Origin of the sequence: Actinomycetospora soli (assembly GCF_021026295.1) — a bacterium.
Taxonomy (GTDB): domain Bacteria; phylum Actinomycetota; class Actinomycetes; order Mycobacteriales; family Pseudonocardiaceae; genus Actinomycetospora; species Actinomycetospora soli.
The window spans coordinates 170,484-228,154 of the sequence record NZ_JAJNDA010000011.1 but is presented as its reverse complement, the minus strand read 5'-3'; the positions used below and the strand labels follow the sequence as shown (position 1 = coordinate 228,154).

At 75.2% G+C, this 57,671-nt stretch carries 41 protein-coding genes (2 of these 41 cut by a window edge); 18 read left to right on the top strand and 23 right to left on the bottom strand.

Translation table 11 applies throughout. The features are described from left to right. A protein-coding gene (locus tag LN037_RS19350) for a non-ribosomal peptide synthetase (RefSeq protein ID WP_230755624.1) crosses the window boundary here: on the top strand, positions 1-10,624 show its 3' portion. Its footprint begins 2,768 nt before the window's first position; only the last 10,624 of its 13,392 coding nucleotides appear in the window; its start codon lies off the left edge, out of view; the stop codon is at positions 10,622-10,624. A gap of 184 nt (positions 10,625-10,808) precedes the next feature. On the opposite strand, the gene LN037_RS19345 is transcribed toward LN037_RS19350, so the two are convergent. The 8 genes from LN037_RS19345 to LN037_RS19310 all read right to left on the bottom strand — a co-directional run bounded on the left by LN037_RS19345 (position 10,809) and on the right by LN037_RS19310 (position 19,123). After that, on the bottom strand, positions 10,809-12,503 hold the full coding sequence (locus LN037_RS19345) for an ABC transporter ATP-binding protein (RefSeq protein WP_230755622.1): 1,695 nt from the start codon (positions 12,501-12,503) through the stop codon (positions 10,809-10,811). Further along, complete coding sequence (locus LN037_RS19340; protein WP_230755619.1) at positions 12,500-14,227, bottom strand: ABC transporter transmembrane domain-containing protein; 1,728 nt, start codon at positions 14,225-14,227, stop codon at positions 12,500-12,502. Before LN037_RS19340 ends, LN037_RS19345 begins: the two co-directional genes overlap by 4 nt. Before the next feature lie 9 nt (positions 14,228-14,236). Beyond that, entirely contained in the window at positions 14,237-15,199 is a 963-nt protein-coding gene (locus tag LN037_RS19335) for an iron-siderophore ABC transporter substrate-binding protein (protein ID WP_230755618.1), read from the bottom strand. Positions 15,200-15,264: 65 nt separating this feature from the next. Beyond that, positions 15,265-16,125 (bottom strand): ABC transporter ATP-binding protein, encoded by an 861-nt coding sequence (locus LN037_RS19330; RefSeq protein WP_308286162.1) that lies wholly within the window; start codon positions 16,123-16,125, stop codon positions 15,265-15,267. Beyond that, positions 16,122-17,195: a FecCD family ABC transporter permease gene (locus LN037_RS19325; RefSeq protein WP_230755616.1), complete on the bottom strand. Its 1,074-nt coding sequence runs from the start codon at positions 17,193-17,195 to the stop codon at positions 16,122-16,124. The genes LN037_RS19330 and LN037_RS19325 overlap by 4 nt, the downstream gene beginning before the upstream one ends. Next, positions 17,192-18,238 (bottom strand): FecCD family ABC transporter permease, encoded by a 1,047-nt coding sequence (locus LN037_RS19320; protein WP_230755613.1) that lies wholly within the window; start codon positions 18,236-18,238, stop codon positions 17,192-17,194. Before LN037_RS19320 ends, LN037_RS19325 begins: the two co-directional genes overlap by 4 nt. 73 nt (positions 18,239-18,311) lie before the next feature. Continuing rightward, entirely contained in the window at positions 18,312-18,791 is a 480-nt protein-coding gene (locus LN037_RS19315; RefSeq protein WP_230755611.1) for an SRPBCC domain-containing protein, read from the bottom strand. Next, complete coding sequence (locus LN037_RS19310; RefSeq protein ID WP_230755609.1) at positions 18,788-19,123, bottom strand: ArsR/SmtB family transcription factor; 336 nt, start codon at positions 19,121-19,123, stop codon at positions 18,788-18,790. Before LN037_RS19310 ends, LN037_RS19315 begins: the two co-directional genes overlap by 4 nt. Positions 19,124-19,193: 70 nt before the next feature. On the opposite strand from LN037_RS19310, the gene LN037_RS19305 reads away from it, so the two are divergent. After that, positions 19,194-19,973 (top strand): class I SAM-dependent methyltransferase, encoded by a 780-nt coding sequence (locus LN037_RS19305; protein WP_230755607.1) that lies wholly within the window; start codon positions 19,194-19,196, stop codon positions 19,971-19,973. On the opposite strand, the gene LN037_RS19300 is transcribed toward LN037_RS19305, so the two are convergent. Continuing rightward, positions 19,924-20,130 (bottom strand): hypothetical protein, encoded by a 207-nt coding sequence (locus LN037_RS19300; RefSeq protein WP_230755605.1) that lies wholly within the window; start codon positions 20,128-20,130, stop codon positions 19,924-19,926. The two genes, LN037_RS19305 and LN037_RS19300, sit on opposite strands and share 50 nt — an antisense overlap. A 122-nt stretch (positions 20,131-20,252) precedes the next feature. Here LN037_RS19300 and LN037_RS19295 point away from each other — a divergent pair, with 122 nt between their 5' ends. Continuing rightward, a complete protein-coding gene (locus tag LN037_RS19295; protein ID WP_230755604.1) occupies positions 20,253-21,758 on the top strand; it encodes a 1,4-alpha-glucan branching protein domain-containing protein in 1,506 nt (501 codons plus the stop codon). Continuing rightward, complete coding sequence (locus LN037_RS19290) at positions 21,755-23,038, top strand: glycosyltransferase family 4 protein (RefSeq protein ID WP_230755601.1); 1,284 nt, start codon at positions 21,755-21,757, stop codon at positions 23,036-23,038. The genes LN037_RS19295 and LN037_RS19290 overlap by 4 nt, the downstream gene beginning before the upstream one ends. Before the next feature lie 92 nt (positions 23,039-23,130). Here LN037_RS19290 and LN037_RS19285 read toward each other — a convergent pair whose 3' ends face one another. Further along, a complete protein-coding gene (locus LN037_RS19285; protein ID WP_230755599.1) occupies positions 23,131-23,844 on the bottom strand; it encodes an acyltransferase in 714 nt (237 codons plus the stop codon). A 29-nt stretch (positions 23,845-23,873) separates the two neighbouring features. Here LN037_RS19285 and LN037_RS19280 point away from each other — a divergent pair, with 29 nt between their 5' ends. Genes LN037_RS19280 through LN037_RS19270 form a run of 3 tightly spaced genes read left to right on the top strand, consistent with a single transcriptional unit; the run spans position 23,874 to position 26,381 of the window. Further along, a complete protein-coding gene (locus LN037_RS19280) occupies positions 23,874-24,722 on the top strand; it encodes a ribokinase (protein WP_230755597.1) in 849 nt (282 codons plus the stop codon). Then, complete coding sequence (locus LN037_RS19275; protein WP_230755595.1) at positions 24,719-25,666, top strand: nucleoside hydrolase; 948 nt, start codon at positions 24,719-24,721, stop codon at positions 25,664-25,666. Before LN037_RS19280 ends, LN037_RS19275 begins: the two co-directional genes overlap by 4 nt. A gap of 49 nt (positions 25,667-25,715) precedes the next feature. Then, positions 25,716-26,381, top strand: a complete 666-nt coding sequence (locus LN037_RS19270) for a GAP family protein (protein ID WP_230755592.1) — start codon at positions 25,716-25,718, stop codon at positions 26,379-26,381. Here the strand turns inward: LN037_RS19270 and LN037_RS19265 are convergent. From LN037_RS19265 to LN037_RS19250, 4 genes are read right to left on the bottom strand one after another with little or no spacing between them, the layout of a single operon-like run. Next, a complete protein-coding gene (locus LN037_RS19265) occupies positions 26,336-27,499 on the bottom strand; it encodes a class I SAM-dependent methyltransferase (RefSeq protein ID WP_230755590.1) in 1,164 nt (387 codons plus the stop codon). The genes LN037_RS19270 and LN037_RS19265 overlap by 46 nt on opposite strands. Continuing rightward, positions 27,500-28,450 carry a class I SAM-dependent methyltransferase gene (locus tag LN037_RS19260; protein ID WP_230755588.1) on the bottom strand — a complete coding sequence of 317 codons (951 nt, stop codon included), beginning with the start codon at positions 28,448-28,450 and terminating at the stop codon, positions 27,500-27,502. Beyond that, positions 28,447-29,226 carry an enoyl-CoA hydratase/isomerase family protein gene (locus LN037_RS19255; RefSeq protein WP_230755586.1) on the bottom strand — a complete coding sequence of 260 codons (780 nt, stop codon included), beginning with the start codon at positions 29,224-29,226 and terminating at the stop codon, positions 28,447-28,449. The genes LN037_RS19260 and LN037_RS19255 overlap by 4 nt, the downstream gene beginning before the upstream one ends. Positions 29,227-29,256: 30 nt before the next feature. Beyond that, entirely contained in the window at positions 29,257-30,090 is an 834-nt protein-coding gene (locus tag LN037_RS19250; RefSeq protein ID WP_230755584.1) for an ABC transporter ATP-binding protein, read from the bottom strand. A 64-nt stretch (positions 30,091-30,154) separates the two neighbouring features. Between LN037_RS19250 and glgX the strand changes: the two genes are divergently transcribed. Continuing rightward, positions 30,155-32,209 carry a glycogen debranching protein GlgX gene (gene glgX, locus LN037_RS19245; protein WP_230755582.1) on the top strand — a complete coding sequence of 685 codons (2,055 nt, stop codon included), beginning with the start codon at positions 30,155-30,157 and terminating at the stop codon, positions 32,207-32,209. A gap of 85 nt (positions 32,210-32,294) precedes the next feature. Here the strand turns inward: glgX and LN037_RS19240 are convergent, their stop codons facing one another. Together LN037_RS19240 and glgP are read right to left on the bottom strand one after the other, a co-directional pair. Next, positions 32,295-33,215, bottom strand: a complete 921-nt coding sequence (locus tag LN037_RS19240; RefSeq protein ID WP_230755579.1) for a type IV toxin-antitoxin system AbiEi family antitoxin domain-containing protein — start codon at positions 33,213-33,215, stop codon at positions 32,295-32,297. A gap of 220 nt (positions 33,216-33,435) precedes the next feature. Next, complete coding sequence (gene glgP / locus LN037_RS19235; protein WP_230755577.1) at positions 33,436-35,967, bottom strand: alpha-glucan family phosphorylase; 2,532 nt, start codon at positions 35,965-35,967, stop codon at positions 33,436-33,438. Positions 35,968-37,646: 1,679 nt separating this feature from the next. Here glgP and LN037_RS19230 point away from each other — a divergent pair. The 7 genes from LN037_RS19230 (at position 37,647) to LN037_RS19200 (ending at position 48,151) form a co-directional block, all read left to right on the top strand. Then, entirely contained in the window at positions 37,647-39,716 is a 2,070-nt protein-coding gene (locus tag LN037_RS19230) for an alpha-1,4-glucan--maltose-1-phosphate maltosyltransferase (RefSeq protein WP_230755675.1), read from the top strand. 156 nt (positions 39,717-39,872) lie between these two features. Further along, positions 39,873-40,352: an FxsA family protein gene (locus LN037_RS19225; RefSeq protein WP_230755575.1), complete on the top strand. Its 480-nt coding sequence runs from the start codon at positions 39,873-39,875 to the stop codon at positions 40,350-40,352. A gap of 76 nt (positions 40,353-40,428) precedes the next feature. Further along, entirely contained in the window at positions 40,429-42,201 is a 1,773-nt protein-coding gene (gene treS, locus LN037_RS19220) for a maltose alpha-D-glucosyltransferase (protein ID WP_230755574.1), read from the top strand. After that, positions 42,201-43,655 (top strand): maltokinase N-terminal cap-like domain-containing protein, encoded by a 1,455-nt coding sequence (locus tag LN037_RS19215; protein ID WP_230755572.1) that lies wholly within the window; start codon positions 42,201-42,203, stop codon positions 43,653-43,655. The genes treS and LN037_RS19215 overlap by 1 nt, the downstream gene beginning before the upstream one ends. A gap of 71 nt (positions 43,656-43,726) precedes the next feature. Next, on the top strand, positions 43,727-45,988 hold the full coding sequence (gene glgB / locus LN037_RS19210) for a 1,4-alpha-glucan branching protein GlgB (RefSeq protein ID WP_230755570.1): 2,262 nt from the start codon (positions 43,727-43,729) through the stop codon (positions 45,986-45,988). 131 nt (positions 45,989-46,119) lie between these two features. Continuing rightward, the gene (locus tag LN037_RS19205) at positions 46,120-47,472 is read left to right on the top strand and encodes a neutral zinc metallopeptidase (protein ID WP_230755567.1); all 1,353 of its coding nucleotides are present in this window, start codon (positions 46,120-46,122) and stop codon (positions 47,470-47,472) included. Positions 47,473-47,479: 7 nt separating this feature from the next. Then, positions 47,480-48,151: a YoaK family protein gene (locus tag LN037_RS19200; RefSeq protein WP_230755558.1), complete on the top strand. Its 672-nt coding sequence runs from the start codon at positions 47,480-47,482 to the stop codon at positions 48,149-48,151. On the opposite strand, the gene LN037_RS19195 is transcribed toward LN037_RS19200, so the two are convergent. Next, entirely contained in the window at positions 48,148-49,098 is a 951-nt protein-coding gene (locus LN037_RS19195; protein WP_230755672.1) for a tetratricopeptide repeat protein, read from the bottom strand. The genes LN037_RS19200 and LN037_RS19195 overlap by 4 nt on opposite strands. Before the next feature lie 58 nt (positions 49,099-49,156). Next, a complete protein-coding gene (locus LN037_RS19190; RefSeq protein WP_230755556.1) occupies positions 49,157-49,462 on the bottom strand; it encodes an MTH1187 family thiamine-binding protein in 306 nt (101 codons plus the stop codon). A gap of 29 nt (positions 49,463-49,491) precedes the next feature. Here LN037_RS19190 and LN037_RS19185 point away from each other — a divergent pair, with 29 nt between their 5' ends. Continuing rightward, positions 49,492-49,995: a MarR family winged helix-turn-helix transcriptional regulator gene (locus LN037_RS19185; protein WP_230755554.1), complete on the top strand. Its 504-nt coding sequence runs from the start codon at positions 49,492-49,494 to the stop codon at positions 49,993-49,995. 265 nt (positions 49,996-50,260) lie between these two features. Here the strand turns inward: LN037_RS19185 and cydC are convergent, their stop codons facing one another. Genes cydC through LN037_RS19170 form a run of 3 tightly spaced genes read right to left on the bottom strand, consistent with a single transcriptional unit; the run spans position 50,261 to position 55,949 of the window. Further along, positions 50,261-53,533, bottom strand: a complete 3,273-nt coding sequence (gene cydC, locus LN037_RS19180; protein WP_230755552.1) for a thiol reductant ABC exporter subunit CydC — start codon at positions 53,531-53,533, stop codon at positions 50,261-50,263. Then, positions 53,533-54,519: a cytochrome d ubiquinol oxidase subunit II gene (cydB, locus tag LN037_RS19175; protein WP_230755550.1), complete on the bottom strand. Its 987-nt coding sequence runs from the start codon at positions 54,517-54,519 to the stop codon at positions 53,533-53,535. The genes cydC and cydB overlap by 1 nt, the downstream gene beginning before the upstream one ends. Further along, positions 54,519-55,949, bottom strand: coding sequence for a cytochrome ubiquinol oxidase subunit I (locus LN037_RS19170; protein ID WP_230755548.1), 1,431 nt, complete (start codon positions 55,947-55,949; stop codon positions 54,519-54,521). Before LN037_RS19170 ends, cydB begins: the two co-directional genes overlap by 1 nt. 101 nt (positions 55,950-56,050) lie before the next feature. On the opposite strand from LN037_RS19170, the gene LN037_RS19165 reads away from it, so the two are divergent. After that, positions 56,051-56,437 carry a BlaI/MecI/CopY family transcriptional regulator gene (locus LN037_RS19165; RefSeq protein ID WP_308286161.1) on the top strand — a complete coding sequence of 129 codons (387 nt, stop codon included), beginning with the start codon at positions 56,051-56,053 and terminating at the stop codon, positions 56,435-56,437. A 32-nt stretch (positions 56,438-56,469) separates the two neighbouring features. Next, positions 56,470-57,393 carry a M56 family metallopeptidase gene (locus LN037_RS19160; protein WP_230755546.1) on the top strand — a complete coding sequence of 308 codons (924 nt, stop codon included), beginning with the start codon at positions 56,470-56,472 and terminating at the stop codon, positions 57,391-57,393. 5 nt (positions 57,394-57,398) lie between these two features. Here LN037_RS19160 and LN037_RS19155 read toward each other — a convergent pair whose 3' ends face one another. Continuing rightward, on the bottom strand, positions 57,399-57,548 hold the full coding sequence (locus tag LN037_RS19155) for a hypothetical protein (protein ID WP_230755543.1): 150 nt from the start codon (positions 57,546-57,548) through the stop codon (positions 57,399-57,401). Between the two features lie 35 nt (positions 57,549-57,583). Continuing rightward, positions 57,584-57,671 carry the final stretch of a methylmalonyl Co-A mutase-associated GTPase MeaB gene (gene meaB / locus LN037_RS19150; protein WP_230755542.1) on the bottom strand. Its footprint extends 875 nt past the window's final position, so the window shows 88 of its 963 coding nt (coding positions 876-963); its start codon lies beyond the right edge, outside the window — the gene reads right to left on this strand; its stop codon occupies positions 57,584-57,586.

The following is a 57,671-nucleotide window of genomic DNA, read 5'->3' as shown; positions in this document are numbered from 1 at the left end:
GCCGGACGGGCCGCTGGTGGACGGGCCGACGGGAGACGCGGCGCAGCGGAGCTCGACCCCCGCGGGAGACGCCGCGGACGTGTGGCCGGCGTCGCCGCTGCAGGAGGGCTTCTTCTTCCACGCGGCGGTCTCCGACGTCTACGTGGTCACGGAGGTCGTGCGGCTGCGCGGCGCGATCTCCCCCGCCGCCGTGCGCTCCGGCCTGCAGGCCGCGCTCGACCGGCACCCGCAGCTGCGCGCCGGGTTCGTCCAGCGCGACGACGGGCGCGTGGTGCAGGTGATCGCCGGGACCGTCGAGCTGCCGTGGCGGGAGGTGGACCTGCGGTCGTCGGAGTCGGTCGACTCCTCGGTCGACTCCTCGGTCGACGCGGAGATCGCCCGCGAGCGTGCAGCCCGGTTCGACCTGGCGGCGCCGCCCCTGCTGCGTGCGGCGCTGCTCCGGACCGCCGACGACGAGGCGCGGCTGGTGCTGACGTTCGAGCACCTCGTCCTCGACGGCTGGTCCGTGGCGCTGCTCGTGCGTGAGGTCCTCGGCGGCACGGGCGTCGACGACACCGCCCTGATGCGCCGCCGGTACGCCGCGGTCGAGGCGGCCCGGGACGACGACGCGGCGGTGTCGGCCTGGCGGTCGGCGCTCGCGGACCTGGACGGCCCGACGCTGCTGGCCGACGTGCTGCCGACCGCGGAGGCACGTCCCCGTGCCGGCAATGCCCTATCGGCGTGCTCCCCTTCCGCACCCGGTGACAGCAACACCGCACCGTCGGCCGACGCCGGCCGCGGAACCGACGATGTGGCTTTCCTGGCGTCCAGCGCAAGTGACGCATTGCCGGCACCGGAGGGTGCCACGCCGCCCCACCGCCAGATCCGGCACGACCTCGACGCGGCGACCACCCGTCGGCTCACCCGGGCGGCCCGGCAGCGCGGCCTGACCCTCGGCACCCTCCTGCACGGCGCGTGGGGCCTCACGGTCGGCGCGCTCACGGGCAGCCGGGACCTCGTCGTCGGCAGCACCGTCTCCGGCCGCGACGCCGGGCTGGACGGCATCGGCGAGGCGGTCGGGCTGTTCGTCAACACCGTGCCCGTGCGCGTCACGTGGGCGCCCGGCGACACCGCGGCCGACGTCCTGCGCCGCCTCCAGGAGCGCCGCACGGACCTGCTCGACCACCAGGACGTCCCGCTCGGCGCCCTGCAGCGCGCCCTCGGCCACGGGGAGCTGTTCGACTCGCTCGTCGTCGTCGAGAACTACCCGGCGCCGGGTGCGGGCGGGGACGTGACCGTCGAGGGCGTCGACGTGGTCGACGCCGTGCACTACCCGCTCGCCCTGATCGCCGCGACCGGCGAGGACACCGTGCTGACGCTCAAGCACGACGCCGCGCGGGTCTCCGACGCGGCCGCGCAGCTCGTGCTCGACCTCCTCGCCCGCACCCTCGACGCGCTCGCCGTCGACCTCGACACCACCGTCGCGGCTCTGCCCCATGGCAGGGAGCCGATCCAGGACACCGACCACCCCGTCGCACCCCGCACCCTCGGTCGCCGGATCGCCGAGCAGGTCGCGGCGACGCCGGACGCCACGGCCGTGCTCGACGCGGCGGGCACCGAGCTCACCTACGCCCAGCTCGACGCCCGGGCCGCGGGTCTCGCGGAGCGGCTCACCGGCGACACGATCGGCGTCGCCGTGCCCCGCGGCGCGGACCTCGTCGTCGCCCTCGTCGGCGTGCTGCGCGCCGGCGCGGCCTACGTCCCGCTCGACCCCGACCTGCCCGCGTCACGGCTCGCCGGGATGGTCGCCGACGCGGGGGTGACCACGGTGGTCACCACGGCCGGCACGCCGATCCCCGACGGGGTCCGGCGGGTCGAGGTCGACGACACGACCGGCACCGTCCCCTGGCCGGACACCGACCTCGACGCGGCCGCCTACGTCCTGTTCACCTCCGGCTCCACGGGTCGGCCCAAGGGCGTCGTCGTCAGCCACCGCGCGATCGACAACCGCCTCGCCTGGATGGACGGCACGTACGGCCTCGGCGCCGACGACCGCGTCCTGCAGAAGACCCCGACCGGCTTCGACGTCAGCGTCTGGGAGTTCTTCTGGCCGCTCTCGGTCGGCGCGGCGATCGTCCTCGCCCGCCCCGGCGGACACCGCGAGCCCGGTCACCTCGCCGACCTCGTCGCCCGCCACGCGGTCACGACGATGCACTTCGTCCCGTCGATGCTCGCGGGCTTCCTCGCCGACGGGACCGTCACCGCCGACGCCTCCTGGGCCGCGAGCCTGCGGCACGTGTTCGCCTCCGGCGAGGCGCTGCCCGCAGGCGACGCCCACCAGTGGCACGAGCTGACCGGCACCGCGATCCACAACCTGTACGGCCCGACCGAGGCGGCCGTCGACGTCACCGCCCACACCGTCCTGCCCGGCGAGACGGTGGTCCCGATCGGCGCACCGGTGTGGAACACCCGCGTCCACGTCCTCGACCCCGCGCTCCGTCCGGTGCCGGACGGTGTCCCCGGCGAGCTCCACCTCGCCGGCGTGCAGCTCGCGCGGGGCTACGTCGGCCGCCCCGGCCTGACCGCGGAGCGGTTCGTCGCCGGGCCCGACGGCGAGCGGTGGTACCGCACCGGCGACGTCGTCCGGCGTCGTCCGGACGGCGAGCTGGAGTACCTCGGCCGCGCCGACGGCCAGGTCAAGCTCCGCGGCCAGCGCCTCGAGCTCGGCGAGGTCGAGGCGGCGCTCGCCGCCGTCGACGGCGTGCGCCGCGCGGCCGCGGTCGTGCGCACCGACGGACCCTCCCCCGCCCTCGTCGGCTACGTCGTCGGAGACGTTCCCGACGGCGGGGCGGTGCGCGACGCCGTCGCCCGGACGCTGCCCGAGGCGATGGTGCCGAGCACCGTCGTCGTGCTCGACGACCTGCCCCTGACGCCGAGCGGGAAGCTCGACCGGGCGGCGCTGCCCGCCCCGACCGCCGAGCGGGCCGCCGCGCGTGAGCCCGCGACCGACGCCGAGCGGACGCTGGTCGCGGTGTTCGCCGAGGTGCTCGGGACGGACGTGGGCGTCGACGACGACTTCCTCGCCCTCGGCGGTGACTCCATCTCCTCGATCGGCGTCGCGAGCCGTGCCCGCCGCGCGGGCGTGGAGGTCGGCCCGGCGGAGGTCCTGCGGGGGCGGACCCCGGCGGGGATCGCGGCGCTGGCCGGCGACACCCGCCCGGTCCGGCGGCACGAGCTCGTCGCGCCGGTCGCGCGCGAGGACGTCCGCGCCCCGTACGAGGTCGCCGAGGTCTGGCCGCTCTCGCCGCTGCAGGAGGGCCTGTACTTCCACGCGACGATGGACGCGGACGCCGACGTCTACGGCATCCAGGAGACGATCGACCTCGACCACCGCGTCGACGTCGCGGACCTCCGCCGGGCCGTCGCCACGCTCCTGGAGCGCCACGACGCGCTGCGCGCCGCGTTCACCGACGCGGGGCTCGACCAGCCCGTGCAGGCCGTCGCCGCGCACCTCGACCCGCCCGTCGTCGAGGTCGACGCCCCGAGCGCCGCCGACGTCGACCGGGTCACCGCCGAGGACCGCGACCGGCGCTTCGACCTCGCCGCCCCGCCGCTGTTCCGCGTCCTGCTCGTGCACGGGCCGGAGGCCGATCGCGTCCTGCTCTCGCGCCATCTCCTGCTCTGGGACGGCTGGTCGGCGTGGATCGTCCTCACCGAACTCCTCGACGCCCTGCACGGCGGGACGCCGGACGGACGGACCGGCTCCTACCGCGACCACCTCGCCTGGCTCGCCGCGCAGGACGACGCCGCGGCCACGGAGGCCTGGCGGACGGCCCTCGCCGGGCTGGAGGAGCCGACCCTGGTCGACCCGTCGTCGCCGCGGCCGCTGCGCGAGGACTCCCTGGAACTCGCGCCGGAGGTCACCGAACGGGTCCGCGCCCTCGCCCGCGAGCGCGGCGTCACCCCGAACACCGTGCTCTCCACGGTCTGGGGCCTCGTCCTCGGCGTCGCCACCGGACGCACCGACGTCGTCTTCGGCACCACGGTCGCGGGCCGCCCCGACGCCGTCGAGCACGTCGAGGACACCGTCGGGCTCTTCCTGACGACCGCCCCGGCGCGGCTCACGCTGCGCGCGGCCGAGCCGGTCGGCGCGCTCGTCGAGCGGGTGCAGGCCGAGCGGCTCGCGCTCGCCCCGCACGAGTGGATCGGGCTCGGCGCGATCCAGCGCTGCTCGCCGCACCCCACGCTGTTCGACACGCTGTTCGTCTACCGTCCCGAGGGCGGCGAGGAGCGGATCGAGGAGTTCTCCGCCCGGCACGGCGTCACCGCCCTGCGCAACGCGGACGCGACGCACTACCCGCTGACCTTCGTCGTCACCCCGGGCGCCCGGATGCGGCTCACGCTCGGGCACACCCTCGGCGACGACGGGTCCCGCTGGCTCGAGCGGTTCTCCCACCTCCTCGCCCAGGTGCTCGACGATCCGTCCGCGCCGGCCGCGGCGCTCGACCCGCTCCTGCCCGACGAGCACGCCGCGGTGGTGGCGACCCGGGACGGGCACACCGTCGACGTCGGGAACGCCACCGTGGCCGACCTGCTCGCCGAGCGGGCCGCGCTCGTCCCGGACGAGCCCGCCGTCGTCAGCGGCGTCGGTGTCGACGGTCCGGCTCCGCGGCGCTCCGCGTCCGTGCGGCTCACCTACGCCGAACTGGACGCCGCGATCGACCGCACGGCCCGGCTGCTGCGCTCACGCGGCGCGGGACCCGAGACGGTCGTCGCGCTCGCGGTGCCGCGCAGCGCCGAGACGGTGATCGCGCTGTTCGCGGTGCTCCGGGCGGGTGCGGCGTACCTGCCGCTGGAGCTCGACCACCCGGCCGAGCGGCTCGTGGAGACAATGCGCGACGCACGGCCCGTCGTCCTGCTGACCGTCGCCGCCGTGGCGCCGCGGCTCGCCGACGCCGACGTGCCCGCGCTGGTGATCGACGACCCCGCGGTCGCGGCCGAGCGGGACGCGCTGCCGGTCGGGCCGCTGCCCGACGTCGACGGCTTCGCCCGCGACGACCCCGCCCGGCTCGACCGGCCCGCGTACGTCATCTACACGTCGGGCTCGACGGGGCGGCCGAAGGGCGTCGTCACGCCCTACCGCGGCCTCACCGGCATGCAGCTCAACCACCGCACCGAGATCTTCGAGCCCGTGATCACGGCCGCCGGGGGTCGGCGGCTGCGCATCGCGCACACCGTGTCGTTCGCCTTCGACATGTCGTGGGAGGAGCTGCTCTGGCTCGTCGAGGGCCACGAGGTGCACGTCCTCGACGAGGAGCTGCGGCGCGACGCGACCCGGCTGGTGGCGCACGCGCGCACCGAGGAGGTCGACGTCGTCAACGTGACGCCGACCTACGCGGAGGCACTGCTGGAGGAGGGGCTGCTCGACCACCGGCCCATGCCGCTCGTGCTGCTCGGCGGCGAGGCGGTCTCGGACACGCTGTGGAGCGCGCTGCGCGACGCCGACGGCGTCCTCGGCTACAACCTCTACGGCCCGACCGAGTACACGATCAACACGCTCGGGGCCGGGACCGCGGACTCGACCACACCCGCCGTCGGGAAGCCCATCGTCAACACGCGGGCGCACGTGCTGGACCCGTGGCTCCGTCCGGTGCCGGACGGGGTGCCCGGCGAGCTGTACATCGCCGGGGCCGGCCTGGCGCGGGGCTACCTCGACCGGTTCGGGCTGACGGCGGAGCGGTTCGTCGCCGACGCCGACGGCGGGCGGATGTACCGCACCGGGGACCTGGTGCGGCGGCGTCCCGACGGGATCCTCGACTACCTCGGGCGCACCGACGACCAGGTCAAGATCCGGGGGCACCGGGTCGAGCCGGGCGAGGTCGCGGCCGCGGTGTCGGCGCTGGACGGGGTGCACCGGGCAGCGGTGGTGGCCGACCGGCGGGGCCCGGGTGGGGCGCGTCTGGTCGCCTACGTCGTGGGCCGGACCGACGGGGTGCGCGACGAGCTCCGCACCCGCCTGCCCGACCACCTGGTTCCGGCGGCCGTTGTGGCGGTCGACGACCTCCCGCTCACGGTCAACGGCAAGCTCGACGTCGGGGCGCTGCCCGCGCCGGACCTCGCCGCGCCGGGCAGTGGCCGGGCCCCGGCGGGGCCGGTCGAGGAGACCCTGTGCGGGCTCTTCGCGGACGTCCTGGGCCTGGAGCGGGTGGGGCCGGACGACGCGTTCTTCGACCTCGGCGGGCACTCACTGCTGGCCACGCGGCTGCTCTCGCGGGCCCGGCAGGCGTTGTCGGCCGACCTCACGCTGCGGGAGCTGTTCGACGCGCCGACGCCCGCGGGCCTCGCGGCCCTCGTCGGCGAGGGCACCGGTTCGACACGGCCGGAGCTGGTGGCGCGCGACGTCGACGGTCCGGTGCCGCTCTCCCCCGCCCAGCAGCGGCTCTGGATGCTCGCCCAGCTCGACGGCGCGGGCGCGGCCTACCACTACCCGCTCGTGGTGCGGCTGACCGGCGAGCTGGACGTGGACGCGCTGGAGGCGGCGCTGGACGACGTGGTCGCACGGCACGCGCCGCTGCGGACGGTGGTGGCCGGCGAGACGCAGCGGGTGCTGGAGCACGCCCGCGTCCCGTGGCAGCGGTGGCACACCGCTGACGTCCAGGGGCAGCCGTGGGCCACCGCTGACCTCGCTGACGTCGCTGACCTCGTGGACGCCGAGATCGCCCGCCCCTTCGCGCTCGACCGGGAGCTGCCGATCCGGGCACTGCTGATCGCCGACGGGAACGGGCACGTCCTCGTGCTCACGCTGCACCACATCGCCACCGACGAGTGGTCCGACCGCCCCTTCGCCGACGACCTCGCCGCCGCCTACGCGGCGCGGCGGGAGGGCCGCGCACCGGAGTTCACGCCGCTCCCGGTCGACTACGCCGACTACACGCGCTGGCAGTCCGCGCTGCTCGACGCCGTCGGCGAGGAGCAGCTGGCGTTCTGGGCCCGGACGCTCGACGGGGCGCCCGAGGAGCTGGTGCTGCCGACCGACCGGCCCCGCCCCGCGCGGCCGAGCTTCACCGGCGGGACGATCACGCTCCCGCTCGACGGGGAGGTCAGCGCGGGTCTGCGCGCCCTGGCCGCGGAGCACGGGGCGAGCACCTTCATGGTGCTGCAGGCCGCCGTGGCCACGCTGCTGGCGCGCGTCGGGGCGGGCGTGGACCTGCCGCTGGGCGCCCCGGTCGCGGGCCGCGACGACCCCCGGCTCGACGACCTCGTCGGGTTCTTCGTCAACACGGTCGTGCTGCGGACCGACCTCTCCGGCGCACCCGGGTTCGGCGCGCTCGTCGACCGGGTCCGCGAGACCGACCTGGCCGCCTTCGCGCACGCGGACGTGCCGTTCGAGGCGGTCGTCTCGCACCTCGACCCGCCGCGCACCGTGGCCCGCACACCGCTGTTCCAGGTGATGGTCGGGCACCACGTGCGCTCCGGGTCGCCGCTGTCGCTGGCGGGGGTCGAGGCGGAGGAGGTCGAGGTCGCCCACCGCACGGCCATGTTCGACCTCGTCTTCAGCTTCGCCGAGACCGACGGGCAGCTGACGCTGCACCTCGAGTACGCGGCCGACCTGTTCGACCCGGAGTCGGCCCGCCGGCTCGCGGCCCGGTTCGCGGTCGTGGCACGCACGGTGGTCGGGTCGCCGGACACCCCGGTCGACGACGTCGACGTGCTGCTCGCGGGCGAGCGGGAGGCCCTGGCCCGGTTCGGCGGGTCCCCCACGGCGCGGCCCGTGGCGGAGGAGACGTTCACCGCAGCCTTCGCGCGATGGGTCGCGACGACGCCGGACGCGATCGCCGTCGCGGACGTCGGGCGCGAGCTGTCCTACGCCGAGCTCGACGCGCTCGCGGCGGGGATCGCGTCGCTGCTCGACGTCGGCCCGGGCGACGTCGTCGGGGTGGCCGTGCCGCGGTCGGTGACGATGGTGGCGACCGTCCTCGCGGTGCTGCGCCGCGGCGCCGCCTGGCTGCCGCTCGACCTCGCCCACCCCGCCGACCGGCTCGAGCACATGCTGCGCGACTCCGGCGCGGCCCTCGTGGTGGTGACGCCCGAGACCGACCCGACCACACCTGCCGTCGGGAAGCGGTTGGTGCTGCCGGAGGTCCTTCCCGACGCCGGGCCGGGGCCGGTCGAGGTGCCCCTCGCGGCCACCGCCTACGTGATCTACACGTCGGGGTCGACCGGGCGCCCCAAGGGTGTGGCGGTGCCGCACGAGGGCATCGCGTCGCTCGCGGCGACGGCCGTGGACCGGATGGGCGTGACGGCGGACTCGCGGGTCCTGCAGTTCGCGTCGGTCGGGTTCGACGTCGCGGCGTTCGAGCTGGTCATGGGCCTGACCCTGGGTGCGCGGCTCGTCGTGCTGCCGGACGCGGCCCGGGTCGCCGGACCGGCGCTCACGACGTTCCTGCGCGAGCACCGGGTCACCCACGCGATCCTGCCGCCGTCCCTGGTCGCGGCCCTGCCCGATGACGCGACGATCCCGGACGGGACCACGGTGCTCGTCGGGACGGAGACCGTGCCCCCGGCCGTCGTCGCGCGGTGGGCGGAACGGCTCGACCTGTTCGTCGCCTACGGGCTCACCGAGGCCACCGTCAACTCGACGCTGTGGCGGGCGCGGCCCGGGTGGGAAGGGCCGCTGCCGATCGGCGAGCCGGACCCGAACACCGTCGTCCGCATCCTCGACGGCCGGCTGCGCCCGGTGCCGCCCGGCGTCGCCGGGGACCTCTACGTCGGCGGCCGCGGGCTCGCGACCGGCTACCTCGGGAAGCCGGGCCTGACCGCCGGCCGGTTCGTCGCGGCCCGCGACGGCGCGCGGCTCTACCGGACCGGCGACCGCGCGCGGTGGCGCGCCGACGGCGACGTCGACTTCCTCGGACGCGACGACGACCAGGTCAAGGTCCGCGGCGTGCGCATCGAGCCGGGCGAGGTGGCGTCCGCGCTGGCCGACCACCCGGAGGTGCGGCAGGCCGTGGTCGTCGCGGACTCCGACGGCGACCTGACGCGCCTGGTCGGGTACGTGACCCCGGACGGGGCGCCGGATCCGTCCTCGGTCAGAGACCATGCCGCGGCACGTCTGCCGGAGCACATGGTGCCGTCGCTGGTGATCGTGGTCGGCGCGATCCCGCTGACGCCCAACGGCAAGCTCGACCGCCGCGCGCTGCCCGCGCCGGACTGGTCGGCGCTGGTCGGCGGGGTCGCTCCGGCCACAGCGGAGGAGGAGGCGCTCGCTCGTCTGGTGGCCGGCACGCTGCGGCTGGAGACCGTCGGGGTCACCGACGACTTCTTCGCGCTCGGCGGCCACTCGATGGCGGCCATGCGGCTGCTCTCGGCGATCCGCACCGAGCTGGACGCCGAGCTCGCGGTCCGCGACGTCTTCGAGGCGCCGACGGTCCGGGCGCTCGCCGCGCGGGTGGCGGCGGCGCCCCGGGCGCGACCGGCGCTGGTGCGCACCGACGGCGGGCCCGCGGTGGCGCCGGCGCAGCGGTGGCGGCTCGCGCGGGGTCTCCGGCCGAGGCCGGACCACGTGCTGCGCCTCGCGGGGCCGTTCTCGTCCGACGTGCTGTCGGCGGCGCTGGACGACGTGACGGGGCGGCACGAGCCGCTGACGTGGAGCTATCCGGACGGTGCACCCGTGCCGGTCGACGTGCCGCTGCGGCGGTCGTCGGCATCGGCCGCCTCGTCGGCGCAGGAGCCGTTCGACCTCGCCGTCGAACCGCCGTTCCGGGCGCACCTGCTCGACGACGGGTCGCTGCTGCTGGTGCTCGGCTACCTCGCGGTGGACGAGTGGTCGGTGGTGCCGCTGCTGCGCGACCTCGCGCGGGCCGTGGCGGCGCGGTCGTCGGGATCGGCGCCGTCGTTCGCGCCGTTGCCGGTGACGTACGCCGACTACGCCCGGTGGGCGGCGGCGTCGCCGGGTGCCGGGGAGGTGCCACCGGGGCTGGAGGGGCTGCCGACGACGGTCTTCGGCGCCTCGAGTGGTCCCGCAGCGTCGTCCGGGGCCGCCCCCGACCGCACCGGCGGCCCACTCGACGAGGGCGCCGCCGTGACGGACACGGTCACGGTCCCGGCCGAGGTGCGCCGGGGCCTGGACGCGCTGGCCCGGCGGCACGGGGCGTCGCTGCTGATGGTGCTGCAGACCGGCCTCGCCCACGCGCTCGGCGCGCTCGGGTACGGGCCGGACCTGCCGCTCGCCGCGCTGACCGCGGGCCGGACCGACGCGGCGCTCGACGGGCTGGTCGGCGGGATCGCGGACGTCGTGGTGCTGCGGACGCCGACCGACGCGACGGTGGAGGAGGTGCGCGCGGGCGACCTGGCGGCGTTCGCGTACGCCGCGACACCGTTCGTGGTCACCGCCGAGGCGACCGGACTGTGGCGCCCGCCGGTGCTGCTGGTGCAGCACGAGGAGCCGTCGCTCGAGCAGGAGACCTCGGTGCTCGGCGAGCTCACGGCCGTGCCGACCGGGGTGTCCGACGCCGACCTCGTGGTGTCGTTCGCCGAGTCCGCACCGGGCACGGAGCTGACGCTGGAGGTGACGCGGCGGGTCGAGGTCGTGCCGGCGGACGTGGCGGCGCGGCTCGTGTCGGCGCTCGCGGACCTGGTGCCCTGACGCGCCGCCCCCTCCTCCCCGTCCGGCCCCCGTCCGGCAGGAAAGCGTCGTTGCTGTCACTGGGCGACAGCAACGACGCTTTCCTGCCACGGGGAGGGAGTCCGAACCCCGACGACGATGCGGTTCTCCTGCCACTGGGTGACAGCAACGACGCTTTCCTGCCACGGGAGGAGGGGGTGGGGCGTCAGGACCCCTGCTGCGTCGACCAGAGCCGCGCGTACCGACCCCCGGCCGTGAGCAGCTCGTCGTGGGTGCCCGACTCCACGATCCGCCCGGCGTCCATGACCACGATCCGGTCGGCGGTCGCGGCCTGGACCAGCCGGTGGGCGACGACGATCCCGGTGCGCCCGGCGAGGACCCGCTCGGCCGCGTCGTCGAGGACCCGGGCGCCGGAGCTGCCCGCCTCCGCGGTGGCCTCGTCGAGCACGGCGACCGGCGGGTCGGCGAGCAGCAGCCGCGCGAGGGCGAGCTGCTGGGCCTGCGCTCCGGTGAGCGTGTGTCCACCCGCCCCGACGACGGTGTCGATCCCCTCGGGCAGGGCCGCCACCCACCCGCTCGCGCCGACCGCCTCGATCGCGGCGGCCAGGTCGTCGTCGGACGCCGACGGCGCGGCCAGGCGGAGGTCGTCGGCGAGCGGACCGGCGAAGACGTGCACCTCCTGGGTCACGAGCCCGACCCGCCCCGCGTGCACCGCACCCGCCGTCGGGACGTGGACGCCCGCGACCAGCCCCGCCAGCGTGGTCTTGCCCGCGCCGCTCGCGCCGACGAGGGCCACCCGGGCGCCCGCGGGCACGTCGAGGTCGACGTCGGAGAGCACCTCGTGCCCGGGGACGTAGGCGTGGCGCACCCCGCGGACCTCGACCGTCCCCTCCTCCGCCGGCGGCCGCTCCGGGGTCGGCTCCAGGTCGGCCACCCCGACCACGCGGGCGAGCGAGGCCCCGGCGGACTGCACGGTGTCGAGCAGGAAGAGCGTCTCGTTGATCGGGGTGAACAACGCGATGAAGTACAGCGCCGCCGCACTGGCCGTGCCGACCGAGGCCGCGTCGATCGACACCAGCCACGTCCCCGTCGCGAGCACCGCGGCGATGCCGAGGAACTCGGCGAGGTTGAGGCGGCCGAAGAAGCCGGTCTGCAGCCGCACGACGCGCAGGGCCAGCGCGACGACGTCCGCGGCGCGCGAGGAGACCCGCTCCCGGTGCTCGTCGTGCAGCACGAGCGAGCGCACCGTGCCGATGCCGCCGACGGTGTCGAGCAGCTGCTGCTGCTGGGCGCCCCCCACCCGGCGCTGCTCGGCGTAGAGGGGCGTCGACCGGCGCAGGTACCAGCGGGCGGTCAGGGCCTGCACCGGCAGCGCGACGAGGGCGGCGAGCAGGAACCGCCAGTCCAGGGCGGCGAGCCCGACCAGGGTCGCGACGATGACGAGCCCGCCCCGCGCCACGTTCGGCACGGCCTCCCGCACGGCGTCGCCGACGAGGGACAGGTCGGAGGTGACGCGGCTCGTCAGGTCGCCCGCGCCGGCCTCCTCGACCCGCGCGACCGGCAGCGCCAGGGCCCGCGCGACGAAGCGTTCCCGCAGGTCGGCGAGCAGGCCCTCCCCCGCGCGCGCGACGAGGACGCCGCCCAGCACCGCCAGGGCGCCCTGCGCGAGGGCCGCCGCGACGAGGCCGAGCACCGGGGCGGTGACCGCGTCCGGACCCCGGCGGTCGACGACGACGTCCACGACGAGGCCCAGCAGCGGCGCCACCGCCATGCTCGCGCCGGCGCTGGCGAGCAGGGCGACCAGTCCGCCGACCACGATCCCGCGCCGCTCGCGCAGCAGACCGCCGAGGACGGCGCGGATGCGCGGCCCCGACGCGACGGGGAGCAGGTCCCGGCTCATCCGAGCGCTCCGCGGTAGGTGGGGTCGTCGAGCAGGGTGGCGTGCGTGCCGGTCGCCGCGACCCGGCCGTCCACGACGTGGACGACCCGGTCGGTCGCCGCCAGCAGCGCGGGCCGGGTGGCGACGACGAGCGTGGTCCGGCCGGTGCGCAGGGTCGCGACGCCGTCGGCGATGCGGGCCTCCGTGACGGCGTCGACGGCGGTCGTCGGGTCGTGCAGCACGAGCACGGGCGGGTCGGCCGCGAGGGCCCGGGCGAGCGCGAGCCGCTGCCGCTGCCCGCCGGAGAGCGACCGGCCCTGTTCGGAGACGGCGCTGTCGAGCCCGTCGGGCAGCACCTCGGCGACCTGGTCGGCGTGTGCGGCGGCCAGGGCGGGTCGGACGTCGCCCACGGCGGCCGCGCCGACCGCCTCGGCGACGGTGCCCGAGAACAGGACGGCGTCGTGCGCGGCGACCAGCACCCGCCGTCGGGAATGCTCGGGAGCGAGCGTGGTGACGTCGGTGCCGTCGAGGGTCACGACGGCGGGGTGCTCGCCCTCGCGGGCCAGCGCCCGGACGAGCGCGACGGCGTCGGCCGGGTCGGCGCAGACGACGCCGACGTGGGCGCCGGGCTCGAGGTCGAGGTCGACGCCGTCGAGCGCGCCGCGGACCCGGAGCTCGCCCTTCGCGGGTTCGTGAGGGGAGGATTCGAGCGCTCTGTCGCCATCAGGGTTCCCCTCGCGCGGGGAGGAGGGGACGACCGCGAACGGCGAGGCCAGCACGTCGCCGATGCGCTTCGACGACGCCCGCCCCTGCGCGAGCCGGCCGTTGACCCACCCGAGGATCTGCAGCGGCGTCACGAGGAACTGCGCGAGCCCGACGGCGGCCACCAGTTCGCCGACCGAGATCACGCCCGACGCCGCCAGCCGGCCACCGACCAGGGCGACGAGGGCGAGGAAGAGGCCGTTCATCGCGAGCACCGCGCCCTGGTAGAGCGCCTGGGCGCGGGTGGCGCCGAGGGTCGCGGCCAGCGCCGCCCGGGAGGCGCCGACGTAGCGGGTGACCGCCGCCGGCCGGGCCCGCAGACCCCCCAGCACGCGGAACCCCTCGACGAGGTCGGCCGCGACACCGGAGGCGCGGGCGGCGGCCTCCTGCTCCGGGCCCGAGCGGCGCTCGAGCGGGCGGCCCAGCAGGTGCACGGCGCCCAGCAGCAGCGGAGTACCGAGCAGCACCAGCACGCCCAGCACGAGCGACGAGGTCAGCAGCACCGTGGCCGCGACCGCCATCGCGGCGAGCGCGGCGATCCCGAGCGGCAGCGCGAACGCCACGACCCCGACCCGCTTGGCGTCGGTGACGGCCACCGACGTGAGCTCGCCGGGCAGGCGCCCGGTCTCCGCGCCGCCGCGGGGGTCGAGGACCCGGTCGGCGACCCGCAGGCGCAGCGCCTGGTCGGTGGTCACGTCGGCGTACCAGGAGCGGCGGGCGCCCCAGCGGTAGGAGAAGGACAGGACGAGGAAGTCGAGTCCGAGGACGGCCAGCCAGAACGCGAGGGCGCCCGGGTCGCCGGTGGCGACGGCCCGGTCGATGACCACGCCGACCAGCACCGGAACCAGGGCCTCGCCGGCCTGGTGGCCGCAGAACAGCACGGTGGCCGCGGCGATCGGGCCGCGGCGGGCGCGCAGGGCGTCGCCCAGGACGGAACGAGCGGCACCCACGGACCTGCCGCCGGGATGCCGTTCGTTCGTCACGGGGAATTCCTAGCGCAGGGCCTGCGCCAGCGGCGGCACCATGGCGTCGATCGCGTAGGGCAGCGACAGCGGGCTGCCGAAGCCGACCGCGCCGGCGAAGATCGAGGTCTCGCCGCCGAGGAACGCGACCCGGCCCTGCTGCACGACCGGCAGCGTGTTGAAGGTCGGGATCGCCCGCGCCCCGGCCTCGTCGGTGCCGAACACGGCCAGCGCGTCCTTGTTCAGCTCGCCCAGCTGCTCGGACGACAGCTCCTGGGTGGTCGGCGCGACCTGCATGCCGAGCCCGGTGAACGGCTGGGTGCGCAGGTCGTCGGTGCCCAGCGAGTTGGTCGAGCCGTTCGCGGTGAGGTCGACGGCGACGGTCTTCCCGGCGAACTGCGGGTTCGCGTTCTTCGCGTCGGTGAACTTCTGCTCGACGCCCGCGATGACCTGGTCGGCCCGCGCGGTCTCGCCGAGGGCCTGACCGGTGATCCGGGTCTGCTCCTGCCACGGCACGGCCACGCCGTCCTGCGGGTCGGCGATCGTCGGCGCGATGCGCGAGAGGGCGTCGTAGTCGGCGCGCTCCATGTAGGAGTAGACGCCGAGGATGAGGTCGGGGCGCAGCGACGCGACCTTCTCCACGTCGATCTGGTTGCCGCCGACGAGCTCGGGCCGCTGGCCGCCGAGCGCCTGCTGGGCCCACGGGCGGTTGGCGGCGTCGAAGGAGCCGAGGAACTGGCGCTCGCCGACCGGCACGACGCCGAGGGCCAGCGCGAAGTCGACGTCGTTGTAGCCCACGGTGACGACCCGGACGGGCTTGTTCGGGATCGTGGTCTGCCCGAACTTGTGGTTGATCGTCACCGGGAAGCCGGGCGCGGCCGGGGCCGACGACGCGGCCGTGCCCGACTCCGAGCCGCCGCCACAGGCGGACAGCACGAGGGCGGCGACGAGGCCGAGGAGGAGCGCCACGAAGGGGCGCCGGCGGGGACTCATGGATGCGGCTCCGGACGGACGGCGATGGAAGTCGGAGGTAAGGCTTACCTAATCGTCAGCGAAGGTCAACTGTCCGGATCGTCACGCTCGCGGTGTCGGCGACCGATCGGCAGCACCAGCGGGGTGCCGGAGACGGGGTCGGTGACGACCTTCGCCTCGAGACCGAACACCTCGCGCATCGTCTCCTCGGTGAGCACGTCCGCCGGGGCGCCCGAGCACGCGATCCGCCCGTCGCGCATCGCCACGAGCCGGTCGGCGTAGCGGGCGGCGAGGTTCAGGTCGTGCAGCACCATGACGACGGTCCGGCCCCGCTCGCGGTGCAGCCGCTCCACCAGGTCCAGCACGTCGACCTGGTGGGCGAGGTCGAGGAAGGTCGTCGGCTCGTCGAGCAGCAGGACGTCGGTGCCCTGCGCGAGCGCCATCGAGATCCACACCCGCTGGCGCTGTCCACCGGAGAGCGTCTCGAGCGGGCGGTCGGCGAACTCGGAGGTCCCGGTCCACGCCAGCGCCTCGGCGACCACGACCTCGTCGTCGGGGCTCCACTGCCGGAACCACCGCTGGTGGGGATGCCGCCCGCGGGCGACGAGGTCGGCGACGACGAGCCCCTCCGGCGCCACCGGGTCCTGCGGCAGCACCCCGAGCACCGTCGCGACCTGCTTCGACGGCATCCGGTCGATCCGCTCGCCGTCGAGCAGCACGTGGCCGTGCCGCGGCGCGAGCAGGCGCGCCATCGCCCGCAGCAGCGTCGACTTGCCGCAGCCGTTCGGGCCGATCACCGCCGTGACGGTGCCCTCGACGACGTCGAGGTCCAGCCCGCCGTCGGCCCCGACGACGAGCCGGTCGTCGTAGCCGACCTGCAGGCCCTCGGTGCGCAGCCGCGTCCGCGTCGTCCTCCCGACGGCGGGTGTGGTCAGGTCCGTACTCACACGGTCCTCCTCCGGGTCCGACGCACGAGCAGGTAGATCAGGTAGGGCGCACCGACGACGACCGTCACCACGCCGACGGGGACCGCCTCGCCGAGCACGGTCCGCGCGACCAGGTCGGCGGCCACCACCAGCAGCGCGCCCCCGAGGGCGGAGCCGACGAGCGGGGGCCGGGAACCGCCGGAGAGGCGCAGCAGGATCTGCGGGACGACGAGCGCGACGAACCGGATCGGGCCCGCGCAGGCCGTCGCCACGGCCGCGAGCACCACGGCCACGCCGACCACCCCGGCCCGCGCACGGTCCACCCGCACCCCGAGCCCGCGCGCCGACTCGTCGCCCAGCTCCAGCGCGGAGAGCCGGAACGCCAGCCCGATCGCGAGCGGCAGCCCGATCGCCACGACGACGCCCGCGGGCACCACGTTCTCCCACGAGCGGCTGGCCAGCGAGCCGCGCAGCCAGGTCAGCACCTGGCCCGCCTGCTGGACGTTCGCCGAGACCAGCAGGTAGGTCGTCAGCGACACCGCGGCCGAGCTGATGCCGATCCCGACGAGGAGGAGGCGGAAGCCGTCGAGCCCCTTGCGGTAGGCCAGGGCGTAGACCAGCGCGGCGGCCACCAGCCCGCCCGCGAGGGCCGCGATCGGGGTCCCGACCGGCGACACCGCGAGCCCCGACACGCCCGCCCCGCCGGCGAGCACCACCGACGCGACGGCGAAGAGGCTCGCGCCGTCGGTGACGCCGAGGATGTCCGGGCTGGCCAGCGGGTTCCGGACGACGGCCTGCGTCAACGCCCCGGAGAGCCCGAGCGCGGCGCCGACGAACACGCCGGTCAACGTCCGCGGCAGGCGCAGCTCGGTGACGATGTACGCGTCGGCCGAGTCGCCGCCGCCGAGCAGGATGCGGATCACCTCGACGACCGGGATCGGGAAGTCGCCGCGGCCCAGGTTGACCGCGCAGACCAGCACGAGCAGCACGGCCGCGACGACGGCGACCAGCACCGCACGCGGGCGCCACACGCCGGTGACGGGCCCGGCGCGGAACCGGCGCCGCGCCGTCGTCGTGAGGGGTGGTGTCACAGCCGCGCCAACTTCCGCCGGCGCACGAGCGCGATGAAGAACGGCGCCCCGACCACCGCCAGGACGATCCCGACCTGCAGCTCCCCCGGCCGCACCACGAGCCGCCCGACGACGTCGGCCACCAGCACCAGGGTCGCGCCGCCGAGGCCGGCGACGGGCAGCAGCCAGCGGTGGTCGGGGCCCGTGAAGAAGCGGGCGATGTGCGGGGCGACGAGCCCGACGAACGAGATCGGCCCGGCCACCGCGACCGCGGACCCGGCCAGCAGGGTGATCGCGGCGATGCCGAGCGCGCGGGCGCGGCCGACGTGGTGGCCGAGCCCGCGGGCGGTGTCCTCGCCCAGGGCGAGCACGTTGAGGCCCGGCGCGTTGGCCGCCGCGAGGACCAGCCCGGCGAGGATGAACGGGGCGATCTGCAGCGAGGCCGCCGAGTCCTTGTCGTCGAGGGCGCCGGCGGACCAGAAGCGGTAGGCGTCGAGCGAGGCGGTGTCCCGCAGGACGAGCGCGGACGTCACCGCGATGAGCAGCTCGCTCACGGCGACACCGGCCAGGGCCAACGTCACCGGGGTCGGTCCCCCGGCGCGGCTGCCGCCCAGCGAGGCCAGCGCGAACACCAGCACGCTCGCGAGCGCCGCGCCGGCGAAGCCGAACCACACCGTCCCGTACAGGCCGGTGATGCCGAGGAACTGGATGGCCACCACGAGCAGGAAGCCCGCGCCGGCGCTCACCCCGAGCAGGCCCGGGTCGGCGAGCGGGTTGCGCGTGTGGCCCTGCATGAGCGCCCCGGCCACGCCGAGCGCGATCCCGACGAGCGCCCCGAGCAGCGTCCGCGGCACCCGCAGGTCCTGCACGATCGCCACCGACTGGTCGACGCCGGTGCCGGTCAGCCCGGCCCACACCTGGGCGGGGCTCAGCAGGGCGGCGCCGACCATGATCGAGAGCACGGCGGCGACGACGAGGGCCACCAGTGCGATCCCGACGACGAGTGTCGGCCGCCGGGTTCGAGGGACACGTGTCCCCGCCGACCGATCGGCGAGCGTGGTCACGGAACCTCCCCCGAGGACTCGTCTGAGGTGAGCCCAACCTAACTCACCCGCAGGACGTCGGCCCCCGGCGGCGTCAGACGGCCGGCACCGCCCCCTCGGCGACGGCGGCCAGCTGGGCCGCGACGCTCCCCCAGCCCTCCGCGAAGCCGAGCTCCTCGTGCCGGGCGCGATCGACCGGGTCCGCGTGGCGGACGACGGCCCGGTACGCCGTGCCCTCCGGGTGGTCGCCGAACGTGATCTCCGCGGTCATCGGCACCGGTGCGGGCAGGGCGGGCCGCCAGCCGCTGTCGATGGCGTTCGTGAACACGAGACGCTCGAGCTCGTCGACCACCAGGAAGCAGGCGTCGGAGTGCGGGACGAACGTATCGCCGTCCTCGCTCATGCTCGTCACCATCGCCCCGCCCGGCCGCACCTCCAACCGGTCGACGCGGCAGCGGGTGGGGGCGGGGAGCCACCACCGCGCGAAGGCCGAGGGGTCGGTCCAGGCGTGCCACACGGTCGCTCGCGGCGCCCGGATGATCCGCTCCAGGACGAGATCGAGATCGGGGTTCACAGGTTCTCCTCGGGATCGGTGACGAACTGCTCGAGACGGTCGGTGCGCCCCTCCCACGTCCGCCGCTGCTCGTCGAGCCAGCTCTCCACGACGGTGAGGCGGGCGCGATCGAGCTCGCAGGTCCGGACCCGCCCCGACTTCGAGGTCCGGACGAGGCCGTTCGCCTCCAGCGTGCGGATGTGCTTCATGAAGGACGGGAGGGCCATCGGGAACTCGCGGGCGAGTTCGCTGACCGAGGCCGGACCACGGCCCAGCCGGGTGATCACTGCCCGGCGGGTGCTGTCGCCCAACGCGACGAACACCCCGTCGAGCACCGCCTGATACTGAGCCATGCAGCTCAGTGTTGCGTGTCGCAATACTGAGCGCAAGAGCTCAGTGTTCGGCGGGTGCGAGGATCGCGCGGTGGAGGACACGCTGCCGCTGACCGGCGAGCGCACCGTGCCGGGGATCCCGGCGGAGAACTACTGGTTCCGCCGCCACGAGGCGGTCTACCTCGCCCTGCGCGACGACTGCCGGGACGCGGTGATGCTCGAGGCCGGGGTCGGCGAGGGATACGGAGCAGCGCTGCTCGCGGGCGTGGCGGACCGCGTGCTCGGGCTGGAACTGGAGAAGGCGACGGCGGACCACGTCCGCCGGCGGTACGGGCTGGACGTGGTCCGCGCCGACCTGCAGCGCCTCCCGCTGCCGGACGCCTCGGTCGACGTCGTCGTGAACCTCCAGGTCATCGAGCACCTGTGGGACCAGCCGGGGTTCCTGCGCGAGTGTGCCCGCGTCCTGCGGCCCGGCGGCCGGCTGCACTGCTCCACGCCCAACCGCCTCACCTTCTCCCCCGGCCACGCCCTCGACGACCGCCCGCTCAACCCCTTCCACACCCGCGAGCTCGCGGCGGAGGACCTGACGGCGATGCTTCCCGACGCCGGGTTCTCCCGCGTCGACGTGCGCGGGCTCCACCACGGCGCGGGGCTGCGCGAGCGGGACGCGCGGCACGGCGGCTCGATCGTCGACGCCCAGATCGCGCTGGCCCTGTCGGGCGAGGCGTGGCCCGCGGCGCTGCTCGACGACGTGACCGCGGTGACGGTCGACGAGTTCGACCTGCGCGCCGACGACGTCGACGCCTCGCTGGACCTCGTCGTCACCGCCGTTGCGGCTTCGGCTTCCCCTCCCACAGCTCGCCGCCGGTGAGCACGTAGACGAACGGCACCACCGGGACGAGCGCGAGCACGCCCCACACGATCTTCGCGGTGCCGCTGAGCTCGGGGCGGACCAGGAGGTTCAGCCACACGAGCACCACGGCGACCGGGTGCAGGAAACAGACGAGCAGTTCGGCGATCTTCTTCATGGCGCGCCTCCACCGGGGGCGGCCACCGGCTCGACCGCCGCGTCCGGACCGTACCGTCGGCACCCGCGGCCGATCTCCGTCTACCGATCGGTAACCTGCGGGTCCCGGTGCGAAGGAGGCCGATGGAGGGCACGTTCTGCCTGGTCCTGCACTCCCACCTGCCCTGGCTCGCCCGGCACGGGTCGTGGCCGGTCGGCGAGGACTGGCTGTACCAGGCGTGGGCGCACTCCTACCTGCCCGTGGTCGACGTGCTGCACCGCCTCGCCGAGCGGGGCAGGAGCGACGTGCTCACCCTCGGCGTCACGCCGGTGCTCGCCGCCCAGCTCGACCACCCCTACACGCTGCGCGCGATGCACGCCTGGCTCGCCGACTGGCAGCTCCGCGCCCACACCACGCACCGGCGGCTGCCGGAGGTCGCGGTCCGCGAGCACCGCGCCGCGGCGGCGGCGCTGGAGACCTTCGAGCGCACCTGGCGCCACGGCGGCTCCCCCGTGTTCCGGGGCCTCGCCGACTCGGGGGTCGTCGAACTCCTCGGCGGTCCGGTCACGCACCCGTTCGGCCCGCTGCTGCCCGGCCGGGTCCGCCGCTTCCTGCTCGACGGCGGGCTGCGCGACACCACCCGCCGGCTCGGCGCGCGCCCGGAGGGCATCTGGGCGCCGGAGTGCGGCTACGCGCCGGGCATGGAGCGGGAGTACGCGGCGGCCGGGGTGCGCCGCTTCCTCGTCGACGGCCCCGCCCTGCACGGCGACACCGCGGCGGCGCACCCGGTCGACGGGTCGGACGTCGTCGCGTTCGGCCGCGACCTGGAGGTCACCTACCGGGTCTGGTCGCCGCGCGCGGGCTATCCCGGGGGCCCGGACTACCGGGACTTCCACGCCTTCGACCACGCCTCGGGCTTCAAGCCGTTCCGCGTGACGGGGCGCCGGGTCACCGAGAAGGCGCCGTACGAGCCCGACCGGGCCGCGCTCGCCGTCGGGCGGGACGCGCAGGACTTCGTCGCGACCGTGGTGGCGCGGCTGCGCGAGCTGGCGGACCGCCGGGGCCGGCCCGGCCTCGTCGTCGCGGCGTACGACACGGAGCTCTTCGGGCACTGGTGGCACGAGGGCCCGGCGTGGCTGGAGCAGGTGCTGACGCTGCTGCCGGAGGCCGGGGTCCGGGTGACGACGCTGCGCGGGGCGGTCGAGGCCGGGCACGTCGAGGAGCCGGTGGTGCTCCCGCCGTCGTCGTGGGGATCGGGCAAGGACTGGCGGGTGTGGGACGGCGCCGCGGTCCGCGACATGGTCGCCGACAACACCGATGTCGCGACCCGCCTCCTCGCCGCCGTCGACGGTGTGCCGCGGACGACCGGCCGCGACGCCACCCTGGACGCGCTCGCCGTGCAGGCCGCGCTGGCGCTCTCGAGCGACTGGGCGTTCATGGTCACGAAGGACTCGGCGGCCCACTACGCGCGGCGCCGCGCCGCGGAGCACCGCGACCGGGTCCGGGAGCTGACCGACCTGCTGCCCGCGGGCCGGCACGCGGAGGCCGCACGGCGGGCCGCCGCGTTCGCCGCGCAGGACGACCTGTTCGGGCACCTCGACGCGCGGCACCTGGTGCACGCCCGCTCCCGCGAGCTGGTCCACGCATGAGGATCCTGCTCGTCTCCTGGGAGTACCCGCCGGTGGTGGTCGGCGGGCTCGGGCGCCACGTCGGGGCGCTCGCGACGCACCTCGCCGTGCAGGGCCACGACGTCGTCGTGCTGACCCGCCGGCCCACCGGCACCGACGCCTCGACCCATCCCACGACCGACACCGTCGTCGACGGCGTCCGGGTCCTGCGGGTCGCGGAGGATCCGCCGCACCTCGAGTTCGTCCGCGACCTCGTCGCCTGGACGCTCGCGATGAACCACGCCCTGGTCCGCGGGGCGACGGGGCTGGTCCGGGACTGGCGCCCGGACGTGGTGCACGCCCACGACTGGCTCGTGGCGCACGCCGCGATCACGCTGCGGGAGCTCGCCGACGTGCCGCTGGTCGCGACGATCCACGCGACCGAGGCGGGCCGGCACGGCGGGTGGCTCTCGCAGCCGCTCAACCAGCAGATCCACAGCGTCGAGTGGTGGCTCGCGAACGCGGCCGACGCCGTGGTGACGTGCTCGCACGCGATGCGGACCGAGGTCGCCGACCTGTTCGACGTGGACCCGGCCGGGATCACCGTGCTGCACAACGGGATCGACGCGTCGGGGTGGGCACCTCCGGTGGTCCCTACCCCGGTGGCAGGAAAGCGTCGTTGCTGGCATCCAGTGGCAGAGAATCCACATCGTCGCGGCGCTCCCACCCTGGTCACCTTCGGCCGCCTGGAGTGGGAGAAGGGCATCCAGGACGTGATCGCCGCGCTCCCCGCGATCCGGCGCGCCCACCCCGGGACACGGCTGATGATCGCCGGCTCCGGTTCCCACGCCGCGTGGCTCGCCGCGCGCGCCCGGGAGGCCCGGGTCCGGCGGGCCGTCGTCATGCTCGGCCACGTCGACGACGCGACGCTCACCCGGCTGCTCGGCTCGGCGTCCGCCGTCGTCCTGCCGTCGCGCTACGAGCCGTTCGGCATCGTCGCGCTGGAGGCCGCCGCCGCGGGCGCGCCGCTGGTGGCGTCGAGGGCCGGCGGGCTCGGGGAGGTGGTGCTCGACGGGGTCACCGGGCTGTCGTTCGACCCGGGCGACGTCGCGGGCTGCGCGGCCGCCGTCGTCGCCGCGCTCGACGATCCGGAGGCGTCCCGACGCCGGGCCGCCACGGCCCGCGAGCGCCTCGACACCGACTTCGCCTGGCCGAAGATCGCCGCCGACACCGCCGCGCTCTACCGCGCCACCCGGCGTCGGGAGGACGTCGAACTCGGCCGTCCCAAGATTCCCGGCGGGAACGTCTTCGGCCGGACCTGAGGCCGCGCGAGATCCGACGATCTCCTCGAGCCGAGCGACGTGGTCGCTCAGCGATCACGTCGCGCGGCTCCTCGGGAAGACCCGGCCGGCTCTCACTCCCGGGCCGCCTCCGCGACGGCGCGGGCGGTCTTGCGGGCGATGTCGGCGAGCGCGGCCCGCTCGGCGGCGGCCGCCTCGTAGTCGGCGATCCGGTCCCGGACGACCCGCGCCGGCGCCCCGACGGCCACCGCGTGGTCGGGCACGATCCCCTTCACCACGGCGTGCGCGCCGAGCACGCAGCCGCGGCCGACGGTCGTCCCGCGCAGGATCGTCACCTTCGTGCCGACCCAGGTCTCCGGCCCGACCCGCACCGGCGTCTTGACGATCCCCTGGTCCTTGATCGGACGGTGGACGTCCTCGTAGCGGTGGTCGAAGTCGCAGACGTAGATCCAGTCGGCGAGCAGCGTGGCGTCGCCGAACTCGACGTCGAGGTAGGCGTTGATCGTGTTGTCGGCGCCGAACACGGCCTTGTCGCCGATCCGCAGCGACCCCTCGTGGCAACGGATCTTCGTCCGGTCCCCGATGTGCGTGAACCGTCCGATCTCCAGGCGCCCCAGTCCCGGCCGGCACTCGAGCACGACGTCCTTGCCCAGGAAGACCATGCCGCGCAGCACGATGTGCGGCTGCCGGAGCCGCACCTTGAGAATCCGCCAGTACCGCACCAGGTACCACGGGGTCCACGCGCGGTGCCGCACGATCCAGCGCAGCGTCGCCGCGGAGACGAGGCGTGCCTGGTCCGGATCCTTCCGGGTCGCCCAACTGCCCACCCGCGAGAGGGTACGGCGAGGATGTGCCGGTGACCTCGGTGACCGTCGTCGGCAGCGTGAATCTCGACCTGGTCGCGCGCCTGGAACGCCTGCCCTCCCCCGGCGAGACGCTGACCAGCCGCGGCGTCACCCGCCACCCCGGTGGCAAGGGCGCCAACCAGGCGCTGGCGTGCGCGCGGCTCGGCGCGACGGTGCGCCTGGTGGGGGCCGTGGGCACGGACCCGCTCGCCGACGAGGCGCTCGCGCTGCTGCGGGCCGGGAACGTGGAGCTCTCCGCGGTGGCGACCGTCGCCGACGCCCCGACCGGCACCGCGATGATCCAGGTCGACGACCACGGCGACACCACGATCGTCATCGACCCGGGCGCGAACGCCCACGTGCGGTGGCGGCGGGACATCCCCACCGACGTCGTCATGACCGTGCTCGAGGTCCCCGACGAGGCCGTCGCCGCCGCCATGGCCGCCCCCGCGTTCACCGTGCTCAACGCCGCGCCCGCCCGCGCCGTCGACGAGGCCGTGCTGCGGACCGTCGACCTGCTGTCGGTCAACGACGACGAGCACGCGATCCTCGGCCGCACGGCCGACCTGGACGCCCTGCCCGCCGTCGTCGTCACCCACGGGGCGGCCGGGGCCACGCTGTACCGCCACGGCCGCGTCACCGCGCGGGCGGAGCCGCCCACGGTCGACGCGGTCGACGGCACCGCCGCCGGCGACGCGTTCACCGCCGCGCTCGCCGTGTCCCTGGCCGAGGGAGGTCCCGACGACGCCGGGGTGCGGCGCGCGTGCTTCGTCGGGGCCCTGACCGCCACCCGCGCGGGCGCCCAGCCCGCGATCCCCACGCTCGACGAGCTCCACGCCTTCATGGAGGCCCACGCATGACCCCGCTGATCATCGACACGGACCCCGGCGTCGACGACGCGTTCGCCCTGGCCGTGGCCTGCCTCGCCCCCGAGGTCGAGCTGCTCGCCGTGACCTCGGTGCACGGCAACGTGCCCGTCGAGCAGACCACGGAGAACGCCCGGCGGCTGCTGGGCACGTTCGGGCGTCCCGACGTGCCGGTGGGCCGCGGCGCCGACCGCCCGCTGGTGCACCTGCTCGACGGCCGCGCCGACGACGTCCACGGCGGTGACGGGCTGGGCGGCCGGTCGCTGGACTTCGGCCCACCCGTCGACGAGTCGCCGCTGCGGGCCGTGGCCCTCATGGCGTCGGTGCTCGAGCAGGCCACCGAGCCCGTCACGATCGCCGCGATCGGGCCGTACACGAACGTCGCGACGCTGCTCTCCGCCCGGCCCGACCTGGAGGAGCGGATCGGCCGCTTCGTCCTGATGGGCGGCTCGATCGGCTACGGCGGGAATGTCACCGCGGCCGCCGAGTTCAACGTGTGGGGCGACCCGGAGGCGGCGCGGCGGGTGCTGGCCGGCTCGGTCGTCCCGACGACGCTCGTCCCGCTCGACCTCACGATGCGCATCACCCTCTCCGCGGACTGGCTCGACGACCTGGCGCGGGAGTCCCCGATCGGCGCCGCGCTGTCCTCGACCCGCGAGGCGTACCTCGCGGCCTACTCCGCCCGCTTCGGCACGCCCGCGATCGCGGTGCACGACGCCGTCGCGGTGCTCGAGGCGATCCGGCCGGGGTCGGCGCGGACGATGCCGATGCCCGTCGACGTCGACACGTCGTCCGGTCCCGGACGGGGCGCGACGATCGGCGACATGCGCGGCGCCGAGGCGGTCGTGCTCGGCCGCCCCGTCGACGTGGCCCTCGACGCGGACGCGACGTTCGTCCGGGCGGAGCTGCGGCGGCGGTTGTGCGCGAAGCGCTCGTGAGCAGAAAGGGTCGTTATAGCGACCTTTACTGCTCACCTGGCGGAGCCACATGAGTCCCGAGGCGATCGTCCTCGGGCTGCTCAGCGCCGTCCGCGCGACGCCGCTCGCGCTGGTCTCCGGGTTCCTGCTCACCCGCTCGCCCGCCCGGCTCGTCACGGCCTACCTCGTCGGCGGGCTCGCGGTGAGCCTGCCGGTCGGGATCGGCGCCGTCCTGGTCTTCGGGGCGACGGCGAACACCTCCGAGTCCGGCGCGGGGCGCGACGTCGTCGACGTCCTGCTCGGCGTCGCCGCGCTGGTCTACGCCGTCGGCTACGCCACGGGTCGCTTCGGGCGGGCCCCCGACGCCGGGCCGGGCCGGTTCGGGGCGCTGACCGAACGCCTGCGCACGCCGACGGTGCCGGTCGCCGCCGCGGCCGGGGTCGCGACCAACCTCCCCGGCCTCTACTACCTCGCCGCGCTCGTCGCGATCCTCGAGACCGAGCCGGGGCCGACGGAGGCGGTGCTCCAGGTCCTCGTCTACAACCTGCTGCGCTTCGCGCTGCCCGCCGCCGCGCTCGCGATCGTCCTGCTCCGGCCCACGCAGGCGCAGCGGATCACCGAGGCCGTCCGCGCCTTCGGGGTGCGGCACCGTCGCACCCTGGTCATCGCGGCCCTCACCGTGGTCGGGGTCTACCTCGTCGTGCGGGGCGTGGCCGGGCTGGTCTCGCACACGTAGGCCCGCGCGCCCCGGCCCACCCGCGCGAGCACGACGGTCGCCGCTCCCGGCCCGGCGAGCTTCAGCCGCGGCCGCAACCGGTCCGGCTCGACGTCGACGCCCCGCACCAGGATCTCGACCCGCCCCACCTCGCGGCGGCGCAGGGTCTGCCGGAGCGTCTTCTCGCTGAACGGCCCGTGCTCCAGCACGCGGAAGGCCCGTCCCGACGGCGGGTGGGGTCCGGTCAGGTAGGCCAGGTGCGGGTCGAGCTGGGCGAGGCCGTGCCGGGCGGCGAACTGGCGGACCAGCCCGGCCCGGACGACGGCGCCGTCGGGGTCGACGAGCCACTCGTCGACGTCGGTGACCGGGCACGTGTCGTCGTCGAGATCGGTCACCTGGAAGCCGTCGCCTGCCGGGCGCAGCACCGTGGCGCGGCGCCGCGGCCCGTCGTCGGGAACGAGCCCGGCGGACCAGAGCGCCGCCTCCCGCACGCGCCCGTCCAGCGACACGAGCTCCACCTCGCGCGCCCACGGGACGAGCGCGAAGTCGAGGCCGGGCGCCGTGGACACGACCAGGTCGGGTCCCGGCAGGGCGGCGAGCGGCGGGGTCATCTCGTCCGGCCGGCGCACCCGGCGGCCGCTCGACGTCCGCCGCGCCGGGTCCGCGACGACCACCGACCCCCGTGTCACCGGCACGAGGGCGTCCGCCCGCGCCAGCCGGGCGCCCGGCACGTTCGCGCGTGCCATCGCGAGGCGCACCGGGTCGAGGTCGGAGCCGACGACGCGGTCCAGCACCGCCGACAGCGCCGCGACCTCGACGCCCACCGAGCAGGTCACGTCGTGCACCACTCGCCCGGCCGCCACGGCCGCGATCCGCTGCGCCCGGTGCTGCGCGACCGGCACCGCGGTGGCTTGTTCGAGCGCGTCCGCGGTCCAGAGCCAGCCGTCCGGGAAGCGACCGCGCGCGCGAGACCGCAGCAGGGCCGTCTCCAGCAGCGCCGCCCCGTGCTCCTCCCCCACGAGGCGCCGGGCGGCGGCCGCGTCGCGCAGCGGGTCGCCGGTCGGGACGAACGACGACAGCGCCGCGTGCCCGGCACCCGACGTCAGGAAGGCGACGTCGGGCACCGAGAACGCGAACACCTACAGCTCGACCGGAGCCGGCGGCTTCACCCCGGTGACCAGCGCGTTGTAGAACAGCCCGCGCGGGACGACCCGCGCGAGCACGTGCTCGTCGAGCCAGGAGAGCCGCTGCCAGGACCGGTAGGCGAACATCGCCCACGGGAAGCCGAGCTTCTCCGGCGGGACGGCGGCCTCGAAGGTCCGCACCGGCCAGCCGAACAGCGCCGCCGCGAACTCCTCGGTGACGCAACGGACGTCGACCGCCCCGGCACCGAGCGCGAACCGCTCCAGCCGCTCGGGGTCGAAGACGTGCTGGTCGACGACCGCCTCGAGCGCCGCCGCACGCGACGACTCGTCGAGCTCCGCCTGCGGGCGCCGCCACGACCGCAGCGGGCCGAGCTTCGTCAGGTTCGTGGTCGCCCACCAGGTGGCCTGGCCGAGCTTGCGCGCGTAGAGGTCGCCGATCCGCGTCGGCTCCCCCGCGAACACGAACCGCCCGCCGGGCCTGAGCACCCGGAGGATCTCGCGGAACGCCTGGTCGAGGTCGGGGATGTGGTGCAGCACCGCGTGCCCGACGACGAGGTCGACCGAGGCGTCGGGCATCGGGATCGTCTCGGCGTCGGCGACCTTGCCGTCGACGTCGAGCCCGAGACCCTCGGCGTTGCGCACGGCCACCTCGACCATGCCCGGGGACAGGTCGGTGACCGTGCCCTTCCTCGCGATCCCGCCCTGCATGAGGTTGAGCAGGAAGAAGCCGGTGCCCGACCCGATCTCGAGCGCGTGCTCGTAGGTCTCGTCACCCGGCGAGACGGCCCGGAAGCGTCCGACCGCGAAGGAGATGCAGCGCTCGTCGTACGAGATCGACCACTTCTCGTCGTACGTCCCCGCCTCCCAGTCGTGGTAGAGGACGTTGGCGAGCTTGGGGTCGTCGAAGGCCGCGTCGACCTCGGCCTGGGTGGGGGCCACGCTCACCGGCCCAGGAACTGGGCCTTGCCGGGCCCGTTCTCGACGAAGCTGCGCATGCCGATGACCTGGTCCTCGGTGCCGAACAGCGCGGCGAACACCTCGGACTCGAAGTCCAGGCCGTCGCGCAGGTCCATGCCGAGGCCGCGGTCGATCGCGTTCTTGGCCGCCGCGAGGGCGCGGGTCGGGCCGTTCGCGAACTGCTCGGCCCACGCGCGGGCGCGGGTGTAGACCTCGTCCGGGGCGACGACCTCGTCGACGATGCCCAGCTCCAGCGCCTCGGGCATCTTCACGAAGCGCCCGGAGAAGATCAGGTCCTTGGCCTTGGCCGGGCCGACCAGGCGCGCGAGCCGCTGCGTGCCGCCGCCGCCCGGGATGATGCCGAGCAGGATCTCCGGCAGGCCGACCGTCGCGTTGTCGCCCGCGATGCGGCGGTCGCAGGACAGCGCGATCTCGAAGCCGCCACCGAGCGCGTAGCCGGTCAGCGCGCACACCGTCGGCTTGGGGATCTCCGACACCGCGCCGAAGCCGTGCGAGAGCTCGCGGGACCGCGCGGCCATCTGGGCGTAGGTGAGGTCGGCCATCTCCTTGACGTCGGCGCCGGCCGCGAGGGTCTTCTCCCCGCCGTAGACGACGACCGCGCGCACGTCCTCGCGGTCGGCCGCCTCCTTGGCCGTGGCGGCCAGCTCGATGTTGACCTGGCGGTTCACCGCGTTCATCGGCGGACGGTCGAGGCGGATGGTGCCGATGCCGCCCTCGACCTCGAGGCGCACGAACTCCGTCACTTCTGCTCCTTCTGGTTGATCGCCGCGACCCTAGCGGCGGTACGCGGTGAACCGACCCCGCCGGCTCAGCAGCTCCAGCGGCTGGTCGAACGCGGCCGAGAGGTTCTCCGAGGTCATCACGTCGTCCAGCAGCCCCTGCGCGACGATCCCACCCTCGCGCAGCAGCATCCCGTGCGTGAAGCCCGGCGGGATCTCCTCCACGTGGTGGGTGACCATCACCATGGTCGGGCCGTCCGGGTCGGCGGCGAGCGCGGTCAGCCCGGCCACCAGGTCCTCGCGGCCGCCGAGGTCCAGCCCGGAGGCCGGCTCGTCGAGCAGCAGCAGCTCCGGGTCGGTCATGAGGGCCCGCGCGAGCAGGGTGCGCTGGCGCTCGCCCGAGGACAGGGTGCCGAACGCCCGGCCCGCCAGCGGCGCCGCGCCGAGCACCTCGAGCATCGCCTCCGCGCGACCGTCGTCGACGGCGTCGTACGTCTCGCGCCAGGTGCCCAGCACGCCGTAGCCCGCGGAGCGCACGACGTCGAGCACCAGCTCGTCGCCCGGCACCCGCCCGCCGAGCGCGGCCGAGGCGAGCCCGATCCGCTCGCGCAGCTCGAACACGTTGACCCGGCCCATGCGCTCGCCGAGCAGGTCCACCAGGCCCGTCGTCGGGTGCATCTCCGCGGCGGCCAGGCGCAGCAGCGTCGTCTTCCCGGCGCCGTTCGGGCCGATCACGACCCATCGCTCGTCCAGCTCGACGGTCCAGTCGATGCCCGTGACCAGCGTGTTCCCGCCGCGGCGCACCGCCACGCCGCGCATGCGGACGATCTCGTCGTCGTGCGGGCGGTCGTCGGCCGGCGGGAGAGGCTCAGCGGTCACAGTGTTCATCCTCTCCGATCCGGTCGGCGCGATCATGGGAGGGGACGGGTCGGATCCGGCACCATCTCCCGTCATGCGCACCATCAGCCACACGGGCACCGAACGGCGCGGCGTCCACCTCGGCGAGGACGGGGTGCTGTCGGTCGCCGTGCCCGCGACGACGACCGCCGAGGCCGTCGAGGTGTGCCTGCTGGAGGGGTCCTGGGACGCCGGACGGCGGGTGGAACTCGTTCCCGACGCCGAGGGCTGGTGGCGCGGGCAGGTCCCGGACGTCGCGGCCGGCACCGGCTACGGCCTGCGGGTGCACGGCCCGTGGTCGCCCGCGACCGGCGTGCGCACCAATCCCGCGAAGCTGCTCGTGGACCCGTGGGCGCGCCGCGTCGACGGCGCGTTCACCTCGCTCCCGGCGGCCCTCGCGCACGTCGACGACGACCCCTTCGGCACGGCGTCGTCGGTCGACTCGGCCGGCTCGGTGCCCTTCGCGCTGGTCCCCGGACCCGCACCCGCCGTCGGGACGGAGCGACCGCGCGTCCCGTGGCGGGACACGGTGGTCTACGAGACGCACGTGCGGGACCTCACGATGCGGCACCCGGAGGTCCCCGCGGCCCAGCGCGGGACGTTCGCCGGCGTGGCGCACCCCGCCGTGCTGGAGCACCTGACGCGGCTGGGCGTGACCACCGTCGAGCTGCTGCCGGTGTTCGCGAACGCCCCCGAGCCGTCGCTCATGGTGCGGGGCGCGCACAACCACTGGGGCTACTCGACGCTGGCCTACCTCGCCCCGGAGCCGCGCTACGCCTCCGTGCGGGGCCAGGAGATCCCCGAGTTCCGGGCGATGGTCGACGCCCTGCACGCCGCGGGCCTCGAGGTCGTGCTCGACGTCGTGTTCAACCACTCCTGCGAGGGCGGGGTCGGCGGGCCGTCGCTGTCGTGGCGCGGGCTGGACGCGCCGTCGTGGTACCAGCTCTCCCCGACCGGTCGCGACGTCGACTTCACCGGCTGCGGCAACACCTTCGACGCCGGCTCGCCGCTCGTGAGCGCGCTGGTCCTCGACTGCCTGCGGTACTGGGTGACCGAGATGGGCGTGGACGGGTTCCGGTTCGACCTGGCGTCGACCATGGGGCGCCCGGGCGGGTCGGGGTTCTCCCGCGACGCGCCGCTGCTGGAGGCCCTGGCCTCCGACGACGTGGTGTCGCAGGTGAAGCTGATCGCCGAGCCGTGGGACGCGACGGGCGAGGGCTACCAGGTCGGCGGCTTCGGCGCGGGGTGGGCGGAGTGGAACGGCCGCTACCGCGACGGCGTGCGCGACTTCTGGCGCCGCCACGGCGCGGTGTCGGAGATCGTCACGCGCCTCGCGGGCTCGTCGGACATCTACTGGCCGCGGCGCGGGCCGGCGGCGTCGGTGAACTTCGTGACCGCCCACGACGGGTTCACCCTGCGCGACCTCGTCTCCTACGACCACAAGCATAACGAGGCCAACGGCGAGGACAACCGCGACGGCACCGACGACAACCGCTCCTGGAACGGCGGCGTGGAGGGTCCGTCGGACGACCCGGACGTCGTGGCGCTGCGGGAGCGGCAGACCCGGAACCTGCTGGCCACCCTCGGCCTCTCCGCCGGCACCCCGATGCTGCTCGGCGGCGACGAGCTGGGGCACACCCAGCACGGCAACAACAACGCCTACTGCCTCGACGACGAGACGTCGTGGCGCTCGTGGGACGCGGCCGGTCCCCTCGTCGACTTCGTGGGCAAGGTGTTCGCGCTGCGCCGGTCGGTGCCGGAACTGCGCCGCGACGACTTCTTCTACGGCCACTCCGACCTGCCCGAGGGCGAGGTGCCGGACATCGTGTGGCTCTCCGAGACCGCCCGTGAACTCGGCGCGGAGGACTGGGGCCACCACAAGGAGACGCTCGTGGTCCGCGTGCGCTCGGCGTCGTCGGTGCTGCTGGTGCTGCACTCCGGGGCGGGCGACGTGGACGTGGAGCTGCCCACCTGGCTGGGCGACACGACGTTCGTCCCGGAGCTGACCTCCGGCACCCCGGACGGCACGCCCACGTCGGTGGAGCCCCTGCCGGCCGGCGCGTCCGTGACCGTGCCGCCGCACTCGTTCCTGGTGTTCCGCTCGGTCTGAGGTCCCTGGCGCTCTGGCGCGGGGAGTCAGTGGCACGGGGCGACCGCACGGGCGCTCCGTGCCACTGACTATCCCGCACCGGACGTCAGGAGTGCGCACGCTCCACGAGCGCGTCGCGGACCGTGCGGACGAACCGCTCGGAGTGCTCCTTCAGCTCGTGCCAGTTCGTCCGGATGACGATCCACCCGGCGAGGACGAGCGCGTTCTGTCGTTCCGCGTCGTGGAGGAACGCCCGCAGGTCACGGTGGTAGGCCCACCCGTCGATCTCGACGACGATCCGACGGTCGAGGAACGCCAGGTCGAGCACCGCCGGCCCGTGGCGCGGCAGGACGACCCGGTGGTCGGCCAGCCATCCGACGATGTCGGCGTCGCGCAGGAGCGAGTGCGCGAGGCGTTCGGCCTCCGAGCGTGCTCCACCGGCCGCGAGGGCGAGCAGCGTGGCGCAGAGCACCGCGCCGTAGCGACGACGACCGCGGTCGTGCGTCTCCTGCAGGGTGTCGAGCGCCACGATGCCCTTCTGCAGGACCCGGTCCATCAGCTTCGCCCCCGCGAGCAGTCCGAGGGCGGCGACCGCCGTGAGGACCGTGGCTGCCTTCTTGGTGACGACGAGCCCGTCGACGGTGACGCGGTCCCGCGCGGGAACCGCCCGCCGCGTCACCGTCACGCCCGGCCGCGGTCGGGGCTGGCTCCCCTGGGGCACGGCGATCTCGACCTCGGCGGGCGCGACGTCGGTCATCTGCCACCAGTACGCGGCGGAGCGCCCGACGAGCGTCGCCTCCGGGCCGATCGACAGCATGGCGACCCGGATCCGCGATCGGGACGTCACCGGGTGGTCGGTGGCGCGCAGGACGCCGTGCGCCGGCCGTTCCCACTCACCGCGCCGAACCTTCGCGGTGATGGCCTTCGACGAGTACCCGGCGTCCCTGGCCTGCTGCACGGTGGCGACGCCGTCCCGCTGACGCATCTGCGCGTGCAGCCGGGCGGCGTCGGGCTGATCGGTCGTCACACGGGTTCTGACGCACGCCGGGCCCGATCGGATCCGACGTCTTGCCGCCGCGCGAAGTCAGTGGCACGGAGGTCCCGTGCGGGCGGTCCGTGCCACTGACATGCGGCAGCCCCTCGCCCTGGCGACAGGAAAGCGTCGTTGCTGTCACCGGACGACAGCAACGACGCTTTCCTGCCACGGAGCCGGGAGGAATCGGCCCCGGAACCAGGGCCGCGAGCCCCTACGCCGGGAGGACGACCTTGCCCAGCTCCACCGGCGAGGCGAGCAGTTCGTTCGCCGGGAGGACGCGGACCGTGTAGCCCAGGACGCCCGCGTGCGGGAGCGCGACGGTCGCCTCGAAGGTCTCCGCGTCGCCCGAGGAGCCCACCGGGCGCATCGGCTCCACCACGGCGGCCGACAGCTGGTCGGCGTCGTCGGCGCGGCCGACCACGGCCTGGACGAGGACGTCGGAGGTCGAGAGACCGCCCAGCTCCACCGAGGCGCGCACCGTCATGGGCGCGCCCAGCACCGGCGTGTCCGCCGCGCCCGACGCGTCCACCTCGGCGACCCGCACCGACGGCCACGCCGCGTCCAGGCGGGCCCGGAACTCGGCGAGCTCCTTGGCGCCCGCATAGCCGGAGGCGTTGACCCGCCGGGCGGCGCGCGCGGCCGGTGCGTACCAGTCGTTCACGTAGTCGGTGACCATCCGCGTGGCCTGGACCTTCGGCGAGAGCGTGGCGAGCGTGTGGCGCACCAGCGCGGTCCAGCGGTCGGGCACGCCGTCGGCGCCGCGGTCGTAGAACAGCGGCGCGACCTGGGTGGACATGAGGTCGTGGAGCGCGGCGGCCTCGATGTCGTCGCGGCGGTCGGGGTCGTCGACGCCGTCCGCGGTCGGGATCGACCAGCCGTTGCGGCCGTCGTAGAGCTCGTCCCACCAGCCGTCGCGCACCGACAGGTTGAGCCCGCCGTTGAGCGCCGACTTCATGCCGGACGTGCCGCACGCCTCGAGCGGGCGCAGCGGGTTGTTCAGCCAGACGTCGCAGCCCCAGTAGAGGTAGCGGGCCATCGACATGTCGTAGTCCGGGAGGAACACGATGCGGTGGCGGATCGCCGGGTCGTCGGCGAACCGGACCATCTCCTGGATGAGCCGCTTGCCCTGGTCGTCGGCCGGGTGCGACTTGCCGGCGATGACCAGCTGCACCGGCCGCTCGGGGTCGAGCAGCATCGAGCGCAGCCGCTCGGGGTCGCGCAGCATCAGGGTGAGCCGCTTGTAGGTCGGCACCCGACGGGCGAAGCCGATGGTGAGGACGTTCGGGTCGAAGACCCGCTCGGTCCAGCCCAGCTCCGGCTCCGAGGCGCCGCGGTCGAGCCAGGACGCCTTCACCCGGCGCCGCACCTCGTGGACCAGGCGCGCCCGCAGCTGGCCGCGGACCTCCCAGAGCAGCGAGTCGGAGACGCCGAACAGCTCCGGGCCGGCCCCGGCCGCGGCCGCACCGGCGGTCAGGCCGACCATCTCGCGGGCGGTCCAGGTCGGGCCGTGCACGCCGTTGGTCACCGAGCCGATCGGCACCTCCGGCGCGTCGAACCCGCCCCACAGCGACGAGAACATCCCGCGCGAGACCTCGCCGTGCAGCTGCGAGACCCCGTTGGAGCGCTGGGCCAGACGCAGGCCCATGTGCGCCATGTTGAACATGTCGGAGTCGGGCTCACGGCCCAGGGCCAGCACCCGGTCGACGCCGATACCCGGCAGCAGGTCGGCCGAGAAGTAGTGCTCCACGAGGCCGATCGGGAACCGGTCGATGCCCGCGGGCACGGGGGTGTGCGTGGTGAACACCGTGCCGGCGCGGACCGCCGCGAGCGCCTGGTCGATGTCCAGACCCGCCGTCGTGACGAGCTCCCGCATGCGCTCCAGGCCGAGGAACCCGGCGTGGCCCTCGTTCGTGTGGAACACCTCGGGCGCCGCGTGGCCGGTCACGCCGCAGTACGCGCGGACCGCCCGCACGCCGCCGACCCCGACGAGGATCTCCTGGCGGATGCGGTGCTCGGCGTCGCCGCCGTAGAGCCGGTCGGTGATCTGGCGCAGGTCGGCGTCGTTGTCCTCGATGTCGGCGTCGAGGAGCAGCAGCGGGACGCGGCCCACGGAGGCGACCCAGACGCGGGCGCGCAGCACGCGGCCCTCGGGCATCGCGACGTGCACCAGCAGCGGCGCCCCGTCCGACCCGGCGAGCAGGTGCAGCGGCAGGCCCTGCGGGTCGAGCGCCGGGTACTGCTCCTGCTGCCAGCCGTCGAGCGAGAGCGACTGCCGGAAGTAGCCCGAGCGGTAGAGCAGGCCGACCGCGATCAGCGGCACGCCGAGGTCCGAGGCGGCCTTGAGGTGGTCGCCCGCGAGGATGCCGAGGCCGCCGGAGTAGTTCGGCAGCACCTCCGAGACGCCGAACTCCATCGAGAAGTAGCCGATGCCGGCCGGGAGGTCCTGCCGGCCCTGGTACCAGCGCGGCTCGGTCAGGTAGGCGCGCAGGTCGTCGGACACCTCCCGCACCCGGGCGACGAAGGCGTCGTCCTCGGCCAGGGCGGCGAGCCGCGCCGGGCTGACCTCGCCGAGCAGGCGGACCGGGTCACCCCCGCCACGGCGCCAGGCCGTCTCGTCGACCGCGGCGAACAGGTCCTGCGTCGGACCGTGCCAGGTCCAGCGCAGGTTCGTCGCGAGGTCCTGCAGCGGCGCGAGCGCGGACGGCAGCTGGGCGCGGACGGAGAAACGACGCAGTGCTCTCACGGGGTCGAAGCCTAGGCAAACCCTTCCGACGCGCCGTCATCGCCCATCGCGGCTGGATCGATTCGCTGGCTACGCTGCGTGGCGTGAGCGTGCTGGGGAGATGGTGGCCGTCCGGACGACGGTCCGAGGGTGAGTACGGCGAGAGCGGGACCGGGTCGTTCGAGCAGGTCGGGGGCGCCGACGAACAGGACGCGCCACCCCGCCGCAGCGAGCCGTGGAGCGGGCGGTTCAAGGCGATCGTCACCGGTCGCCGGACCGACACCGGGAGCGTCCCGGCGGCCGGGTCGGTGTCGGTCGAGCCGGAGGCTCCCGACGCCGGGTCCGCGCACCGGGGCTCCGAGGGCTGGGGTTCCGACGGCGCGGCCGCCGCGGAGGACCTGCCGCCGCGCTACGACCCGCGGGACCGCGACGCGCCGCCCCGCCGCCCGTGGGGTTCCTCGGGCGAGGTCGAGCTCGGGCCGCCCCCACCGCCGGACGCGCCGGTCGACCCGGGGCTGCCGTCCGGCCCGATCCCGGTGCCGGGGTACGGGCGGGGTCACGACGGCGGGTCGCTCGACACCTCGATCGCCGGCGGCCCGACGGTGCCCTCCGCCCCGCGCCCGGCCGTCGACCGCTCGCGGCCGTTCCCCGCGCCGGAGCGTCCCGCCGGCCCCCCGGCCGCGCCCGCGTGGTCGCGCTCGACCAACACCGGCGGCTTCCGCGCCGTGGTGCCGCCGTGGCGCCGGCCGGTGGTGCCGCAGGGGTCGTCCGACGACCCGGCCGCGGCGCCCACCGCGTTCACCCCCCGCCCGGACGCTCCGAGCGCATCGAAACCGGCCGGTTCGGGTAGGGCGACCGACATGAGTTCGTCCGCCGATCGGCCGACCACCGAGCACGGTGCGTCCGCGCCCTCCGCCGCGACCCCGCCCCCGCGGCCGGGTCCGGGCGGGCGCGTGGGCGATCCCCTCGCCACCCCGGGCCGCCACGCGCGCGACGAGGCGCCCGCCCCCGGGTCCGACGACCCCGTGACCTCCCCGGCCGCCGACGGGTCCGGCCTGGCCGCCCCCGAGGCCTTCGGGCGGGGCCGGCTCGACGAGCCCGTCACCTCCCCCGCCGCCGACGGGTCGGGCCTCGCCGCCCGCGACGTCGCGGCCCACGACGACCTCGACCTCCAGCGCCGCGGCCCCGCCGACGAGCCGCTGGACGAGCCCGTCACCTCGCCCGCCGCCGACGGGTCGGGCCTCGCGCTCGGCGCCGTGACGGCGGGTGCCGCCACCGCCGCGGCCGCCGCGGCCGGGGACCGCGACGAGGCCGTCACCGACGCCGAGTGGACGCCCGCGGAGCCGACGAGGGCCGCGGCTCCCTCGGAACCCGCGGAACCCTCGACGCCCGTCACGCCCGCCGTGCCGGCCGGGAGCGTCCAGGACGGACCGGACGCGCCCGACCCGGCCGCACCCGCCGTCGGGACGGCACCGGCCGAGGACACCCCCGCCGAGGACACCCCGGTGGCCGACGCGCCCGAGGTGGCGACGCCGACCGCCGCCGAGACCGCGCCGGACGCCCCGGTCCAGGCCCCGGCGGACACCGTCGCGGACGCGATCGCCCAGACCGACCCCGACCCGGCGCCGGCCCCGTCGCGCACCACCGGGACCGCCGACCTCGCCGCCGAGCGGGCCCGCCTCGCGCAGGGGCGGCTCGGGATCGACGAGGTCACGCCCGAGGTGTCGGGCGGGCGGTTCCCCTCGAAGGCGGTCGTCGGGGAGGTCGTCCCCGTCACCGCGACGGTCTGGCGCGAGGGCCACGACGCGATCGCCGCGACCCTGGTCTGGCAGCGCTGCGCGGACGTCGACCACGCCGACGCCGAGGCGGTCGCGTCCGCGCCCGTCGTCGGGCACGAGCGCACCGTCCGCATGGTGAGCCTGGGCAAGGACACCGACCGGGCCGCGGCGAGCCTCGTCGCCGACGCGGAGGGGCTGTGGCGCTTCCGGGTCGACGCCTGGAGCGACCCGTGGGCCACCTGGCGGCACGCGGTCGAGGTGAAGGTCGCGGCCGGTCAGGGGCCGGGCGAGCTCGCCAACGACCTGGAGAACGGGGCCCGCCTGCTCGAGCGGGGCGCCGCGCAGATCGAGGACCGCTCCTCGGCCGACGAGGTCGCCCACCAGCCCGCGGGCGAGGCGACGACGCCGCTGGAGATGCCGCCGTCGTTCACGTTCGCCACCGAGCTGCGCGAGGCCGCCGCCTCGCTGCGCGACGCCGACCGGCCGCTGGTCGAGCGGCTCGCGCGGGCGCTGTCCGAGCCGGTGCAGCACACGATGACCGAGCGGCCGGTCCGCGAGCTCGTCACCCGCGGCGCCGACCACCACGTGCTCGTCGAGCGCCCGCGGGCCCTCGACGGCGCCTGGTACGAGTTCTTCCCCCGCTCCACCGGCGGCTGGGACGCGGACGGGAAGCCCGTCCACGGCACGTTCGTCACGGCGCAGCGCGAGCTCGAGCGCGCGGCCGCCATGGGCTTCGACGTGGTCTACCTGCCGCCGATCCACCCGATCGGCACGGTCAACCGCAAGGGCCCGAACAACACGCTGACCCCGGGTCCGGAGGACGTCGGGTCGCCGTGGGCGATCGGCTCGGCCGACGGCGGGCACGACGCCGTGCACCCGCAGCTCGGCACGATCGACGACTTCGACGCCTTCGTCGCGCGGGCTCGGGAGCTCGACCTCGAGGTCGCGCTCGACTTCGCGCTGCAGTGCGCGCCCGACCACCCGTGGGCCGCGGCCCACCCGGAGTGGTTCACGGTGCGCCCGGACGGGACCATCGCCTACGCCGAGAACCCGCCGAAGAAGTACCAGGACATCTACCCCGTCAACTTCGACACCGACCCGGCCGGGATCTACGCCGAGTCGCTGCGGGTGGTCCTGTACTGGCTCGAGCACGGCGTGCGCGTGTTCCGCGTGGACAACCCGCACACCAAGCCGGCCGACTTCTGGTCCTGGCTGATCGCCAAGGTCCACGAGGTCGACCCGGGCGTGGTGTTCCTCGCCGAGGCGTTCACCCGCCCCGCGCGCCTGTTCGGGCTCGCGAAGGCCGGGTTCAGCCAGTCCTACACGTACTTCACGTGGCGGACCGGTCGCGACGAGCTGCGCGAGTTCTTCGAGATGCACCGCGACCGCATCGACGAGGCCCGCCCGAACTGCTTCGTCAACACCCCGGACATCCTCCACGAGTCGCTGCAGACCGGCGGGCCCGGCATGTTCGCGATCCGGGCGACGCTGGCCGCGATGCTGGCGCCGAGCTGGGGCGTGTACGCGGGCTTCGAGCTGTTCGAGTGGCAGCCGGTGCGGGCGGGCAGCGAGGAGTACCTGGACTCGGAGAAGTACCAGCTCCGGCCGCGGGACTTCGACCGGGCGCTCGCCGAGGGCCGCAGCCTGCAGCCGTGGATCACGCGGCTCAACGAGATCCGCCGTGCCCACCCGGCGGTGCGCCAGCTGCGGACGCTGCGGTTCCACGAGACCGACAACGAGGCGCTGCTCGCCTGGTCGAAGACCGACCCGGTCACCGGCGACACCGTGATCGGCGTGGTCAACCTCAACCCGTTCGGCGCCGAGGAGGGCACGCTGCGCCTCGACATGGCGGCGCTGGGCCTCGACCCGTTCGCCCGCTTCGGCGCGTTCGACGAGGTCAGCGGCCAGGTGTTCGACTGGGGCCGGTCGAACTTCGTCCGGCTCGAGCCCTGGCGCGACGTGGCGCACCTCGTGTCGGTGCAGAGGCGGTAGCTCGCGCGACCCACGAGCGGGCCGTTCGTCACGGGTGACCGTGACGGGCGGCCCGTTCGCGCGTTCCGGGGCCGCGGGGCGTTCCCGACGTCGGGTCCGGGCACTTTCGGCGGCCCCCGCGCGTTGGAGGGGGTAGACAGACCTGAGGAGGTCCCCGTGCCGCTCCTGCTCGCGTTCCTGGCCTACGTGGCCGTGGAGATCTGGGTCCTGGTCCTGGTGGGCCAGGCCGTCGGCTTCCTCGGGCTGCTGGGTCTGCTGATCCTCTCCGCCGTGGTCGGGGCCTGGGCCCTGCGCCGCGAGGGCCGGCGCTCGATCGCCGCCCTCGGCCGGGCCGTGCAGAACCGGCGCCCGGCGGAGGCCGAGGTGGCCGACGGGATGTACGTGGCGCTCGCCGGCGTGCTGCTCGTGGTGCCGGGCATGCTCTCGACCGTCGCCGCGCTCGTGCTGCTGGTCCCGCCGGTGCGCCGCGCCCTCGCCCGGCGCGCGGCCGCCCGTGCGGTCCGGGCCGGAAGCGCCCGGATGACCCCGTCCGTCGTCGTGATCGGGGGAACCGGCCCCACCGCGCGGCGCGAGGGCCCGGAGGACGCGCCGATGGTCATCGAGGGCGCACCCGCCGACCCCCCGCGTGAGCGCTGAGGCGAACCCGACACATCGGGCACCGACGGCCTCCGGTGCGGCGCGGAGGCGGGTCGGACCACTACCGTGGCGCGCGATGAACGACGGGACCACCAGCGCGCCCACCAGCACCCACGTCACCGAACCGGGACACGAGGTCGTCGAGCCGAGTGCCGAGGACTTCCGCCGCGCCCGCCAGCTCCCGGTCGAGGACGACTGGTACAAGCGCGCGGTCTTCTACGAGGTCCTGGTCCGGGCGTTCGCCGACTCGAACCGGGACGGCTTCGGCGACCTGCGCGGGCTGACCGACAAGCTGGACTACCTGGCGTGGCTCGGCGTCGACTGCCTGTGGCTGCCGCCGTTCTACGACTCCCCGCTACGTGACGGCGGCTACGACATCCGCGACTACCGCAAGGTGCTGCCGGACTTCGGCACGGTCGAGGACTTCGTCGAGTTCGTCGACCAGGCGCACGCGCGCGGCATCCGCGTGATCACCGACCTGGTCATGAACCACACGTCCGACCAGCACGTGTGGTTCCAGGAGTCGCGGCGCGACCCCGAGGGGCCGTTCGGTGACTACTACGTGTGGTCCGACGACGACACGCGCTACCCCGACGCGCGGATCATCTTCGTCGACACCGAGGCGTCGAACTGGACCTACGACTACGTGCGCGGCCAGTTCTTCTGGCACCGCTTCTTCTCCCACCAGCCCGACCTGAACTTCGACAACCCGGCCGTCTGCGACGCGATGATCGACGCGCTGCGGTTCTGGCTCGACCTCGGCATCGACGGCTTCCGCCTCGACGCCGTGCCCTACCTGTTCGAGCGCGACGGCACGAACGGCGAGAACCTCCCGGAGACCCACGCGTTCCTCAAGCGGTGCCGCAAGGTCATCGAGGACGAGTACCCGGGCCGCATCCTGCTCGCCGAGGCCAACCAGTGGCCCGCCGACGTCGTGGAGTACTTCGGCGACGCGGAGGCCGGCGGCGACGAGTGCCACATGGCGTTCCACTTCCCGCTGATGCCGCGCATCTTCATGGCGGTCCGGCGCGAGTCGCGGTTCCCGATCTCGGAGATCCTGGCGCAGACCCCGGAGATCCCGCACAACGCGCAGTGGGGCATCTTCCTGCGCAACCACGACGAGCTGACCCTCGAGATGGTCACCGACGACGAGCGCGACTACATGTACGCGGAGTACGCCAAGGACCCGCGCATGAAGGCCAACATCGGCATCCGCCGCCGGCTGGCCCCGCTGCTCGACAACGACCGCAACCAGCTCGAGCTGTTCACCGCGTTGCTGCTGTCCCTCCCGGGTAGCCCCGTCATCTACTACGGGGACGAGATCGGGATGGGTGACAACATCTGGCTGGGTGACCGCGACGGTGTCCGCAGCCCCATGCAGTGGACGCCGGACCGCAACGCGGGCTTCTCCACGTGCGACCCGGGCCGGCTCAACCTGCCCATCGTGATGGACCCGGTGTACGGCTACCAGGCCGTCAACGTCGAGGCGCAGTCCAACTCCAGCGCGAGCCTGCTGCACTGGAACCGTAGGATGATCGAGATCCGCCGCCAGCACCCCGCCTTCGGGCTCGGCGACTTCCACGAGCTCGGCGGGTCGAACTCCTCGGTGCTCAGCTACGTCCGGCAGACGGTCGACGCCGACGGGCACCAGGACGTCGTGCTGTGCGTCAACAACATGTCCCGATTCCCGCAACCCGTGGAGCTCGACTTGATCGCCTGGAAGGACTGGACGCTCACCGAGCTGACCGGAGGCGTCCCCTTCCCGGCGATCGGCGAGCTGCCGTACCTGCTCACGCTGCCCGGGCACGGCTTCTACTGGTTCTCGATCCAGCCCGCGCAGGACCGCTGATGGCCGGCACCGGAGGACGACGCGGAGCGGAGCTCGACCCCATGGACGCGACCCTGGACGCCCTGCTGCCCGCCATCACCACGTGGCTGCCCGACCAGCGCTGGTTCGCGGCCAAGGACCGCACCATCGCCGCCGTGCGCCTCGTCGGCCACCAGGACGTCACGCCCGCCGACGCCGTGCCGGCCGTCGCGCACGCGGTGATCGCGGTGTCCTTCACCGACGACGGGCCCGAGGACCGCTTCCAGCTGCTGCTCGGCTCGCGCCCGGACCTGCCCGGCGACCTCGAGCACGCCGTGATCGGCCGTGCCGGCGACCGCGTGGTCTACGACGGCCTCGCCGACGGCGAGATCAGCCGCCTGCTGCTCTCGCTGATCGTCTCCGACACGACCGTGGGCTCGCTGCGGTTCGTCCCCGAGCCCGCGACCGAGGCGCCGATCGTCGGGCCCGGTCGCCCGCTGCTCAGCGAGCAGTCCAACTCGTCGGTGATCTACGGCGAGCGCGCGATCATGAAGCTGTTCCGCCGCGCCACGCCGGGACTCAACCCGGACCTCGAGCTGCACCGCGCGCTCGGCCGCGAGCGCTCGGGCGAGGTCGCCCCGCTGCTCGGGGCCATCGAGGGCGAGCTGGCCGGCGACGACGGCCCGCAGCCCATGACGGTGGCGATGCTGCAGAGCTACGCCGCCAACTCCGCCGACGGCTGGTCGATGGCGCTGACCAGCGTGCGCGACCTGCTCGCCGAGGGCGACCTGCGGCCCGACGAGGTCGGCGGCGACTTCGCGGGCGAGGCCCACCGGCTGGGCAGGACCATCGCGAGCGTGCACATCGAGCTGGCGCGGGCCCTCGGCACCGAGCGGCTCGGCGCCGACGGCGTCGCCGCGGTGGCGGACTGGATGCTCGAGCGGCTCGACCGGGCGTCGGCGTCGGCCCCCGCCGTCGCCGAGCAGCGCGACGCCATCGCCCGCGTGCTGCGCGGCGTGACCGCCGCCGACGGCCTGGACGTGCAGCGCGTCCACGGTGACCTGCACCTCGGCCAGACGCTGCGCACCCCGCGCGGCTGGCTCGCGATCGACTTCGAGGGCGAGCCCTCGCGCCCCCTCGACGACCGGGTCCGGCCCGACTCCCCGCTGCGCGACGTGGCGGCCATGCTGCGCTCGTTCGACTACGCGGCGTTCCACCAGCTCGCCGAGTGGGAGACCGGGGCGGAGGCGCCGGCCTACCTGCAGCGGCGCGCCCAGGAGTGGGCCGACCGGAACCGCTCCGCGTTCTGCGACGGCTACGCGGAGATCGCGGGCACCGACCCGCGCGACCAGATGGCCGTGCTCCGCGCCTACGAACTCGACAAGGCCGTGTACGAGGTCCTCTACGAGACCCGCAACCGGCCGAACTGGCTCGCGATCCCGCTCCGGTCGATGACCCGGCTCGTGAGCGCCCCGGACGGGCCCGCCGGCGCCTGAGCCTGGTTCGGAGCCCCCGCCGTCCGGGTAGGAGAACCGCACCCGCACCCGATCCCGGAGTCGCACCACCGATGACCCGTCCCACCGCGCCCGGCCCGTTGCCCGTCGCCCCCGGCGAGCTCGACGTGCACCTGCTCGTCGAGGGCGCGCACCGCGACCCGCACAGCGTGCTCGGCCCGCACCGCCGCCCGCAGAACCCCGGCACCGTCGTGGTCCGGACCCTGCAGCCGGGCGCGGACGAGGTCGACGTCGTCGTCGAGGCCGGCCCGACGGCGGGTCGCTACCCGCTCGCCCCCGTCGACTCCTCCGGGCTGTTCGCCGGCGCCGTGCCGGGGCCGCTGCCGCACTACCGGCTCGCGCTCCGGACGACCGACGAGTCCGGTGGGGACAGCCACGGCGACGCCGTCGAGCGCATCGTCGACGACCCGTACCGCTTCTCCCCCGTCCTCGGCCCGGTCGACCTGCACCTCATCGGCGAGGGCCGCCACGAGCGGCTCTGGGACGCCCTGGGCGCGCACTTCCGCCGCTGGCCGACGCCCTCCGGGCCGGTCGAGGGCACGTCGTTCACGGTCTGGGCGCCGAACGCCCGTGGCGTGCGCGTGGTCGGCGACTGGGCGCCCGAGCACGGCAGCTGGGACGGCGTCGCCACGCCGATGCGCGCGCTCGGCTCCGGTGTCTGGGAGGTGTTCCTGCCCGGCGTCGGGCTCGGCACCCGCTACGGCTTCCGCATCCTCACCCACACCGGCGTCTGGCTGGACAAGGCCGACCCGATGGCCTTCGCCGCCGACCTGCCGCCGACCCCCGCCTCGGTGGTCACCGCCTCGACCCACACCTGGGACGACGAGGCATGGATGGCACAGCGGGCCCGTTCGTCTCCGCACGCCGAGCCGATGAGCGTCTACGAGCTGCACGCCGGCTCGTGGAAGCAGGGGCTGACGTACGCCGAGCTGGCCGACGAGCTGGTCGGCTACCTCACCGAGCGCGGCTTCACCCACGTCGAGCTGCTGCCGGTGGCCGAGCACCCGTTCGGCGGCTCGTGGGGCTACCAGGTCTCCTCGTACTACGCGCCGTCCAGCCGCTTCGGCACGCCCGACGACTTCCGCGCGTTCGTCGACACCATGCACCGGGCCGGGATCGGCGTGATCGTCGACTGGGTGCCCGCGCACTTCCCGCGCGACGAGTGGGCACTGGCCCACTTCGACGGCACCCCCTGCTACGAGCACGGCGACCCGCGCCGCGGCGAGCAGCTCGACTGGGGCACGCTCGTCTTCGACTTCGGTCGCTCCCAGGTCCGCAACTTCCTCGTCGCGAACGCCCTGTACTGGCTCGAGGAGTTCCACGTCGACGGGCTGCGCGTGGACGCGGTGGCCTCGATGCTCTACCTGGACTACTCGCGCTCGGAGTGGACGCCCAACAAGTACGGCGGGCGGGAGAACCTCGAGGCGGTCTCGTTCCTCCAGGAGTTCAACGCGACCGTCTACAAGCACCACCCCGGCGTCGTGACGATCGCCGAGGAGTCCACCGCCTGGCCCGGCGTCACCCGCCCGACCCACCTCGGCGGCCTCGGGTTCGGCATGAAGTGGAACATGGGCTGGATGCACGACACGCTCGACTACGTCATGCGTGACCCGGTGCACCGCGGCTACCACCACAACCAGATGACCTTCTCCCTGACCTACGCCTGGTCGGAGAACTACGTGCTGCCGTTCAGCCACGACGAGGTGGTGCACGGCAAGGGCTCGCTGTGGACGCGGATGCCCGACATGGGCCGCGGCGACCACGGCAAGGCGGCCGGGCTGCGCGCCCTGCTGGCCTACATGTGGGCGCACCCGGGCAAGCAGCTGCTGTTCATGGGCCAGGAGTTCGGGCAGGTCCGGGAGTGGTCCGAGGAGCGGTCCCTGGACTGGGAGCTGTTCGACGACCCGCTGCACGCCGGGGTCGCCCGCCTCGTCACCGACCTCAACGCCGCGTACCGCGCGCACGACGCGCTCTGGTCGGCCGACAACGACCCGGCCGGCTTCTCGTGGATCGACGCCAACGACGCGGGCGGCAACGTCTTCTCGTTCGTCCGGCACGATCCGACGGGTGGCCCCGACGTGGTCTGCGTGGCCAACTTCGCCGGCATCGTGCACGACCGCTACCGGGTCGGGATGCCGAAGGCCGGCCGCTGGCGCGAGGTGATCAACACCGACGCGCAGATCTACGGCGGCGACGGGGCCGGCAACTTCGGCTCGGTGTTCGCCGCGTCCGTGCCGCAGCACGGGCGCCCCGCGTCGGCGGAGATGACCCTGCCGGCCTCGGGGATGCTCTGGCTGGTGCACGAGGGGTCGTAGGCCCCTCCTCCGTGGCAGGAGAGCGTCGTTGCGTGCGGCCAGTGGCAGCAACGACGCGTTCCTGCCGTCGCCGGAGTGCGATTCGCCCGGTTCGGCCCCCACGGGCGACCCGGCTCCCGCACACTGATCGGGTGCGGATCCGGGTCGTGCTCGCGGTGGTGGCGGTGCTCGCCGTGCTGCTCACCGCAGGGTGCGCCTCGGCGGTCGACGGGCGGGCGTTCGCGGGTCCGCAGGTCTCTGCCGGGCTCGACCCGGAGTTCGTCCGGGACAACGACGGGTCCGACGACGACCGGCTGGCCGCCGCCGTGCTCCGCGACCTCGAGGGCTGGTGGGGCGAGCAGTTCCCGCGGCTGGCCGACGGGCAGCGGTTCGTGCCGCCGAAGGGCTACTTCTCGGTCGACTCCTCACGGCCCGGGCCGCCGCCGCCCTGCACGGAGTCCACCGACGAGGTCGAGGGCAACGCGTTCTACTGCCCGCGGGCCGACGTCATCGCCTACGACCGCGCGGCCCTGATACCGGTGCTGCGCGAGGAGTTCGGGGACTCGGCGGTCGTCGTCGTGCTGGCGCACGAGTTCGGCCACGCGATCCAGCAGCGGCTCGCCGACGTCGTGCCGACCAGCGCGAGCCTCGGCTCCGGGGCGCCGACGATCCTGTCCGAGGGCCAGGCCGACTGCTACGCGGGCTCGTTCCTGCGCGCGGTGCGCGACGGGGAGACCCCCGACCTGCGCACCGGCGAGGCCGGCGTCGACGCCGCGATGAGCGCGCTCATCACCTTCCGCGACCCGGTGGGCACCGACGCCACGGACGACCGCGCGCACGGCAACGCGTTCGACCGCGTGTCCTCGTTCCAGAGCGGCTTCGCCGACGGCGTCGGGTCCTGCGCGCGGATGACGCTGCAGAACCGCTCGTTCACCCAGCAGGCGTTCTCCACCCTGTCCGACGCGCAGAGCGGCGGGAACCTGCCGCTGCCCGACCTCCTGCGCGCCATGGGCACCGACCTCGACCGGTTCTTCGGCGGCTTCGTCCGCGCGCAGGGCGGGCAGTGGACCACCCCGACGATCCGACAGGGTCGCGACGCCTGCGGGCAGGGGGCGGTGGGCCTGTGCGCCGGGGGCGTGATCCAGTCCGACGACGCCCTGGACGGCATCCACGACGGGCTCGGCGACTACGCGAGCGGCACGCTGCTCGCCTCCCGCTACGCGCTCGCCGCACTCGCCGCGCTCGACCGCCCGACGACGGGTGCGGCCGCGGGCCGCGCCGCGCTCTGCCTGGCCGGGGCCTACACCGCCGACGTGGGCGCGCCCGGGTCGGACTTCAGCCTCTCCCCCGGCGACCTCGACGAGGCCGTCAACCTGCTGCGCCGCAGCGACGACGCGGCGACCGCCACCGACGGCGCGGTCGCCGACACCACCGCCTACGCGCGGATCGCCGACTTCCGGCAGGGGGTCGACGGCGGCGCGGACCGCTGCCTCGCCCTACGCTGACCCGCCGATGGCCACGATCCGCCACCACCCCGAGGCGATCGGGGTGGGGTTCCTGCTCAGCGCGGTCGGCGGCTACCTCGACGCCTACACCTACGTCGGCTACGGCGGCGTGTTCGCCAACGCCCAGACCGGCAACGTCGTGCTGCTGGCGATCGGGCTGGTCCGCGGCGAGATCGGCGAGGCCCTGCGCCACGTGCCGCCGCTGCTGTCGTTCCTCGTCGGGCTGGCGGTGGCGGAGTCGCTGGCGCGGCCGTGGGCCCGCGCGACCCTGCGCCGTCCCGCGCGGGTGGTCCTCACGCTCGAGGCGCTGGTGCTCGCGGTCGTCGCCCTGGTCGCCCTGCCGAACGTCGTCGTGACCGTCGCGGTCGCGTTCGTCGCCGCCCTGCAGGTGTCGACGTTCAAGAAGGTCGGCGACGTCCCCTACAACGCGACCGTCACCACGGGGAACCTGCGCAGCCTGGTCGCGGAGCTCGCGGCCTGGTGGGCCGACCGCGCACCGGACGCCCGCCGCCGCTTCGGCGTGCTCGCCGGGATCGTGCTCTCGTTCGCCGGCGGGGCCGCCGTCGGCGCCGCGCTCACCCTGACGACGGGTCGCTCCGCGGGCCTGGTCCCGGCGGTCGCGGTGCTGGTCGCGCTGACCGCGATCGCCGTGGAGACCCGTCGTCGGGAACGGGCCTAGTAGAGCGCCCGGGCCAGCGCGCGGCGGGCCGTGGTGACCCGCGGGTCGTCCGGTGCGAACAGCTCGAACAGCGACACGAGGTGCTCACGGGCCGCGTCGCGGTCCTCGCCGGCCGTGCGCTGCACGGTCTTCACCAGCCGGTCGAACGCGGCCTCCACCTGACCGCCCGCGAGCTCGGCGTCGGCCGCGGCCTTCTGCGCGGCGACGTCGTCGGGGGCGGCGTCGGCCGCGGCGATCGCCGACGGGTCGGCGGACTCGGCGCGGGCCATGAACCGCACCTGCGAGAGCGCGGCCTGCGCCTCGGCGTTGGCGGGCTCGGAGGCGAGGATCTGCTCGTAGGCGGCGATCGCGGCGTCGTAGTCCCCGCGCTCGAGGGCCTCCTCGGCGGCGGTGAAGCGCGGGTCCTCGGGCTCGGGCACCGGCTCGGCCGACTCCTGCGCCGGCCCCCGCGCCTCGGCCTCGGCGATGCCAGGCATGCGGTCGCGGAGCGCGTCGAGGATCTGGGCGACCCAGCCGCGGAGCTGCTCCTCCGGCTGCACCCCGGAGAACGAGGTGACCGGCTGCTGCGCGACCACGACGTACACCGTCGGGATCGACTGGACCTGGAACATCTGCGCGATGCGGGGGTTCGCGTCGACGTCGACCTTGGCGAGGATCCAGGCGCCGTTGCCCTCGGCGGCGAGCTTCTCCAGCGTCGGGGAGAGCTGCTTGCAGGGCTGGCACCACTCGGCCCAGAGGTCCACGACGACGGGCACGGTCATGGACCGCTCGAGGACCTCGGTCTGGAAGGTGTCCTCGGTGACGTCGATGACGAAGGAGCCGGCCGGCGGGACCGCGGGCGCGGCGCCGTCACCGGGCGGCGCCGCGGGCGCGGCCGGGCGCGCCTGCTGGGACGAGCGCTGCTCGGCGCGGGCCTTCAGCCCGGAGAGGTCGACGGCCCCGGCCATGGCCGAGGACAGGGCTGCCGCCTGCGCGGCCTGACGGGGATCGGGGCGTGCCACGGGATCAATCCTGCCAGCTCGACAGATGCTCCTCGACCCGTGCCACCTTCGCCGTCATCTGCTCGGTCCAGCCGGGGCGGATGTCGGCCTTGAGCACGAGCGACACGCGGCTGCCGTAGCGCCCCGCGGCCTCCGTCGCGCGCTTCACCACGTCCATCACCTCGTCCCACTCGCCCTCGAGCGAGGTGAACATCGACGATGTCTCGTGCGGCAGGCCGGACTCGCGGACCACCCGCACCGCCGCCGCCACGGCCTCGCTCACCGAATCGGACTCCCCGCCGCTCGGGGCCACGCTGAACGCCACGATCACGGGTCCATCATGCTGCTAGATTCCCGCCGATGCCCGCGTCCGACCCGTTGCCGTTCGACCCCATCGAGCGGGCCGCCGGGATCTGGTCGACCAAGGTCGGCGACGCCACCACCATGGCCGCGACCACGAGCGTCTTCCGCGTGCAGCAGATCCTCCAGCAGGCCGTCGACGCCGCGCTGCGCCCGCACGAGCTGACCTTCGCCCGCTACGAGGCGCTCGTGCTCCTCACCTTCTCCCGGCACGGCGCGCTGCCGATGAACCTCATGGGCCAGCGCCTGCAGCTGCACCCGACGTCGATCACGAACATCGTCGACCGCCTCGAGGGCGCCGCGCTGGTCCGCCGCACCCCGCACCCGACCGACAAGCGCACGACCCTCGTGGAGATCACCGACGCCGGCCGCCGGCGCTGCGAGGAGGCGACCGCAGCGGTGACGACCGTCGACTTCGGACTGGTCGGGCTCGCCCCCGAGGAGGCCCGGACCCTGTTCGGGCTCCTCGCGCGGGTCCGGCACGCCGCGGGCGACTTCGCCTGAGGTCCGTCCCGACGGCGGGTCCCCGGGTTGGCGGTGGCACGTCCGCCGTTGCGTCCGCCTTGTCGTGGGCTCCCACCCCCACCCGCCCGCCTGTCGTGGACTCCCACCCCCACCGCGCTGCCTTGTCGCGGCGATCCACCACGACAGGGCAGCCGCCCGCGCTCAACTCGCCACGACAGGACGCCCGGCCGACCTTGTCGTGGGCTCCCACCCCACCGCGCCGCCTTGTCGCGGCGACTCACCACGACAGGGCGGCCGCCCACGATCAACTCGCCGCGACAAGTGCCCCGGAGCGGGGCCGGAGCGTGCCGTCGACGAGGTCGACGACCGTGTCCATCCGGTCCAGCCCCTCCGGGCGGTGGGCGAGGAGCAGGACGGTGCGGTCGCCGTCGAGCAGGTCGCCCATCAGCGCCCGCGCGGTCTCGGCGTCGAGGCCCTCGGTCGGCTCGTCGAGAATCCAGACGCCCGCATCGGCGAGCACCAGCCGGGCCGCCGCGAGCCGGCGCCGCTCGCCGCCCGAGATGCTGCCGGGGCCGATCACGGTGTCGAGCCCCTCCCCCAGCGAGGCCACCCAGCCGTCGAGGTGCACCCGGCGCAGGGCGGCGTGCAGGCGGTCGTCGTCGGCGTCGGGCGCGGCGAGCAGCAGGTTCGCCCGCAGGGAGGCGGTGAAGACGTGGTCGTGGTCGCCGAGCAGCCCGATCCGGCGACGCACCTCGTCCCCGGGCAGGTCGCGGACGTCGCTGCCGTCGATCGTCACGGTCCCCGACGCCGGGTCGAGGAACTTCAGCAGGACCGCCGCCAGCGTCGACTTCCCCGACCCCGACGCCCCGGTCACCGCGACCCGCGCGCCGGGCGGCAGGTCGAGGTCGACGCCGCGCAGGGCCCGGGTGGCGCCCCAGCCCGCGGTGAGGTCGCGGACCCGGATCGACGATGGCGACCTGCGCGCACCCAGTGGGAGCAGCGCGCCATCGTCGCCGCCCGTTCCGGGAGCGGGTCGAGCCGGCTCCGTCGCCGGCGGCGGCACCGTCGCGAGCGCGTCGGTCCGCGCCCGCGCCTGGCGGCCCCGGACGAGGGCGCGGGCCGCGGCGGGCAGGGCGAGCACCGTCCCGGCGAGCGCGGTCGGCAGCAGCACGACGATGCCGACGAGCTCCGGCGACGCGTCGAGGGACACCGCGGCGAGCGCGGCCCCGACGGTCGTGACGCCGAGCGCCAGATGGGCGGCCCCGTCGAGCACACCCTCGTGCACGGCCGCCCGTCGACGGGCCCGGTCCAGGGCCGCGGCGCGGGCCCGAGGGACGGCGAGCACGTCGTCGCGGTCGCGGACGGCGAGCTCCTCCCGGGCGGCGAAGGTCTCGACGACCGCGGCCTGGAGCCGGTCGCCGGCCCGGTCGAGCGCCGGCCCGTCGTGGCGCGCGGCGAGCGCGGCGAGCAGCGGGACCAGCACGCCGGCCACACCGAGCCCCACGACCAGCGCGGGCAGTGTCGCCGGCACGGCGAACCACGCGACGAGGAGGACGACCGGCAGCACCACGGCCACGACCAGCACCGGCTGCCGGCCGCGGACGAGCCCGTCGAGCCGCACGTCGACGTCGCCGACCGCCCGGGCCAGCAGGTCGCCCCGGCGGCCCGCCACCGCGCCGGGCACCCGGTCGACGAGCACGGCGACGAGCGCCCGCCGCCAGCCCGCGACGCGGGACAGCGCGTCGTCGTGGGTGACGAGGCGCTCGAGGTAGCGCAGGAGCGGCCGCAGCACGGCCGTGCCCCGCACGATCACGACCGCGATCGACAGCGTCAGCACCGGCGGCCGCGCGTCGGCCCGCACGATGAGCCACGTCGACGCGGCGGTGAGCACGAGGCCGGCGAGCACCGACCCCGCACCCAGGACGACCCCACCCGTCGTCGGGAAACGGCGACGAGAACCCCCGCCCGCCGCGTGAGGGGACCCCTCGAGCGCTCTTGTGGCCCCAGGGTTCCCCTCGCGCGGATCGGCGGGCGCCACCGGTCGTGCCACCGTGACCACGCGGTCCGCCGCCGCGAGGGCCGCCGGCCGGTGCGCGACCAGCAGGACCGCGGCGCCGCGGGAGGCCGCCGCGCGCAACAGCGCGAGCACCCGGATCTCGGTGGCGGCGTCGAGATGAGCGGTCGGCTCGTCGAGCAGCACCGTCTGCCGGGGCTGCGCCTCCAGCGCCACGAGCACCCGGGCGAGAGCGAGCCGCTCGCGCTGCCCGGCCGAGACCGACCCGCCCTCCTCCGCCAGGGACGCGTCCACCCCGAACGGCAGGTCCAGCGCCGCGAGGACCGACGGGTCGGTCGTCCCGATCGCCTCCCCGACCGTCCGCGCGTGCGGCAGCGTCGGACGCTGCGGCAGGTACTGGACGGACCCGCCGACCTCGACGGTGCCCTCGTCGGCGCGGATCGCGCCCGCCAGCACGCGGAGCAGCGTCGTCTTGCCCGCACCGGACTCCCCCGCCAGCGCCACCATCTCGCCCGGCGCCACCGCGAGCGCGTCCAGCGCCAGGGCGTCGGCCCGCCGCTGCGGATAGCGGACGCGGACCGCGGTGGCGCGCACGCCCGGTGCGCACGTCCCGTCGCCCGCAGTACGGGTCGTGCTCACGAGGCCGGAGGCCACCTGGGAGGCCCGCGCCACGTCGTGGAACCGCGCCCCGACCTCGCGGATCGGCCGGTACGCCTCGGGCGCCAGCAGGATCGCGACGAGGGCCGGGGCGAGGCCGAGCGAGCCGTCGACCACCCGCAACCCCGCCGACACCGCGACGAGGCCGACCGACACCGTCGCCACGAGGTCCAGCGCGGTCGTCGACAGGAACGCCACGCGCAGCACGGACGCGCTCGCCCGCCGGTGCGCCTCGCCGGTCCGCGCGACCTCGTCCACCTGGCGACGCGCCCGCCCGAACAGGCGCAGCGTCGCAAGCCCGGCGACGACGTCGAGCACGTGGCCCGACAGGCGCTCCCCGGCCGCCCACTGCGCGGCGGCCCGCTTCTCGGTGGCCCACCCGATGAGCGCGGCGAACACCGGCAGCAACGGCAGCGTGACCAGCACGATCAGCGCCGAGGTGCGGTCGGCGAGGAACAGCCCGACGAGCACCAGCGGCGGCAGCACCGCGGCGAGCACCAGCGCGGGCAGGTAGGAGGTGAACCAGGCGCGGAGGTCGTCGATGCCCCCGGCCGCGAGTTCCCGACGACGGGTCGCGCCCGGGTCGCGGCGCTCGGCGTCCGGGTCGCGGGCGTCGAGCAGCCGTTCGCGCTGCGGCTCGACCACCCGGGTCGCCGAGCCGGCCGCGACGCGCGGGGCGAGCGCGGCCACCAGCGCCCGGACGACGACCGCGCCGGCCAGCCACGCGATCTCCGTGGTCGGCCGCTCGCCGCCGACCAACGAGGCCACGAGCAGCCCCGCCGCGACGAGCGGCGCCGCGTCCGCCACGGCCCCGACCACCCCGAGCGCGACCTGCGCCGCCACCCCGGGCAGCGCCGGCCGCGCCAGGCGCAGCAGCCGGGGGTCGACCGGCCCGCGGCCCGCCATCACGCCACCCGCTCGCTGGCCACCCGGCGCCGGAACACCCAGTACGAGAACGCCTGGTAGGCCACGACCCCGGGCAGGATCAGCACCGCGCCGACCGTGATCACCGTCAGCGCGTAGGGCGAGGCGGCCGCGCCGGAGATGGTCAGCGACGACGCCGGGTCGAGCGTCGAGGGCAGCACCACCGGCACGTGCGCGGTGAACGCCGCGACCACGGCGCCCACCACCCCCAGGGTCGCCGCCGCGAACGCCGCGCCCTCGTGCCCGGCCCCCGCGGCGACGGCCGCGACGCCCGCGAGCAGGGCGACGACCACGGCGAACAGCAGGGTCGTCCCGCCCGCCGCCACGCCCACGCCCGCCGCGACCACCCCGGCGACCGCCGCCGACGCGACGGCCGCCCGCCGGGCCCGCAGCCGCACCGGCCCGGTCGTCCGCAGGCCCAGGAAGGTCGCGCCCTGCACGAGCGCGGCGAGGACGCCGAGCACCGCGCCCGCGAGGGCCGGCCACGACAGGAGCGGGCCGAGTGTGCGCTCCACGCCGGTCCCGACGACGGCGCCGGCCGGGTCGAGCGCGAGGCCCGTCGTCGCGACGGCGACGACGGCGCCGAACAGACCCGCCGCCAGGAAGGAGGAGACGGCGAGCGTGACCTCGCAGCGGCGGCGCCAGGCCGGGGTGTCGACCTTGCCGCGGAACTCGATCGCCACGCCGCGCGCCGCGAGGGCGAGCAGCACCAGCACCAGCGGCAGGTAGAGCCCCGAGAGCAGCGCGGCGTACCAGTCGGGGAACGCCGCGAAGGTCACGCCGATCGCCGCGACCAGCCAGACCTCGTTGCCGTCCCAGACGGGCCCGACCGTGCGGATCGCGGCACCGCGCTCGTGGTCGTCGCGCCCGAGGACCGGGGCGAGCATGCCGACGCCGAAGTCGAAGCCCTCGAGGGCGAAGAACAGCACCCAGCAGAGGATCGCGAGGGCGAACCAGAGGATCTCCATCAGTAGCTCATCTCCAGCACGGGCTCGGGGGTCTCCTGCCGCTCCGGCGCCGGGTGCAGCGGGGCCGGCTCCCGGCGTGAGACGTGCAGCACCAGGCGGACCCAGACCACGGCCAGGACGCCGTAGACCAGGGCGAACCCGGCCAGCGACGCGACGAGCTCGACGGGGGTCAGGGTGGGCGAGACGCCGTCGCGGGTCTGGAACAGCCCGAACACGAGCCAGGGCTGGCGGGCCGTCTCGGTGAACAGCCAGCCGAAGGTCGCGGCGGCGGTGGGCAGCACGGGCAGCACCCACAGGAAACGCAGCAGCCAGCGGTCGGCGAACCAGGCGGGCGCGAAGTCGCGGCCCCGACGCGTGCGCCAGAGGACGTAGGCGGCGACGCCGGTGGCGACGACCCCGAGCCCGATCATGAGACGGAAGGTCCAGTAGGCGACCGGGATCCAGGGCGTGTAGTCCCCGGGGCCGAACTGCAGCTCGTACTGGCGCTGCAGGTCGTCGATGCCCTGCACGGTGGCGGTGGGGTCGCCGGTCGCGAGGAAGCTCAGCAGCCACGGGACGTCGAGCGACCAGGGCTGCTCCATGCCGGGCAGCTGGATCGCGAACAGGCTGAACGGGGCGTGCGAGGTGGTCTCGTACAGGGCCTCGGCCGCCGCCATCTTCATCGGCTGGACCTCGGTCATGACCTTGCCCAGCACGTCCCCGGTGAGGCTGACCGCTGCGCCGCCGACCAGCGTGGTCCAGGCGCCGACGCGGGCGAGGACGCGCCAGGTCCCGCGGACGGTCCCGTCCTCGGCGTCGGCGGGGCGGGCCCAGCGCCGCCACATCCCGATCGCGAGGAGCAGCCCGCCGCCGGCCATGAAGGCGCCCGCGATGGTGTGCGGGAACGAGGCGACGACGACGGGGTTGGTGAGCAGGGCGCCGAAGCTCCCGAGCACGGCGCGGCCGGTCTCCGGGTCGATCGTCGCGCCGACCGGGTGCTGCATGAAGGCGTTGGCCGCGAGGATGACGTACGCCGAGATCAGCGTGCCGACCGCGACCACCCAGATCGTCGCCAGGTGCAGCCCCGGCCGCAGCCGGTCCCGGCCGAACCACCAGAGGCCCAGGAACGTGGCCTCGAGGAAGAACGCGAGCATGCCCTCGATGGCGAGGGTGGGACCGAAGACGTCGCCGTAGTACTGCGCGAACGCCGACCAGGAGAGCCCGAACTGGAACTCCTGCACGAGCCCGGTCACCACCCCCACGGCGAACGTGGCCATCAGCAACTTCCCGGCGAGCATGGTGGCCCGCGAGTACCGCTCGTCCCCGGTGCGCCACCACGCCGTCTGCAGGCCCGCCGTCAGCGCCGAGAGCGAGATCGACAGCGGGACGAACAGGTAGTGGTAGACGGTGACGACGGCGAACTGCAGGCGTGAGAGCTCCAGTGCGGTCACGACCCGACCTCCTGTCGACTACGACGCTTCGTAGTACCTACGACCGACGGTAGTACGACATCCCTCGTTGACACACCGTGTCGCTGGGTACACTCCTCCGCGTGGCCCTCGGAGAGCTCGAACGCGCGGTCATGGCCCAGCTGTGGTCGGCCGAGGAGCCGCTCACGGTCCGGGACGTCCACGACCGGCTGGAGCGCGAGCTCGCGTACACCACGGTGATGACCGTCCTCGGCCGGCTGGCGAAGAAAGGCCTGGTCAGGCAGGAACGGGACGGCAAGGCCTACCGCTACGCCGCCGCCTCGAGCCGCGAGCAGATGGCGGCCGAGCTGATGCTCGACGCGCTCGGCGACGTCGGCGAGGACCGCACGGCCGCGCTGGTGGCCTTCGTCGACCGGGTCGGCCCGGCGGAGGTCGAGGCGCTGCGCCGCGCCCTCGACACGCCGGCGCAGGGGACCCCGCGCCCGGCGGACCGATCACCCGAGTCGTGAGACCTGCCACGCAGGCGCCACACTGACGTGCCATGGCGTCGGTGTGGCTGACGGGGCTCGCCCTCGTGCTCGCCGGGCCCGTGCCCGCCCTCCTGGCCCGGGCGCGGTGGACCCGGTCCGTGCCGCGCGCCGCGATCGTGCTCTGGCAGTCGGTGGCGATCGCCGCCGTGCTCGCGGCGGTGGGCAGCGCCCTCGCCGCCCCCGAGGCCCTGCTGCGGGCGTTCTTCCACCCCGAGGAGCGGACCGGGCTCGCCCTGGCGGTCGCGGTCGGCGTGGCGGCCGTGCTCGCCGGGCTGATCGTCGCCCGCCTGGTGGTGGTGCTCGTCCTGCTCGCCGTGCGCACCCGGGTCCGGCGGGCCCGTCACCGGGACATGATCGACCTGCTCGCGCGGGCCGAGGAGGTCGACGCGGGCGGGTCGCTGCGCGCGGGCACGGTGCTGCGGGTGCTCGACGGGGCCGTCCCGTTCGCCTACTGCGTACCGGGCCGGGTCGGGAGCGAGGGCCGCGTCGTGGTCACCGGGGCGGCGCTGCAGACGCTCTGCCCGAAGGAGCTGCGGGCGGTCATCGCCCACGAGCAGGCCCACCTCGCCGCCCGGCACGACCTCGTCCGTGAGGGCTTCACCGCCCTGCACCGGGCCTTCCCGGTGATCGTGCGCAGCCGCGAGGCGCGCGACGCCGTGGCGCTCCTGCTGGAGATGCTCGCCGACGACGCGGGGCGCCGCCGGGTCGGCGACGACGCGATGGCCGGCGCCCTGGACGCCTTCGCCTCCAGCGACCGCGCCGGGTACGGCCCCGACGTCGTGGAGCGCCTGGAGCGCATCCGCTCCTGCGTGCACGGCGGCCGCGCCCTCGCCGTCGGCACCTACCTCGCCGCGGTGGCCCTCGTGGTGGTCCCGACGATCACCATCGTCATCCCGTGGCTGACCGACGCGCTCCCCACCGTCGGCGTGCGCTGACCCCCTCACGGCCACTCCCGCATCGCGCCCCGCCGGCCGCGGTGCGCCCCGCGGTGCCGGTGCCGGCGCCGGCGCCGGTGCCACCGACGCCACCGCCCCGCGTAGTCCGCCCCCTGCAGCAGGGCCATGACGGTGACCAGCCACCAGCACGCCATCGCCGCCCCCTTCCGACTCGAGGCGGACCATAGACTCACCCCCCGTCAACCTCCGCCGCCGAACGCAGTCGGTCGGCCGCCGCGAAGGGGTCGAGGTCACCGGCCGCGACGCGCGCGGCGAGG

What these genes read in the sequence shown, in the direction of transcription:
- LN037_RS19160 (WP_230755546.1), top strand. Translation starts at nt 56,470, where the DNA reads ATGGCGTCGGTGTGGCTGACGGGGCTCGCCCTCGTGCTCGCCGGGCCC.
- LN037_RS19215 (WP_230755572.1), top strand. Translation starts at nt 42,201, where the DNA reads ATGGCCGGCACCGGAGGACGACGCGGAGCGGAGCTCGACCCCATGGAC.
- LN037_RS19250 (WP_230755584.1), bottom strand. Translation starts at nt 30,090, where the DNA reads ATGAACACTGTGACCGCTGAGCCTCTCCCGCCGGCCGACGACCGCCCG.
- LN037_RS19335 (WP_230755618.1), bottom strand. Translation starts at nt 15,199, where the DNA reads ATGAGTCCCCGCCGGCGCCCCTTCGTGGCGCTCCTCCTCGGCCTCGTC.
- glgX (WP_230755582.1), top strand. Translation starts at nt 30,155, where the DNA reads ATGCGCACCATCAGCCACACGGGCACCGAACGGCGCGGCGTCCACCTC.
- LN037_RS19345 (WP_230755622.1), bottom strand. Translation starts at nt 12,503, where the DNA reads ATGAGCCGGGACCTGCTCCCCGTCGCGTCGGGGCCGCGCATCCGCGCC.
- LN037_RS19295 (WP_230755604.1), top strand. Translation starts at nt 20,253, where the DNA reads ATGGAGGGCACGTTCTGCCTGGTCCTGCACTCCCACCTGCCCTGGCTC.
- LN037_RS19290 (WP_230755601.1), top strand. Translation starts at nt 21,755, where the DNA reads ATGAGGATCCTGCTCGTCTCCTGGGAGTACCCGCCGGTGGTGGTCGGC.
- LN037_RS19185 (WP_230755554.1), top strand. Translation starts at nt 49,492, where the DNA reads ATGCCCGCGTCCGACCCGTTGCCGTTCGACCCCATCGAGCGGGCCGCC.
- LN037_RS19310 (WP_230755609.1), bottom strand. Translation starts at nt 19,123, where the DNA reads ATGGCTCAGTATCAGGCGGTGCTCGACGGGGTGTTCGTCGCGTTGGGC.
- glgB (WP_230755570.1), top strand. Translation starts at nt 43,727, where the DNA reads ATGACCCGTCCCACCGCGCCCGGCCCGTTGCCCGTCGCCCCCGGCGAG.
- LN037_RS19300 (WP_230755605.1), bottom strand. Translation starts at nt 20,130, where the DNA reads ATGAAGAAGATCGCCGAACTGCTCGTCTGTTTCCTGCACCCGGTCGCC.
- treS (WP_230755574.1), top strand. Translation starts at nt 40,429, where the DNA reads ATGAACGACGGGACCACCAGCGCGCCCACCAGCACCCACGTCACCGAA.
- LN037_RS19195 (WP_230755672.1), bottom strand. Translation starts at nt 49,098, where the DNA reads ATGGCCGGGGCCGTCGACCTCTCCGGGCTGAAGGCCCGCGCCGAGCAG.
- LN037_RS19200 (WP_230755558.1), top strand. Translation starts at nt 47,480, where the DNA reads ATGGCCACGATCCGCCACCACCCCGAGGCGATCGGGGTGGGGTTCCTG.
- LN037_RS19155 (WP_230755543.1), bottom strand. Translation starts at nt 57,548, where the DNA reads ATGGCGTGCTGGTGGCTGGTCACCGTCATGGCCCTGCTGCAGGGGGCG.
- LN037_RS19275 (WP_230755595.1), top strand. Translation starts at nt 24,719, where the DNA reads ATGACCCCGCTGATCATCGACACGGACCCCGGCGTCGACGACGCGTTC.
- LN037_RS19270 (WP_230755592.1), top strand. Translation starts at nt 25,716, where the DNA reads ATGAGTCCCGAGGCGATCGTCCTCGGGCTGCTCAGCGCCGTCCGCGCG.
- cydB (WP_230755550.1), bottom strand. Translation starts at nt 54,519, where the DNA reads ATGGAGATCCTCTGGTTCGCCCTCGCGATCCTCTGCTGGGTGCTGTTC.
- cydC (WP_230755552.1), bottom strand. Translation starts at nt 53,533, where the DNA reads ATGGCGGGCCGCGGGCCGGTCGACCCCCGGCTGCTGCGCCTGGCGCGG.